The organism is Kitasatospora sp. GP30, assembly GCF_029892145.1.
GTDB classification, from domain to species: domain Bacteria; phylum Actinomycetota; class Actinomycetes; order Streptomycetales; family Streptomycetaceae; genus Kitasatospora; species Kitasatospora acidiphila.
Genome location: NZ_JARZAH010000011.1, coordinates 1 through 56,850, shown reverse-complemented (window position 1 = coordinate 56,850; position 56,850 = coordinate 1). Strand labels below are relative to the sequence as shown.

At 71.5% G+C, this 56,850-nt stretch carries 53 protein-coding genes and 1 riboswitch (1 of these 54 only partly in view); of the genes, 30 read left to right on the top strand and 23 right to left on the bottom strand.

All coding sequences use genetic code 11. The annotated features are described in order from the left end of the window. From P3T35_RS18400 to P3T35_RS18360, 9 genes are all read left to right on the top strand, one after another. Positions 1–288 carry the 3' end of an SOS response-associated peptidase gene (locus P3T35_RS18400; RefSeq protein WP_101382133.1) on the top strand. 468 nt of this gene lie to the left of the window's left edge, so only the last 288 of its 756 coding nucleotides appear in the window; its start codon lies off the left edge, out of view; the stop codon is at positions 286–288. Continuing rightward, complete coding sequence (locus P3T35_RS18395; RefSeq protein WP_101382134.1) at positions 288–932, top strand: alpha/beta family hydrolase; 645 nt, start codon at positions 288–290, stop codon at positions 930–932. Before P3T35_RS18400 ends, P3T35_RS18395 begins: the two co-directional genes overlap by 1 nt. Before the next feature lie 453 nt (positions 933–1,385). Then, on the top strand, positions 1,386–2,024 hold the full coding sequence (locus tag P3T35_RS18390) for a sigma-70 family RNA polymerase sigma factor (protein ID WP_228718677.1): 639 nt from the start codon (positions 1,386–1,388) through the stop codon (positions 2,022–2,024). Further along, complete coding sequence (rsrA, locus tag P3T35_RS18385) at positions 2,021–2,377, top strand: mycothiol system anti-sigma-R factor (protein WP_101382135.1); 357 nt, start codon at positions 2,021–2,023, stop codon at positions 2,375–2,377. The genes P3T35_RS18390 and rsrA overlap by 4 nt, the downstream gene beginning before the upstream one ends. A gap of 335 nt (positions 2,378–2,712) precedes the next feature. Next, positions 2,713–4,089 (top strand): HD-GYP domain-containing protein, encoded by a 1,377-nt coding sequence (locus P3T35_RS18380; protein ID WP_280706819.1) that lies wholly within the window; start codon positions 2,713–2,715, stop codon positions 4,087–4,089. A gap of 149 nt (positions 4,090–4,238) precedes the next feature. Beyond that, positions 4,239–5,672, top strand: a complete 1,434-nt coding sequence (locus P3T35_RS18375) for an HD domain-containing phosphohydrolase (RefSeq protein WP_280706817.1) — start codon at positions 4,239–4,241, stop codon at positions 5,670–5,672. 202 nt (positions 5,673–5,874) lie between these two features. Beyond that, positions 5,875–6,858 carry a hypothetical protein gene (locus tag P3T35_RS18370; protein ID WP_101382136.1) on the top strand — a complete coding sequence of 328 codons (984 nt, stop codon included), beginning with the start codon at positions 5,875–5,877 and terminating at the stop codon, positions 6,856–6,858. A gap of 72 nt (positions 6,859–6,930) precedes the next feature. Then, complete coding sequence (gene def, locus P3T35_RS18365; protein WP_101382137.1) at positions 6,931–7,563, top strand: peptide deformylase; 633 nt, start codon at positions 6,931–6,933, stop codon at positions 7,561–7,563. Positions 7,564–7,824: 261 nt separating this feature from the next. Then, positions 7,825–9,078, top strand: a complete 1,254-nt coding sequence (locus P3T35_RS18360; protein WP_101382138.1) for a DUF1906 domain-containing protein — start codon at positions 7,825–7,827, stop codon at positions 9,076–9,078. A 139-nt stretch (positions 9,079–9,217) separates the two neighbouring features. On the opposite strand, the gene P3T35_RS18355 is transcribed toward P3T35_RS18360, so the two are convergent. Continuing rightward, positions 9,218–10,213: a ribonucleotide-diphosphate reductase subunit beta gene (locus P3T35_RS18355; protein WP_101385252.1), complete on the bottom strand. Its 996-nt coding sequence runs from the start codon at positions 10,211–10,213 to the stop codon at positions 9,218–9,220. Between the two features lie 17 nt (positions 10,214–10,230). Then, positions 10,231–12,684 carry a ribonucleoside-diphosphate reductase subunit alpha gene (locus tag P3T35_RS18350; protein WP_101382139.1) on the bottom strand — a complete coding sequence of 818 codons (2,454 nt, stop codon included), beginning with the start codon at positions 12,682–12,684 and terminating at the stop codon, positions 10,231–10,233. A gap of 153 nt (positions 12,685–12,837) precedes the next feature. Continuing rightward, a riboswitch (cobalamin riboswitch) is annotated at positions 12,838–12,960 on the bottom strand. Positions 12,961–13,127: 167 nt separating this feature from the next. Between P3T35_RS18350 and P3T35_RS18345 the strand changes: the two genes are divergently transcribed. The 6 genes from P3T35_RS18345 (at position 13,128) to P3T35_RS18320 (ending at position 21,015) form a co-directional block, all read left to right on the top strand. After that, complete coding sequence (locus P3T35_RS18345) at positions 13,128–14,735, top strand: ricin-type beta-trefoil lectin domain protein (RefSeq protein WP_101382140.1); 1,608 nt, start codon at positions 13,128–13,130, stop codon at positions 14,733–14,735. A gap of 69 nt (positions 14,736–14,804) precedes the next feature. Continuing rightward, on the top strand, positions 14,805–15,794 hold the full coding sequence (locus P3T35_RS18340) for a hypothetical protein (protein WP_101382141.1): 990 nt from the start codon (positions 14,805–14,807) through the stop codon (positions 15,792–15,794). Positions 15,795–15,890: 96 nt separating this feature from the next. Continuing rightward, the gene (locus P3T35_RS18335) at positions 15,891–17,336 is read left to right on the top strand and encodes a glycosyl hydrolase (RefSeq protein ID WP_143676895.1); all 1,446 of its coding nucleotides are present in this window, start codon (positions 15,891–15,893) and stop codon (positions 17,334–17,336) included. A gap of 101 nt (positions 17,337–17,437) precedes the next feature. After that, positions 17,438–18,235 (top strand): hypothetical protein, encoded by a 798-nt coding sequence (locus P3T35_RS18330; protein ID WP_143676896.1) that lies wholly within the window; start codon positions 17,438–17,440, stop codon positions 18,233–18,235. Positions 18,236–18,327: 92 nt separating this feature from the next. Next, positions 18,328–19,776 carry a glycosyltransferase family 2 protein gene (locus P3T35_RS18325; protein WP_228718181.1) on the top strand — a complete coding sequence of 483 codons (1,449 nt, stop codon included), beginning with the start codon at positions 18,328–18,330 and terminating at the stop codon, positions 19,774–19,776. Positions 19,777–19,800: 24 nt separating this feature from the next. Beyond that, positions 19,801–21,015 (top strand): hypothetical protein, encoded by a 1,215-nt coding sequence (locus P3T35_RS18320; protein ID WP_101382144.1) that lies wholly within the window; start codon positions 19,801–19,803, stop codon positions 21,013–21,015. 10 nt (positions 21,016–21,025) lie between these two features. Here P3T35_RS18320 and P3T35_RS18315 read toward each other — a convergent pair whose 3' ends face one another. The 3 genes from P3T35_RS18315 to P3T35_RS18305 form a co-directional block, all read right to left on the bottom strand. Then, complete coding sequence (locus P3T35_RS18315; protein WP_101382145.1) at positions 21,026–23,080, bottom strand: acyltransferase family protein; 2,055 nt, start codon at positions 23,078–23,080, stop codon at positions 21,026–21,028. A gap of 114 nt (positions 23,081–23,194) precedes the next feature. Then, a complete protein-coding gene (locus P3T35_RS18310; protein ID WP_101382146.1) occupies positions 23,195–23,686 on the bottom strand; it encodes a GNAT family N-acetyltransferase in 492 nt (163 codons plus the stop codon). Continuing rightward, positions 23,629–23,979 (bottom strand): hypothetical protein, encoded by a 351-nt coding sequence (locus P3T35_RS18305; RefSeq protein ID WP_101382147.1) that lies wholly within the window; start codon positions 23,977–23,979, stop codon positions 23,629–23,631. Before P3T35_RS18305 ends, P3T35_RS18310 begins: the two co-directional genes overlap by 58 nt. A 93-nt stretch (positions 23,980–24,072) precedes the next feature. On the opposite strand from P3T35_RS18305, the gene P3T35_RS18300 reads away from it, so the two are divergent. Next, positions 24,073–25,041, top strand: coding sequence for a helix-turn-helix domain-containing protein (locus P3T35_RS18300; protein WP_101382148.1), 969 nt, complete (start codon positions 24,073–24,075; stop codon positions 25,039–25,041). Positions 25,042–25,105: 64 nt separating this feature from the next. On the opposite strand, the gene P3T35_RS18295 is transcribed toward P3T35_RS18300, so the two are convergent. Continuing rightward, on the bottom strand, positions 25,106–26,815 hold the full coding sequence (locus tag P3T35_RS18295) for a ricin-type beta-trefoil lectin domain protein (RefSeq protein ID WP_280706810.1): 1,710 nt from the start codon (positions 26,813–26,815) through the stop codon (positions 25,106–25,108). A 199-nt stretch (positions 26,816–27,014) separates the two neighbouring features. On the opposite strand from P3T35_RS18295, the gene P3T35_RS18290 reads away from it, so the two are divergent. Both P3T35_RS18290 and P3T35_RS18285 read left to right on the top strand, forming a co-directional pair. After that, positions 27,015–27,470: a hypothetical protein gene (locus tag P3T35_RS18290; RefSeq protein WP_101382150.1), complete on the top strand. Its 456-nt coding sequence runs from the start codon at positions 27,015–27,017 to the stop codon at positions 27,468–27,470. Further along, positions 27,467–27,787, top strand: a complete 321-nt coding sequence (locus P3T35_RS18285; RefSeq protein WP_101382151.1) for a transcriptional regulator — start codon at positions 27,467–27,469, stop codon at positions 27,785–27,787. The genes P3T35_RS18290 and P3T35_RS18285 overlap by 4 nt, the downstream gene beginning before the upstream one ends. A 57-nt stretch (positions 27,788–27,844) precedes the next feature. Here the strand turns inward: P3T35_RS18285 and P3T35_RS18280 are convergent, their stop codons facing one another. The 4 genes from P3T35_RS18280 to P3T35_RS18265 form a co-directional block, all read right to left on the bottom strand. Continuing rightward, positions 27,845–30,127 (bottom strand): FtsX-like permease family protein, encoded by a 2,283-nt coding sequence (locus P3T35_RS18280; protein ID WP_101382152.1) that lies wholly within the window; start codon positions 30,125–30,127, stop codon positions 27,845–27,847. After that, the gene (locus tag P3T35_RS18275) at positions 30,124–30,813 is read right to left on the bottom strand and encodes an ABC transporter ATP-binding protein (protein WP_101382153.1); all 690 of its coding nucleotides are present in this window, start codon (positions 30,811–30,813) and stop codon (positions 30,124–30,126) included. The genes P3T35_RS18280 and P3T35_RS18275 overlap by 4 nt, the downstream gene beginning before the upstream one ends. Continuing rightward, positions 30,810–31,334, bottom strand: a complete 525-nt coding sequence (locus P3T35_RS18270; protein ID WP_101382154.1) for a PadR family transcriptional regulator — start codon at positions 31,332–31,334, stop codon at positions 30,810–30,812. The genes P3T35_RS18275 and P3T35_RS18270 overlap by 4 nt, the downstream gene beginning before the upstream one ends. Positions 31,335–31,488: 154 nt before the next feature. Next, positions 31,489–31,899, bottom strand: coding sequence for a Fur family transcriptional regulator (locus tag P3T35_RS18265; protein ID WP_101382155.1), 411 nt, complete (start codon positions 31,897–31,899; stop codon positions 31,489–31,491). Positions 31,900–32,101: 202 nt separating this feature from the next. Here P3T35_RS18265 and katG point away from each other — a divergent pair, with 202 nt between their 5' ends. Continuing rightward, the gene (gene katG / locus P3T35_RS18260; protein ID WP_101382156.1) at positions 32,102–34,324 is read left to right on the top strand and encodes a catalase/peroxidase HPI; all 2,223 of its coding nucleotides are present in this window, start codon (positions 32,102–32,104) and stop codon (positions 34,322–34,324) included. 410 nt (positions 34,325–34,734) lie between these two features. Here the strand turns inward: katG and P3T35_RS18255 are convergent, their stop codons facing one another. From P3T35_RS18255 to P3T35_RS18245, 3 genes are all read right to left on the bottom strand, one after another. Next, positions 34,735–35,505, bottom strand: coding sequence for a histidine phosphatase family protein (locus P3T35_RS18255; RefSeq protein WP_101382157.1), 771 nt, complete (start codon positions 35,503–35,505; stop codon positions 34,735–34,737). A gap of 206 nt (positions 35,506–35,711) precedes the next feature. Then, entirely contained in the window at positions 35,712–37,328 is a 1,617-nt protein-coding gene (locus tag P3T35_RS18250; RefSeq protein WP_101382158.1) for a sodium:solute symporter, read from the bottom strand. Next, positions 37,325–37,618, bottom strand: a complete 294-nt coding sequence (locus P3T35_RS18245) for a DUF3311 domain-containing protein (RefSeq protein ID WP_101382159.1) — start codon at positions 37,616–37,618, stop codon at positions 37,325–37,327. Before P3T35_RS18245 ends, P3T35_RS18250 begins: the two co-directional genes overlap by 4 nt. 248 nt (positions 37,619–37,866) lie before the next feature. Here P3T35_RS18245 and P3T35_RS18240 point away from each other — a divergent pair, with 248 nt between their 5' ends. Both P3T35_RS18240 and P3T35_RS18235 read left to right on the top strand, forming a co-directional pair. Further along, positions 37,867–38,412 carry a winged helix-turn-helix domain-containing protein gene (locus P3T35_RS18240; RefSeq protein ID WP_101382160.1) on the top strand — a complete coding sequence of 182 codons (546 nt, stop codon included), beginning with the start codon at positions 37,867–37,869 and terminating at the stop codon, positions 38,410–38,412. Further along, positions 38,409–39,707: an MFS transporter gene (locus P3T35_RS18235; protein ID WP_101382161.1), complete on the top strand. Its 1,299-nt coding sequence runs from the start codon at positions 38,409–38,411 to the stop codon at positions 39,705–39,707. Before P3T35_RS18240 ends, P3T35_RS18235 begins: the two co-directional genes overlap by 4 nt. 24 nt (positions 39,708–39,731) lie before the next feature. Here P3T35_RS18235 and P3T35_RS18230 read toward each other — a convergent pair whose 3' ends face one another. The 5 genes from P3T35_RS18230 to P3T35_RS18210 all read right to left on the bottom strand — a co-directional run bounded on the left by P3T35_RS18230 (position 39,732) and on the right by P3T35_RS18210 (position 43,019). Next, entirely contained in the window at positions 39,732–40,181 is a 450-nt protein-coding gene (locus P3T35_RS18230) for a hypothetical protein (RefSeq protein ID WP_143676897.1), read from the bottom strand. Positions 40,182–40,347: 166 nt separating this feature from the next. Beyond that, complete coding sequence (locus tag P3T35_RS18225; RefSeq protein ID WP_280706809.1) at positions 40,348–41,379, bottom strand: SGNH/GDSL hydrolase family protein; 1,032 nt, start codon at positions 41,377–41,379, stop codon at positions 40,348–40,350. 299 nt (positions 41,380–41,678) lie between these two features. After that, positions 41,679–41,891, bottom strand: a complete 213-nt coding sequence (locus P3T35_RS18220) for a DUF397 domain-containing protein (RefSeq protein WP_101382164.1) — start codon at positions 41,889–41,891, stop codon at positions 41,679–41,681. Further along, positions 41,878–42,378, bottom strand: coding sequence for a DUF5753 domain-containing protein (locus P3T35_RS18215; RefSeq protein ID WP_280706808.1), 501 nt, complete (start codon positions 42,376–42,378; stop codon positions 41,878–41,880). The genes P3T35_RS18220 and P3T35_RS18215 overlap by 14 nt, the downstream gene beginning before the upstream one ends. An 80-nt stretch (positions 42,379–42,458) precedes the next feature. Further along, the gene (locus P3T35_RS18210) at positions 42,459–43,019 is read right to left on the bottom strand and encodes a Uma2 family endonuclease (protein WP_101385254.1); all 561 of its coding nucleotides are present in this window, start codon (positions 43,017–43,019) and stop codon (positions 42,459–42,461) included. Between the two features lie 218 nt (positions 43,020–43,237). Here P3T35_RS18210 and P3T35_RS18205 point away from each other — a divergent pair, with 218 nt between their 5' ends. Further along, complete coding sequence (locus P3T35_RS18205) at positions 43,238–44,188, top strand: SDR family NAD(P)-dependent oxidoreductase (RefSeq protein ID WP_101382165.1); 951 nt, start codon at positions 43,238–43,240, stop codon at positions 44,186–44,188. 150 nt (positions 44,189–44,338) lie between these two features. Next, positions 44,339–44,860, top strand: a complete 522-nt coding sequence (locus tag P3T35_RS18200) for a DUF2231 domain-containing protein (protein ID WP_101382166.1) — start codon at positions 44,339–44,341, stop codon at positions 44,858–44,860. Positions 44,861–44,869: 9 nt separating this feature from the next. Here the strand turns inward: P3T35_RS18200 and P3T35_RS18195 are convergent, their stop codons facing one another. Next, complete coding sequence (locus P3T35_RS18195; RefSeq protein ID WP_101382167.1) at positions 44,870–45,262, bottom strand: nuclear transport factor 2 family protein; 393 nt, start codon at positions 45,260–45,262, stop codon at positions 44,870–44,872. Positions 45,263–45,357: 95 nt separating this feature from the next. Here P3T35_RS18195 and P3T35_RS40400 point away from each other — a divergent pair, with 95 nt between their 5' ends. Beyond that, on the top strand, positions 45,358–45,822 hold the full coding sequence (locus P3T35_RS40400; RefSeq protein ID WP_101382168.1) for a MarR family transcriptional regulator: 465 nt from the start codon (positions 45,358–45,360) through the stop codon (positions 45,820–45,822). Positions 45,823–45,871: 49 nt separating this feature from the next. Here P3T35_RS40400 and P3T35_RS18185 read toward each other — a convergent pair whose 3' ends face one another. Both P3T35_RS18185 and P3T35_RS18180 read right to left on the bottom strand, forming a co-directional pair. After that, a complete protein-coding gene (locus P3T35_RS18185) occupies positions 45,872–46,066 on the bottom strand; it encodes a hypothetical protein (RefSeq protein WP_101382169.1) in 195 nt (64 codons plus the stop codon). 38 nt (positions 46,067–46,104) lie between these two features. After that, positions 46,105–46,899 (bottom strand): GntR family transcriptional regulator, encoded by a 795-nt coding sequence (locus P3T35_RS18180; protein ID WP_180356577.1) that lies wholly within the window; start codon positions 46,897–46,899, stop codon positions 46,105–46,107. 331 nt (positions 46,900–47,230) lie between these two features. Here P3T35_RS18180 and P3T35_RS18175 point away from each other — a divergent pair, with 331 nt between their 5' ends. The 5 genes from P3T35_RS18175 to P3T35_RS18155 all read left to right on the top strand — a co-directional run bounded on the left by P3T35_RS18175 (position 47,231) and on the right by P3T35_RS18155 (position 54,236). Continuing rightward, positions 47,231–48,496 carry an extracellular solute-binding protein gene (locus tag P3T35_RS18175; RefSeq protein ID WP_101382171.1) on the top strand — a complete coding sequence of 422 codons (1,266 nt, stop codon included), beginning with the start codon at positions 47,231–47,233 and terminating at the stop codon, positions 48,494–48,496. Between the two features lie 108 nt (positions 48,497–48,604). Beyond that, the gene (locus P3T35_RS18170; protein WP_101382172.1) at positions 48,605–49,588 is read left to right on the top strand and encodes a sugar ABC transporter permease; all 984 of its coding nucleotides are present in this window, start codon (positions 48,605–48,607) and stop codon (positions 49,586–49,588) included. Then, positions 49,585–50,424, top strand: a complete 840-nt coding sequence (locus P3T35_RS18165; protein ID WP_101382173.1) for a carbohydrate ABC transporter permease — start codon at positions 49,585–49,587, stop codon at positions 50,422–50,424. The genes P3T35_RS18170 and P3T35_RS18165 overlap by 4 nt, the downstream gene beginning before the upstream one ends. A gap of 3 nt (positions 50,425–50,427) precedes the next feature. Further along, positions 50,428–51,996 carry a glycoside hydrolase family 3 protein gene (locus P3T35_RS18160; RefSeq protein ID WP_101382174.1) on the top strand — a complete coding sequence of 523 codons (1,569 nt, stop codon included), beginning with the start codon at positions 50,428–50,430 and terminating at the stop codon, positions 51,994–51,996. A gap of 722 nt (positions 51,997–52,718) precedes the next feature. Continuing rightward, complete coding sequence (locus tag P3T35_RS18155; protein ID WP_101385255.1) at positions 52,719–54,236, top strand: PAS domain-containing sensor histidine kinase; 1,518 nt, start codon at positions 52,719–52,721, stop codon at positions 54,234–54,236. A 355-nt stretch (positions 54,237–54,591) separates the two neighbouring features. Here the strand turns inward: P3T35_RS18155 and P3T35_RS18150 are convergent, their stop codons facing one another. Together P3T35_RS18150 and P3T35_RS18145 are read right to left on the bottom strand one after the other, a co-directional pair. After that, positions 54,592–54,843: a WhiB family transcriptional regulator gene (locus tag P3T35_RS18150; RefSeq protein WP_014138019.1), complete on the bottom strand. Its 252-nt coding sequence runs from the start codon at positions 54,841–54,843 to the stop codon at positions 54,592–54,594. A gap of 380 nt (positions 54,844–55,223) precedes the next feature. After that, entirely contained in the window at positions 55,224–56,195 is a 972-nt protein-coding gene (locus P3T35_RS18145) for a diacylglycerol kinase family protein (protein WP_101382175.1), read from the bottom strand. Positions 56,196–56,246: 51 nt separating this feature from the next. On the opposite strand from P3T35_RS18145, the gene P3T35_RS18140 reads away from it, so the two are divergent. Then, entirely contained in the window at positions 56,247–56,675 is a 429-nt protein-coding gene (locus P3T35_RS18140) for a hypothetical protein (RefSeq protein ID WP_101382176.1), read from the top strand. The last annotated feature ends 175 nt before the right edge of the window (positions 56,676–56,850 follow it).

Genomic DNA, 56,850 nt, shown 5'->3' with positions numbered 1-56,850 from the left:
GACGACGCGGGCGGCTGGCTGGTCACCTGCACCATCGTGACCACCGAGGCCGAGCCGCTGCTGGCCCCGATCCACGAGCGGATGCCGCTCTTCCTGCAGCCGGAGAGCTTCGACGCCTGGCTGGACCCGGCACTGGACGACTCGAACGAGGCCCGCTCGCTGCTGGTCGCACCGGAGCCCGGGCTGCTGCTGGCCCGGGAGATCGGCTCGGCGGTGGGCAGCATCCGCAACAACCATCCGGGGCTGGCCGAGCCGGTCACCGCCGAGGCCGAAGGGGCGCTGTTCTGATGGCCGACCGTGAGACGGTGGCGACCGACGCGGGCGATGCCGCGATCACCTGGCACCGCGCGGCGGGCCGGGCCCGGCTGGTGCTGGGCCTGGGGCACGGCGCCGGCGGCGGCATCGAGGCACCCGACCTGGTGGCGCTGGCCGCCGCGCTGCCCGCCCGGGGGGTGACGGTGGCGCTGGTGGAGCAGCCCTGGCGGGTGGCCGGCCGCAAGGTCGCTCCGGCTCCGAAGACGCTGGACACCGGCTGGCTCCCGGTGGCGCGGCGGCTGGCCGCCGAGGGGCTGCCGCTGGTGGTCGGCGGGCGCAGCGCGGGCGCCCGGGTGGCCTGCCGCACCGGCGCGGGCAGCGGGGCGGCGGCGGTGCTGGCGCTGGCCTTTCCGCTGCATCCACCGGGCAAGCCGGAGAAGTCCCGGGCCGAGGAACTGCTCGGAACCGGTCTGCCGACGCTGGTGGTCCAGGGGGAGAAGGACACCTTCGGCACCCCGGCGGAGTTCCCCGAGCTGCCGGCCGGGCACCGGCTGGCCGGGGTGCCGTTCGCCGGGCACGGCTTCGCGGTGCCCAAGAAGGCGTCGCTGAGCCAGCCGGAGGCGCTGGCCCTGGTGGTGCGTTCGGTGGCCGACTGGCTGGACGGCCTGGCGCTCTGAGGGTGGGCCGACGGCGGCCGACCTGCCATTGTGACGCCGCGCTGGAGTCGGCGGGGGAGCCGGTGGGCCGTTCGGGTGGTGTGCCGGACGGATCCGTGGGCCGCCGGGAATGCACGGGCGGTGCGCGGGGTTAATCCCATCGTCAGCAGGTGGTCAGGCGGAAAGGCAGCGCACATGGGTTCGATCGCGTGCCCCGAGCGGCCCGAGGAGCGGAACGCGGAGAGTGCGTTCCTCCCTTGGTCCGAGTGGGTTGTCGGGGGCGAGAAGTCCGTGAGCCCGATATCCTCGCTTTCGGGCGGGCCCGCGGTGGGTCGTGCCCGCAGTACCGAGGAGGTGGGTCCGGTCGTCGCGACCGAGGACGAGCCGCACGTGGGCCCCGGTGGGGCCGACTTCCCGGCCGGGTCGGAGCCGTCGGGCGGGGAACCGCTGACTGGAGACGAGCTGGCCGAGGCGATCGGCGAGGACACCTTCCGGGTGTCCTCCGACGAGACCGAGGAGGCCCGGCGCGCCCGCTTCGAGCGTGACGCGCTCGGCTACCTGGACCAGATGTACTCGGCCGCGCTGCGGATGACGCGCAACCCGGCCGACGCCGAGGACCTGCTCCAGGAGGCCTTCGCCAAGGCCTATGCCTCCTTCCACCAGTTCCGTGAGGGCACCAACCTCAAGGCCTGGCTGTACCGCATCCTGACCAACACCTTCATCAACTCGTACCGCAAGAAGCAGCGGGAGCCCCAGCGCACCGCGGCCGAGGAGATCGAGGACTGGCAGCTGGCCCGCGCCGAGTCGCACATGTCGACCGGTCTGCGCTCGGCCGAGACCCAGGCCCTCGATCACCTGCCGGACAGTGATGTGAAGGACGCCCTGCAGGCGATCCCGGAGGAGTTCCGCATCGCGGTCTACCTCGCGGACGTCGAGGGCTTCGCATACAAGGAGATCGCCGACATCATGGGCACCCCCATCGGTACGGTGATGTCCCGACTGCATCGTGGCCGCCGCCAGCTGCGCGGCATGTTGGAGGACTACGCCCGCGAGCGCGGGCTGGTCCCGGCCGGCAGCGGGGCTGGGCGCGAGGCGAAAGGCGCGGGCTCATGAGCTGCGGGAACCCGCATGAGACGGACTGCGGTGAGGTGCTCGACCACCTCTACGAGTTCCTCGACAACGAGATGGCCGAGGGTGACTGCGCCAAGCTGCGCGAGCACTTCGACGAGTGCTCGCCCTGCCTGGAGAAGTACGGCCTGGAGCAGGCCATCAAGGCCCTGATCAAGCGGTCCTGCGGCTGTGACGCCACCCCGGCGGATCTGCGGGCCAAGGTGCTGGCGCGGATCGACACCATCCGGGCCAGCCAGCGCGGCGGCGAGCCGGTGGCCGAGGTCGATCCGCAGGCGCCGGCCCATGGCGAGTCGGGTCTGCTGACGGCCGGTCAGGCGGCGACGCCCACCGAGTGAGCTGACGCCTGCCGAGTGAGAGGCGCCTCGAACCGGGGGCCCGGGAGCACACGCTCCCGGGCCCCCGTTCGTTCGTCTGTGCGCCCCTGCCGATGGTCCGATGGTCCGTCAGTTCGCTTGTGTCACCTGATCGGGTGAGTGTGGGCGGCGGCATGGCGGGTATCGCGCCATGCCGGGCATCGGCACCCCGGCCGCGCCCTATCCTCCGAGGATGAGTCCGGACCCTCCGAGCACGAGTCCGGTGAGGTGGGGAGGCTGAGATCGCTGACGATCGCGGGGGCCGCGCGCTCCCAGAGCGAACACCGGCGCCGCTGACCGCGCCCGCCCGCGGATACGTGCTGTTGGTACTGACCGGGGCGGGGGCCGTGCTGCTGCCGTTCCCGGTCAGCTGGACCGGGCCGGTGGACTGGCCCAGGGTCGCCCTGCTGGCCGGGCTGCACGCCTGCTGGGAGTCGTTCGCCCAGGGCGTGCCCTCCCCGTTCCGGCGCGGCCTCCACCGGCTCCGCGCCCTGCTGCGCCGCAGCGCGCCGCTCAGCGGACCGGAGCCCGTCCCGGGCCCGGGCAGCTTCCTGCCGGTGCTCTTCGCCGGGGTGCTGATGCTGCCGCCGGGCGCCGCGGCGCTGGTCGCGCTGCCCGCCATGGCCACCGGAGCCGAACCGGAGCGGCTGCGCCGGGCGTTCAACGCCGCCCAACTGGCCGTCGCCGCCTGGACCGCCGCCGTGCTGTTCCGCCGCCTCGACGGTCCCCGGCTGCTGCTCGGCGCCCGCTACCCGGCCGCGCTGCTCCCGGCGCTGGTCGCCGTGCTGGCGTTCTGCCTGGTCAACGGCGCCCTGGTGACCGGGGTCCGGCTGCTCGCCGAGCGCCGGGCCGACCGGCGCGGCCGCGCCGCGATCGCGCTGCCCGGCCCGGCGGCGCTGCTGCACGCCCTCGGGGGCCTGCTGATGGCGGTGCTCTGGCAGGGCCCGTACGGCGGCTTCGCCGCGGTGCTGGCGCTGCTGCCGCTCTCGGTCTCGGCCTGGGTGCTGGCCCAGGGGCAGCGGGAGTGGTCGGCGCACCGGGCCACCGTGGAGGCGCTGGTGCAGGCCGTGGAGATCAAGGACGCCTACACCCGCGGCCACAGCGAGCGGGTCGGCCGGGCCTCGGTGCTGATCGCCGGTCAGCTCGGCATGGCCGGCGAGCGGCTGCGCACCCTGCATTTCGCCGGCACCCTGCACGATGTCGGCAAGCTCGGGGTGGCCACCGAACTGCTGCGCAGGAACGGTCCGTTGACCGAGGCGGAGCGCCGGGCCGTCGAGGTGCACCCGGAGTACGGGCACGAGCTGGTGCGCGGCATCGACTTCCTCGGCGAGGCGCATGCCGCGATCCTGCACCACCACGAGCGGATGGACGGCCGCGGCTATCCGCACGGCCTGGCCGGCGACCGGATCCCCGAGTTCGCCCGGATCATCGCGGTCGCCGACGCCTTCGACTCGATGACCTCCACCCGCTCCTACCGGCGCGGCCGCCCGGTCGCCGAGGCGGTGGCCGAGCTGCGCCGGTGCGCCGGCAGCCAGTTCGACCCGGTGATGGTGGACGCCCTGGTCGCCGCGGTGGACCGGCACGGCTGGCAGCCGGTGCTGCCGGCCGCGGATCCGGCGGACGCCGACGTGCCGGACATCCCGCTCGGGGTGCCGGAACCGGCGCCCCGGGTGAGCGCCGGCGGCGGGCGGTGAGCCGGCCGCCGACCGGGCCGGCCCGCCTGGTGAGGAGCCGGTCGCTGACTGGGTCGTCCCGCTCGGCGGGGAGCCGGTCGCCGGCCGGGGCGTCTCGCTCGATGGGGAGCCGGTCGCCGGCCGGGTCGCCTTGCTCGCCGGGGAGCCGGTTGCTGACCGGCTCGCCCCGCCCGGTGGTGACGGGGGCGTCGCTGGTCCGTGCGGCCGCGCTGCTGCTGCTCGCGGCGGCCGTCGCCAAGCTGGTCGCCCGCGGCCTGGCCGAGCCCGAGGTGGCATGCAGCTTCGCCGCGCTGGTGACCGTCGGCGAGGCGGTGCGGGCCGGCGCGCCCGGCGAGCACGGGCAGGCGCCGCTGGGCGCGGCGGCCGGGCTGGCTTACGCGCTGCTCGGCCCGTTGCACGGGCTGCCCACCGGCCACGGGGTGCTGCAGGCGGTGGCGGTGACCGGGGTCGGCGCGCTGGCCGGCGCGCTGCTGCGGTCGGCCGGCCGGGCCGCCTGGCACCGCCGGCGCGGCGAGCGGCGGGCCACCGTGCCCAGGCCCCGCACCCCCGCCCGCCCGCACAGCCCGAGCCGCCCGCAGGCCCGCTCCCGGGACTGGCGCGCGGCCGCCTGCGGTGCGCTGCGCTGCCGGGTCCCGGCGGCGGTCGGCTGGGCCGATGGCGCGGCTCGCCGACTGCTCACCGTCGGGTTCGCCGCCATCCTGTTCCAGCCGCTCTACCTCAGCGGCGCGCTGGACCGGATGCCGCTGGCCGGCCCGGCCTACGGCGCGTTCCTGGTGCTGGTGGCCGCGCTGGTCGGCCTGGCCGACGCGGTGCTGGCGACCCTGCAGCAGCCGGGCGGCCGGTTCGGCGCCGTGCTGGAGGACCAGGTGCGCGCGCTGTGCGGGATCGGCTCGGCGATCGCCGCGACCGGCATGCTGGTCAGCCTGGCGGCCGGCGAGGTGGGCCTGTGGGCGCTGCCGGTGTTCTGCCTACCGCTGCTGCTCGCCCAGGCCTCGTTCCGGCGGGCCGCGGCGGTGCGCGCCACCTACGGCCAGACCATCGCCACCCTGGCCCGGGCCACCGAGGTGGCCGGCTACACCGCCCCGGGCCATGCCCGTCGGGTGGCCGACACCGCCTGCGCGCTCGGCCGTGAGCTGGGGCTGGGCACCCAGCAGCTCGCCCTGCTGGAGTACGCCGCGCTGATGCACGACATCGGCCAGCTCTCGCTGGTCGAGCCGGTGCGCGGCGGGGCCACCGCGGGCCTGCCGGAGCCCGACCAGCAGCGGATCGCCCGGCTGGGCAGCGAGGTGATCCGCTGCACCGGGGTGCCGATCCCGGTGGCCGAGCAGGTGGCGCGCTCGGCCGATCCGCTGACCGGCCCGGACGGCCGGGCCGACCGCACGCTGCCGCTGGCCGCGCGGATCATCCGGGTGGCCAACGCCCACGAGGACCTGGTCGGCCCGGCGGCGGACGACGCGGCGGCGCTGTCCGCCCTGCGCGACGGCGCGGGCCGGACCTACGACCCGGTGGTGGTGGCCGCCCTGGAAAGGCTGCGCGCGGCGGGCGTGGGCCGGTGCACGGTGGCGCGCACCGAGAGCGGGTGAACCCCGGTACGCTCGCCCGCGCCGAGCGGGAACCTCGTGCAGTGAGCGCACCCCGCTGCAGCCGTGGTTGGATGCGGTCATAGCGTGGAACTACCGGACCGGGGGCCCGCCGGCTCTCGGCTCCGGCCGACAGCGCAGCTCACCGGACATACCAGGAATCAGTAGGACTCAGCGGGACCGAGCGGACGGGCGGCAGGGCAACGTGAAGATCTTCCACCGGGCACGGCATCGGCCGTCCGCCACCTGGCGGCAGACGACCGACCGGGCCTTCACGCTGATCGGCGACGGGCGGTACGAGGATGCCGGTGCTCTTCTGGTGATGGCGGCCGACCTGGAGCCCTGGCTCTCCGACTCCTGGTTCAACCTGGCCCTGCTGCACAAGTTCCGCCGGGACTGGGAGCAGGCCCGGGTCGCGGGCCTGCGCGCGGTCGCGCTGCTCGACCGCGACCAGGGCGCCCCCGACTGGTGGAACCTGGGCATCACCGCCACCGCCCTGCAGGACTGGCCGCTGGCCCGCCGGGCCTGGCAGGCGTACGGGCTGAAGCTGCAAGGCGGCCCGGCCGCCGAGGGGCCGGTCCGCCTCGATCTGGGCACCACCCCGGTGCGGCTCTCCCCGGAGGGCGAGTCCGAGGTGGTCTGGGGCCGTAGACTGGATCCGGCCAGAGTGGAGGTGCTGTCCATCCCGCTGCCGTCCTCCGGCCGCCGCTGGGGCGAGGTGGTGCTGCACGACGGCGCCCCGCACGGCGAGCGGGTGGCGGGCGGGGCCGCGTTCCCGGTGTTCGACGAGATCGAGCTGTGGGCGCCGTCCCCGGTGCCGACCTATGTGGTGCTGCTGCAGGCCGCCACCGAGACGGACCGGGACGCCCTGGAGCGGCTGGTCGCCGAGGCGGGCTACGCGGCCGAGGACTGGACCTCCTCGGTGCGGCTGCTCTGCCGGGCCTGCTCGGAGAGCCGGATGGCCACCGACGACGGCTACACCGTGCACCACGACCCGCATGACGACGGCGACGCCGCGCATCCAGGGCACCTCAGCCACCTGAGCCAGGGCAGCGGGGCCGACGGCTGGCTGACCGAGCGGGAGTGCGGCATCGCCGCGCCCGCCGGGCTGGTCCGGCTGCTGCTGGACCGCTGGGTGGCGGCCTCCCCGACCACCCGGGCCTACCGGGACGTGGAAGAGGTCTGCTGACCGGGCCCCGTAGTCTTCAGGCCCTCCTCTAAGGTTGAGCACAGACCGAGCACGCGTTACAGGAGCGGACCGATGGCCGAGCAGCACGACGAGCACACCCATGAGCACCACGAGCCGGCCGTCCCGGCCAAGGTGATCGGCGAGGAGCCCGACCTGACCAAGGGCACCGCCCGCCCGATCACCGTGGTCGGCAATCCGGTGCTGCACCGCGAGTGCAAGGTCGTCACCGAGTTCGACGCCGACCTGGCCGCGCTGATCGACGACATGTTCGTCTCGATGTACGCGGCCGAGGGTGTCGGCCTGGCGGCCAATCAGATCGGCGTGGACGCCAAGGTGTTCGTCTACGACTGCCCGGACGACCAGAACGTGCGGCACATCGGGCACATCATCAACCCGGTGCTGGAGGAGCTCCCGGTCGGCCGCCGCCGCACCCTGGACGACGGCAACGAGGGCTGCCTGTCGGTGCCCACCGCCTACGCCGAGCTGCCCCGGCCCGACTACGCCGTGGTGGCCGGCCAGGACAAGGACGGCAACTCCATCCGGGTGGAGGGCACCGGCTTCTTCGCCCGCTGCCTGCAGCACGAGACCGACCACCTGAACGGCTACCTCTACATCGACCGGCTCTCCAAGCGGGCCCGCAAGGACGCGCTGCGGCAGATGGCCGAGGGCACCCCGCGGTACGCCACCGTGCCCAACGAGGCCTGACGAACCGCCAGGAAGGCTGCGGGACGCTGCGGTTGACCAGGCCGCCGTAAGTCGGGACCAGCGGACGGGCCGACCACCCACCGGGGTGGCCGGCCCGTTCCGCATTACGCCGTCGAGGTGATGAGGTGACCGTCAGAGCCCATCCGTGCAGCCGCACGTGCCGTGTCAGGGCGGCCGATTGCCAACCATGCTGACTATGGTTCGGGGCAGTCGAAGAGGCAACCATGCGCTACCTGAAACCAAAGGGACGGGATTCCCCTCATGTCCAGTCGTCTGGTGGGCGGCACCGCTGCCGCAGTCCTGTTGGCCGCTGCGAGCCTGACGGCGGTGGCCGCGCCCGCGGCTCGGGCCGGGACCGGCGGGAGCCGGACCGTCGACTACTACGGCTACCGGCTGCAGGTGCCGGCCGGGTGGCAGGTGGTCGACCTGGCGCAGGACCCGCGCGCCTGCGTCCGCTTCGACAAGAACACGGTCTACCTCGGCACCCCCGGTGCCGACGAGGACTGCCCGGCCCACCTGGTCGGACGCACCGACGCCGTGCTGGTCCAGCCGGTTCCGCACCCGAACGCGTTCAGCCCGGCCGCGCCGGTGGTCGCCCCGGGCACGGCGGTGCCGGCCGGGATCGTGGCCGAGGGCGCGCACGCGCATGAGATCCGGGTCCGACTACGCGGCACCGGCCTGCAGTTGACCGCGACGTATGGCAAGGACCCGGCGCAGGTGAATGGCATCCTGGCGGGCGCCACCGTGGTCGCCGGCGCGGCCCCCGCCCCGGCCGCGGCTCCGAGCCCGACGGCCAAGAGCGGCACCGCGACCGTGGCGCCCGACACCGACATCACCGGCAGCGCCTTCGACACCTGCTCCGCGCCGTCCGTCACGCAGCTGAACTCCTGGATGTCGGACCCCGACAACCCCTACCGGGGCGTCGGGTTCTACCTCGGTGGCAGCACCGCCTGCGCGGGCGGCAACGTCAGCCCGAGCTGGGTCTCCTCCCTGGCGACCTCGGGCTGGTCCTTTCTGCCGCTCTACGTCGCTCCCTCCGCCTCCGCCCTCCCGGGCGACCCGGCCGCCGCCCGCAGCCAGGGCGCGGCGGACGCGGCGGACGCCATCGGCAAGGCACAGGCGCTGGGCTTCGGAGCGGGCTCCGTGCTCTACAACGACCTGGAGGGCTACGACTCCAGCCTCTACCGGACCCAGGTGCTGAACTACCTGAGCGGCTGGAGCGACGAGGTGCGCGGCCAGGCCTTCCGGGCGGGCGCCTACGTCGGTGGTGACAGCGGCGTCCAGGACCTCGCCGCCAACTACGACAACACCGCGTACTCGGAGCCCGACGTGCTCTGGTCGGCGGCCTGGAGCACCCAGGCGGACACCTCCGACGCCGGCATGATGCTGAGCGCGTACGGCTCGAACTACTGGCCGGCCGGTCGCCGCGTCCACCAGTACTCCGGCAACGTCACGGAGACCTACGGCGGCGTCTCGGTGCAGATCGACGGCGACGCCGCCAGCGTCAACTCCTAGGCCTCCGGCAGCACCATGCGGGCCGGCCGGCGCTGGGCCCGGTGGATCTCCCACTGCGAGGTGGTGATGACGCTGCCCCCTGCCGGCCTCGGGCCGGCAGGGGGCAGCGGTGCTTCGGGCCAGGCCGCGGCGCCTCGGCCTAGAAGTCGTCGTCGAAGGCGACCGAGCCCTCGACGGCGACCTGGTAGGCGGAGACCCGGCGCTCGAAGAAGTTGGTCAGCTCCTGGACGTTCTGCAGCTCCATGAAGCCGAACGGGTTGGTGGAGCCGTAGCGGATCGGCATGCCCAGGCGGGCCAGGCGCTGGTCGGCGACCGCCTCCAGGTACTGCCGCATCGACTCGGTGTTCATCCCCGGCAGGCCGTCACCGCAGAGGTCCTGGGCGAACTGCAGCTCGGCCTCGACCGCCTGCTCCAGCATCTCGGTGACCTGCTGGGCCATCTTGTCGTCGAAGAGGTCGGGCTCCTCCTCGCGGACCGTGTCCACCACCGACATGGCGAAGTCCATGTGCATGGACTCGTCGCGGAACACCCAGTTGGTGCCGGTCGCCAGGCCGTGCAGCAGGCCGCGCGACCGGAACCAGTAGACGTAGGCGAAGGCGCCGTAGAAGAACAGGCCCTCCACGCAGGCCGCGAAGCAGATCAGGTTGAGCAGGAAGGCCCGGCGGTCCTCCTTGCTCTGCAGCGAATCGAGGTGGTCGACCGCGTTCATGTACGTGAAGCAGAACTGCGCCTTCTGGTGGATGGAGGGGATGTTCTCCACCGCCGCGAAGGCCGCCGCGCGGTCGTCCGGGTCGGGCAGGTAGGTGTCCAGCAGGGTCAGGTAGAACTGGACGTGCACCGCCTCCTCGAACAGCTGCCGGGAGAGGTAGAGCCGGGCCTCGGGGGAGTTGATGTGCTTGTAGAGGCTCAGCACCACGTTGTTGGCGACGATCGAGTCACCGGTGGCGAAGAAGGCGACCAGGCGGCCGATCAGGTGCCGCTCGCCCTCGCTCAGCTTGGCGAGGTCGGCGACGTCGGAGTGCAGGTCCACCTCCTCCACGGTCCAGGTGTTCTTGATCGCGTCCCGGTACCGGTCGTAGAACGACGGGTAGCGCATCGGACGCAGCGTCAGCTCGAAGCCGGGGTCGAGCAGCATCTTGCGATCGTCGGCGGTCACTGGCAGGCCTCGCAGGACTCGGGGTTCTCCAGGGAGCAGGCGATGGCGTCCTGCTCGGCCTGGGTCATGGTGGGGGTGCTCGCGGCGGAGCCGCCGAGCGACGGGGTCGGCGCGGCGGTGCGGGTGGCACCGGAGGCGGCCTGGGCGATCCGGGTGGCCGGGCGCGACCGCAGGTAGTAGGTGGTCTTCAGACCGACCTTCCAGGCGTACGCGTACATCGAGCTCAGCTTGCCGATGGTCGGCGCCGCCATGAACAGGTTCAGCGACTGGCTCTGGTCGATGTACGGCTGCCGGGCGGCGGCCAGGTCGATCAGGGCGCGCTGCGGCAGCTCCCAGGCGGTGCGGTACAGCGAACGCACCTCCTCGGGCAGCCAACTCAGCTCCTGCACCGAGCCGTTGGCGTCGCGCAGGGCGTCCCGGGTCTGCTGGTCCCAGACGCCCAGCTCCTTGAGGTCCTTCACCAGGTACGGGTTGACCTGCAGGAACTCGCCGGACAGGGTCTCGCGCTTGAACAGGTTGGAGACCTGCGGCTCGATGCACTCGTAGACGCCGGCGATCGAGGCGATGGTCGCGGTCGGGGCGATCGCCAGCAGCAGCGAGTTGCGCAGACCGGTCTCGGCGATCCGGGCCCGCAGTTCGGCCCAGCGGTCGGCCCACTGCTGGGTGGCGCCCCCGCTGTGCTGGTCTCCAAAGAAATGGTCGATGTGCAGCTGGCCACGGGCCGCGCGGGTCTCGCCGTACGCCTCGTGGCGGCCGAACTGCTCGGCCAGCTCGCTGGAACGCTGGTAGGCGGCGAGCATGACCCGCTCGGCGATCAGCGTGGACAGCTGCTTGGCCTCGGCGGAGTCGAAGCCCAGGCGCAGCTTGAAGAAGACGTCCTGAAGGCCCATCACACCCAGACCCACCGGCCGCCAGCGGGAGTTGGAGGCGCCGGCCTCCTTGGTCGGGTAGAAGTTGATGTCGATGACCCGGTCCAGGAAGGTCACGGCGGTGCGCACGGTGGCGTCCAGCCGCTCCCAGTCCATCGCGTTCAGCAGGTCGCCGGCCGACGCACCGTCAGCGAGGTGGGCGCCCAGGTTGATCGAGCCCAGGTTGCAGACCGCGGTCTCGGAGTCGTCGGTGACCTCCAGGATCTCGGTGCACAGGTTGGAGGAGTGCACCGTGCGGCCCGGCAGCGCGGTCTGGTTGGCGGCCCGGTTGGAGGCGTCCTTGAAGGTCATCCAGCCGTTGCCGGTCTGCGCCAGGGTGCGCATCATCCGGGCGTACAGGGTCTGCGCCGGGATGGTGCGGACGGCCTTGCCGGCCTGCTCGGCCTTCAGGTAGGCCTCGTCGAACTCCTCGCCCCACAGGTCGACCAGCTCCGGCACGTCGGCCGGGGAGAACAGCGACCAGTCCTGGTTGGCGTTCACCCGGCGCATGAACTCGTCCGGGATCCAGTGCGCCAGGTTGAGGTTGTGGGTCCGGCGGGCCTCCTCGCCGGTGTTGTCGCGCAGTTCGAGGAACTCCTCGATGTCCGCGTGCCAGGTCTCCAGGTAGACGCAGGCCGCGCCCTTGCGCCGGCCGCCCTGGTTGACCGCCGCCACCGAGGAGTCCAGGGTGCGCAGGAACGGCACGATGCCGTTGGACTTGCCGTTGGTGCCGCGGATCAGGCTGCCGCGCGAGCGGATCCGGCTGTAGGACAGGCCGATGCCGCCGGCGTGCTTGGAGAGCCGGGCGATCTGGGCGTAGCGCTCGTAGATCGAGTCCAGGTTGTCCAGCGGGGAGTCCAGCAGGTAGCAGCTGGACATCTGCGGGTGCCGGGTACCGGAGTTGAACAGCGTGGGGGAGCTGGTCAGGTATTCCAGACGGCTCATCAGGCGGTACAGCTCGGCGACCTCGGCCACCGACTGCTCGCTGTCGCCCACCGCGAGGCCGGCCGCCACCCGGAGCAGGAAGTACTGCGGGGTCTCGACCACCTTGCGGGTGATCGGGTGGCGCAGCAGGTAGCGGGACTGCACGGTGCGCAGCCCGAAGTACTCGAAGCGGTCGTCGCCCTTCGGGTCGACCAGCGCGTCGAAGGCGGCCGCGTGCTTGGCCACCAGGTCGGCGGTGGTGTCGCCGATCAGCCCCTCGGCGTGGCCGACGGCGACCGAGGCGGCGAACGAGACGGCGCCCTGGGAGGCGGCCTCGTCGGTGATCTCCTGGGCCAGCAGTCGGGCGGCCAGCTTCGAGTACTGGGGGTCCTCGGCGATCATCGAAGCGGCGGCGTCCACGGCCAGCCCGCGCAGCTCGGCGAAGTCCGAGCCGGCGTGGCGGCCGCGCAGCGCGGCGGCGGCGACGTGGCCGGGGTCCACCTGGGGGAGGTCGGCGCTCCGGTCGGTGAGGAGCCGCAGCAGCTCCGCACCGGGGTCGGACTGGGCGGCGTCGGCGAGCCCCTGTGAGGGCAGGGCAACTGAGGCGGCGACGGTCAAGGCGCACTCTCTCCTGTGACGGCGGACTGGGGGTGTCCGAGCTCACGGAGGCAGGGCAGGCCGACGCGCCGGATCGTCAGGCGCGCATCGCCCCCCTGGCCCACCCGCGAGGCCCGGACGGTGGAACAGTGCTTGCAAGGCCTTGGCGGGAAGGCCGGGTGGCACACCGTCGGCAGGCCCTCGGACTCGCGGGCAGGCGCCCGCACACCGCTGCGGGGCAGTCCCGGATTCGCACCAGGTTCCCCTGCGTCGACAGCGGAAGTGAGCATACATCTAGTGGCGGGTGAGGTTTGCAGGCCCAGATGTAGTGCCGTGGCCCGTGTCGGCCCGCTTGCCGAATGCGAGCGGACTGTGCTCGGCGCGCCCTAGGTACGGACGGTGTCGGCACGTACTAGAGTCATCCCTCGCCAAGGAGTCGAACTGGTTTTCGCGGGGGGTTGGACATGAGGCGTGACCGTTCTCCATCGGCCTGGCAGGGCCGCTCGGTCTGGCGACTGGCCCGATCGGCGGTGGCCGTGCTGGCGCTGCTCGGCGGTGTGCAGAGCGGGCTGGCCGGCACCGCGCAGGCGGCGACGGCGGCATCGCTGTGCACCTCTGCCAACGGCCCGTTCGCCACGGCCACCGTGGGCGGTGGTCTCTACCAGATCATGCCCGACGAGTGGAACTCGTCGGCCGAGGTCTGCATGAGCAGTGACGGCGGTGCCGACTTCACCGTCACCAGCAGTGCTCTCAGCAGCGCCACCAATGCCCAGGCCGGGGCGCCGGGGGCCTATGCGCGGATCTCCTACCTGCCGCGCGCCAACCAACTCCCCACCCCCGTGGCCACCATGGGCGACACCCTGACCAGCTGGCAGACCACCACCGGCGCCCCTGGGCAGTACGACGTGTCCTATGACATCTGGTACGCGGACACCGCCACCGGCTGCGGCCCGACCACGTCGCACGAGCTGATGATCTGGCTCAACCGGCAGCAGGGACCGGTCCCGCTGGGCAGCGCCGGCCCGCAGGTGACCCTCGGCGGTCGGGCCTACCAGGTCTACGAGTACCAGTCGGCGAGCACCGGCAAGCAGGTCATCAGCTACCTGATGACCAACCCGACCAGTTCGGTCTACGACCTCAACCTGCGCACCGTCACCGCCGACGCCGTGGTGCGCGGCTACGTGCCGGCCAACGGTGAACTCTGCTCGGTGCAGGCGGGCTTCGAGATCTGGAACGGTGGCGCGGGGCTGGCCACCAACTCCTTCTCCTACCAGCCGGCCGTCGGCCTGCCGACCGGCAATGTGACGTCCGGGGTCCCGGGCAAGTGCCTCGACGGCGGGGACAACGCGCCCGACCCCGCCGCGACCGCCCTGCCCGCCGACCTGTGGAGCTGCGCCACCACGGCCGGCCAGAGCTGGACGGTCGGCAACGACGGCACCGTCCAGGCGCTCGGCAAGTGCCTGGACGTCACCGGCGGCGCCACCACGCCCGGCACGCCGGTGGAGCTCTGGCCCTGCAACGGCCGCGGCTCGCAGGTGTGGGAGCAGAACGGCAGGACGCTGGTGAACCCGGAGTCCGGCCTCTGCCTCACCGACCCCTCGGCCTCGGCCGCGGACGGCACCCGGCTGGTCCTGTCGACCTGCGGCGCCGCCGGGCAGGACTGGCGCTACCCGTACGGCGGGCAGCCGATCTGGAGCTCGTTCACCAACAAGACCACCAACCTGTGCCTGAGCGGCGGGACCGACAGCCCCGCCTCGGTCTCCCTGCACGGCTGCACCTCCTCGCCCAGCCCGGCGCAGAACTGGCAGTTCGTCAACGACGGCACCCTGCGGGTCTCCACCGGTTCCTGCCTGGACGCCGGCAGCGCCGGGACCGACGGAAGCACCGTCCAGCTGGCCCCGTGCTCCGGCGCGGCCACCCAGCAGTGGCTGCTGTCGCCGGACGGCTACCTGCAGAACCCCGGCTCCGGCAAGTGCCTGGACGACCCGCGCTCCACCGCCGTCCCGGGCACCCCGCTGGACCTGTGGACCTGCAACGGCACCGGCGCCCAGGTCTGGTACTCGGCGGCCTGACCGCGCCATGGGCCGCCGACCGCACTCAGGCTCGCAGCGGCGGCGGCCCATGGCCTACGATTTCGGCTCATGAGCGAGGGGAACCAGACGCCGGCCGGCTGGCCGCAGCAGCCCGCCCAGCCAGGGCCAGCGGGGCCGTCGGCACCGGGCGGTGGATTCGGTCCGCCGCCCGCGTCCTACGGGCCGCCGCAGCCGTCATCGGGCCGGCCGCCGGTCCCGGGGCAGCAGCAGGCCGGCCCGCCCTGGAACGCCGCCGCCCAGCAGCCGGCGCCGCCGGCCTTCGCCGCGCCGGGCGCCGAGTTGGAGCGGCCGGACTGGGAGGCGATGGCCGACGCGCACGAGGTCCAGGCGCGGAAGCGGACCCGGGCGAGGGTGGCGGTCTGGTCGCTGGTCGGCCTGGTGCTGGTCGGTGGCGTGGTCGCCACCGCGGTGGTGCTGACCAAGGACAAGAAGCCGAGCCATCCGGTCACCCAGCCGACCTCCCCGGCATCGCCGGTGATCTCGACCGGCCCGAAGCCGACCGCCTCGACCGGTGGCGGCGGGGACGATCCGAGCAAGCCGCTCTGGGACGCCGCCACCGACAGCGCCCCGATCACCGCCGACAGCCTCTTCCCGGAGCAGACCGTCACCGTGAACGGCGCGACCTGGACCAAGACCGCCGGCACCGTGACCCAGCCCTGCTGGGACGCCACGACCGGTGGACTGGGCTCGGTGCTCGGCGACCAGGCGTGCCGTCAGGTCGTCCGGGTCACCTATGTGTCGGGCAACAGCGCCGTGACCCTGGGCATCGCCGTTTTCGACCACAAAATACAGGCGGACAACTCCCTGAAGAACTACAAGGGCAGCATCATGGGCCTGTCGGCCCAGGGCTCGCCGCAGTTCTGCATCACGGTCGGCTGCACCAACACCCATGGCACGCTGGGGCGGTACGGATACATGACCGTGGAGGGCTCGGCGAAGCCGGGCGGGACCGCGCCGGACGGCAATGCGACGGCGGCGGCCTCCGGTTTCGACGACTACATGAAGAAGCGGCTGATGACGCGAGCCAAGTCGTCCTGACGCACCATCGGGAGATGCCAGGCCAGGGGGGAGTGCCGGGCGCCCGGCATTCGCCTGAGAAGCTTCCCCGGAGCTTGTCGATCCGGAGGAGTGAAGGTGGGACTGCCGCGGCTGTCGCGAACGTGGGCCGGTGCGTTGAGCTGCACCGTGCTGGTGCTGACGGTGGCCGCGGCCTGCGCGCTGGAGGGCGCCAGCCCCGGTGACCGGCCGGCGCCCACCGGGGGGCAGCTCGGCACGGTCCGGGCGCTGCCGCCCGGGGCCGGCGCCGACCTCCTCAAGCGCGACCCCAAGGCCAGCCCGCAGGCCCGCGCGGTCTACCAGTTCCTCGCCGACCTGGAGCAGGGTGCCCGGGCCGGAAAGACGCCGGGCACGGTGATCGGGCAGCACATAGAGGCGCAGAACGAGCTTTACAACGTGGACTACGGGGACTACGAGGGCATCAAGGGCGTCGGCTACTACTACAAGAAGGCCGCCGACATCACGGGCAAGCTGCCGGGGTTCGTGGAGACCGACCTCGGTCCGGGCTACGGCCAGAGCAGTTGGGGAGTGGGCGACCCGCGCACCTATTCCGCCGGCAAGTGGCCCACCTGCTCCTCCAAGTGGCAGTACACCGACGACGAGGTGGACCTGCTGGCCGCCGTCTGGCTGGGCCATCCCAGAGCCCAGGACGGCACCTACGGCACCAGCGGCACCCAGCAGAACTGCGACGGCAGCACCACCACCATCCCCGACAACGGCGGCGCGCCGGCCGGGATCGTGGGCATGTCCTTCCACGAGCCGTACCCGGGCTCGCCGGTCAAGTCGTTCGACCGGGTGCTCTGCCGCAACTCCCCGGCCGCCACCGACCCCGGCTGGTTCTCCAGGGTGGTGGATGCCACGCACAAGACCCCGGAGTACCAGGCCCTGATCCAGGACCTGTCGTACGTGGCCGACCACCTGCAGTACCTCGCCGAGCACGACATCCCGGTGATCTTCCGCCCGTACCACGAGATGAACTCCACCGGCTGCGGCGACGGCTTCTGGTGGTCCGGGCAGAAGCCCGCGGACTACCAGGCGCTGTGGCGGATCACCTACGACTACCTGGTGAAGACCAGGGGACTGCACAACCTCGTCTTCGCCTGGACGCCGGTCTCCTGGGACGGCGCGCCCGGCGTCGACCCGTGGAACTACTACCCGGGTGACCAGTACGTCGACCTGGTCGGGGTGGACGACTACAGCGGCAGCCCCACACACCCGATCGGCACCGGCGAGGTGTGGACCAAGCGGTACTACGACGGCCTGGCGGCCTACAAGAAGCCGCGGATCATGGCCGAGTCCTTCGCCGTGCCGGTCAACTCCCGCCAGCCCGACACCCTGCAGCGCACGCCCTGGACCCTGTGGACGGTCTGGGGGCAGTCCCTGACGTCGGGAAACCTGCACCCCGACGCCATCACCAACTCCAACGCCGATGTGAAGGCGAGCTATGACGCTCCGACGGCGATCACCGGCGGAGCGGCGGCCTACTCCTCGTCCACCGACTGGAGTTCACTGCACGTGAGGTGAGCCCCATAACAATTGGCCTGTGATCGTGGACTCGGGGCCTTCACAACCGGGCCGCTGTGGCACTCTGTGCCTGATATCTGTTCGGGTCCGGGGAGGCAGGCGTGCGTTCGGGGGAACTGGCACCGTCGGGAGCGGTGCGATCGGCGGGCTGGGTGGCGGCCGGCTGGGCCGTGGTGCTGCTCGGCTGGTCGGCCTACAACTGCTTCGTCCAGGTCGGGTTCCTCACCTTCGTCGAGGGCGTCTTCTACTACGGCGGCGACGCCATGAAGGCGGAGACCGGCGACCTCAACTACGCGGTGGCCTACCTGGTCGGCGCTTCCATGATCCTGCGCGGCCGGGACTGGGCGCGCGGGATCCTGGTCGGTGTGGCCCTGGTCGAGGGCTACAACCGGGTGCGGAGCCTGACCGGGGCGCTCTTCGACAAGCCGCAGCGGGTGTGGTTCACCGGCACCACCGAGGGGATGCTCAAACTGCTGACCTTCGGGCTGGGCGTGCTGGTGGCCGGCTTCCTGATCGTCGTGCTGCTCCGCTCGCTGATGGGTGATCGGGCGGTGGCCGGCTGGGCGCCCGCGCCCTCGCAGTGGGCGGCGCCCGCGCAGCCGCCGTTCGCCCCGCAGCCGCCCGCGCCCGCTCCCTGGCCGAGCCAGCAGCCCCAGCCCCAGCCCCAGCCGCCGGCACCCTGGCAGCAGCAGCAGCAGCAGCCTCAGCAGCCGCCTCAGCAGGCGCCGCAGCCGATGCCGCCTCAGGCGCCCCAGCAGGCGCAGCCGCAGTGGGGTGGCCCGGTGCCGCCCGCCCAGCCGTACCCGGCGCCGCCCGCGCCACCGGCCCGGCCGACGGGCGAGCCGACGTCGTTCCTGATCAGGCCCCCCGAGGCCGAGCCGCCGCGCCCGCAAGGGTAGGCTGGCGCACTCTCGATGCGCTGCGACCCCGCCGGATCCTCCGGACCGCGGAGCCGGTTGCCCGACCGCCTTCACGAGGACCACCGACTGCCATGACGATCGCTCCCGCACGCCCTACGCTGACCACCTCCCGTGAGGCGGCGCGTCTTGCCGAACGGCAGCGCGCGTGGAAGCCCCGGGTGATGCCGTTCTACCTGTCGTTCCTGGTGATCTTCGGCTTCTCGATCTGGTCGTTCGAGCCCAACCCGACACCGCTCGGCTGGGCCCTGACGATCATCTGGTCGATGCCGGTGATCGGAGTGCTGATCGGCTTCCAGGGCGTGCTGATGGTGCGTCGACGGTTGCGCCAGGTGGACCGGATGACCCCGGCGGTGCCGGCCGAGGACGACTTCCTGATCGTTCTGGTCCCGACCATCGGCCGCCATGACACCTACCCGGCGCTGGAGCGCTCGGTGCTCTCCTACGTGGAGCACCTGCCGCCGTACTTCCCGTGGATGCGGGTCGACATCCTCACCGAGGAGGGCTGCGCGGCCGCCGAGCAGATCGACGAGCTGGCCGAGCGCAGCCCGCTGATCCGGGTCGTCACCGTGCCGAAGGCCTATCAGACCCCGAACGGCACCAAGTTCAAGGCCCGGGCCAACCACTACTCGCACGAGCTGCGGATCGCCGAGGGCGAGGCCGAGGACGACGTCTGGGTGCTGCACATGGACGACGACACCGGCGTCGGCCCGGACACCGCGGCCGCCACCGCCCAGTTCGTCAACCGCCAGCGCCGGGCCGGCCAGGACGGCAAGCACATGGCCCAGGGGATCCTGACCTACCCCCGGGAGAACGCGGTCAGCACCTTCACCTGGCTCGCCGACGCGATCCGCCCCGCGGACGACATCGCCCGGTTCCGCGCCATGACCGGCACCGGCACCCCGGTGGCCGGCGTGCACGGTGAGCTGCTGCTGATGCGGTCCTCGATCGAGGCCACCATCGGCTGGGACTTCGGCCCGGACACGATCGTCGAGGACGCCCAGCTGGCGCTCAACTTCTGCCTGCGCTACCCGGGCCGCAGCGACTGGTTCAACGGCCGCTGCTACGGCGCCTCGCCGGCCGGGATCAGGGACTTCGTGAAGCAGCGGGAGCGCTGGGCCTGGGGCCTGGTCGCGCTCTGCTTCAACCCGACGATCGCGCTGCGGTTCCGGCTCTTCATCGGCATGGGGATGGTCAGCTGGGTGCTCGGCCCGCTCCAGCACGTCGGGTTGGTGCTGCTGGTCGCCTGGTTCACCGGCAACATGAACACCTCCCCGGTGACCCAGTCGGTGACCCTCGTCTGGGCGCTCAACTTCGCCTACGTGATCTGGACGTACTGGGAGGGGCTGCGGTTGAACGTCGTCGGCTCGGCCCAGCACCGCCGCAAGTGGTGGGAGCCGATGGTCGTGGTGGCGGCCATCCCGCTGTTCTCCTTCATCGAGGGACTGGGCGGGCTGCGCGGCCTGATCAAGTTCCTGCGGCGCGAGGAGAACAAGTTCGTCGTCATCGCAAAGCCGGCCTGACCCATCCGATCGGGACCAACTCTCGTGAAGCGCTACATCGTCTATGTCCTGCCGATCGCCGTGGTGGCCGTGACCGCCGCCGTGCCGGTGCTCTACGGCGACCATCCGATCAACTTCGACCGCGCCAAGAGCGCGTCGACCGTGCTGAAGCCCGGTGCGGGCACCGCGAGTGCCGCCCCGACGGCCCAGCCGGGCGCCACCGCGTCGGCGCAGCCGTCGGCCGACACCGGGCCGAAGGTGGCCAAGCCGTGGCAGGCCGGCATGCCCGAATGGGGCATCCAGGTCTACTGGTTGGACGATCCGGCGGACGCCGACGCCTACGTCCAGGGCAAGGCCGACCGCATCGTGAAGTACGTGGTGGGGCTGAACGCCAACGCCATCGCGGTCTCGTTCCCCTTCTACACCACCGGCCTGCGCGCGAACGCGGTGTCGGCGCACCCGACCACGCCGAGCCCGGACCGGCTGGGCATCCTGATCGACACGGCCCGGCGGGCCGGGCTGAAGGTGACGGTCCGTCCGATCATGGACGAGGCGGCGCTGGACGACCCGGCCGGCGACTGGCGCGGCACCATCGCACCGACCGACCGGGACGCCTGGTTCGGCAGCTACGAGTCGTTCCTGCAGCCGTACCTGAAGAGCGCCCAGAAGCACGGCGCGGCCTCCTTCACGATCGGCACCGAGTTCAACTCGCTGGAGAGCGACGCGCATTGGCAGACCCTGATATCGGACGCCAAGCAGGTCTTCCACGGTGACGTCGGCTATGACGCCAACTGGGACAACTTCACCAGGGGCGACATCCCCGTCCCGGCCGAATCGCAGGGCGTGGACGCCTACTTCCCGGCCAAGTCGGCGACCGACCAGTCACCGGTGTCCACCCTGGTCAACAGCTGGAACACCTGGCTGGACAAGAAGGGCAAGGGGCCGCTGCCGGGCGTCACGCTCTCCGAGGTGGGCATCCCGGCCCAGCAGGGCGCCTACGCCAAGCCGGGCGACTTCACCACCAAGCGGACGGTCAACGAGGCGGTCCAGGCGAAGTGGTTCACCGCCGTCTGCCAGGTGGCCGCGCAGCGCCAGCTCGCCGGGATGTACCTCTGGTCGCTCTACTTCGGGACCGACCCCACGCTGCCGGTGAACGATGACACGCCCCGGATGGACTTCGCGGGGCGGGCGCAGTCGGAGGCGGCGATCCGGCAGTGCTTCTCCGGCAGCTACGAGGTCCCCGAACAGCCCGCCGGCTGAGCCGCGTCCGTCAGGACGACGCGGCCAGCGCGGCGCTGATCTGGTTCTCCAGCCACGGGGTGACCAGTCGGCGCCCGGCCGGGGTCAGGTGCACGCCGTCGCCCGGCGGGTAGATCGCCGCGCCCTTGTCGTCCTCCCACCGGCAGGCGCCCTGCGGGCACAGGAACTCGTTCAGGTCGACGAGCCGGACCGTGCCGTTCGAGGCCTTGATGAAGTCGCCGATCTGCTGGTCGAAGCAGGTGCCCCACTTGCGGTTGATGGCGCCGTTCTCCAGCCGCTCGTTCATCAGCAGCACCTTGGCGCCGGGCGCCTGCTGCCTGATCTGGTTGACGGCGTCGGTGAGCTGGGTGCGGTAGCGGGACTGGTAGGCGGCATCGCACGGGGAGAGCCAGGCGCCGTTCAGGGATTGCTGGGCGGCGTCCCAGCCCAGGTGGAGCAGGACCGCCTTCGGGTTGCCGGTCCTGAGGTCCTTGTTCCACAGGGCCGACCGCTGCCGGCAGTCGGGAGTGGTGTCGAACTCGACCTGGGAGGTGCCGCGCACCTTGTCCGGGTCGAAGATCCCGCAGCCGCTGACGCTGCCGTCCACCACGGCGTACCGGGCGCCGTTCAGGTAGAGCCCGGTGGCCAGGTCGCCCGAGAAGGAGTCGCCGAGCGACACGACCAGCGGCCGGCCGGCGGGGCGCATCTGCTGGGCGACGAACGACGGCAGGTACCAGGAGGCGGCGCCGATCGCCAGCGCGGCCGCGGTCATCAGCGGCACGGCCCGGCTGGGCCGCCAGTCGCGGCGGCGCAGCGCCTCGGTGCCGAAGTGCAGGAAGAGCGCCAGGCCCCAGGTGATCGACCCGCCCACGCCGAACAGCATCGCCGGTGAGACGTCGTCGAGGTGCTGCTGCATCATCCAGTAGACCGGCAGGTGCAGCAGGTAGAGGCTGTAGGACATCCGCCCGGTCAGCACCAGCGGCGGCAGCGAGAGCAGCTTGACCAGCGGCCCGCGCGGGTGGCAGAGGGAGGCGGCCAGCACCGCCACCAGGGCGGCGACGACGGCCAGGCCGCCCTTGTAGAGGAACGGGCTGTGGTAGTTCGGCACCTTGAGGCTCAGCCAGACCACCGCGCCGAGCGCGCCCGCGCCCAGCAGGTTCAGCAGGGCGGTGGTGGCCAGGCTGCCGGAGCCGGCCTTGCCCGCCTTGCGGGAGCGGCCCCGGCCCTGGGCGCTGCCGGCCGAGCGGCGGTTCAGCAGGTGCACCGCGAACGCCGCGGCCGCACCGGCGGCGAAGGCGACCGCGCGGGTCTCGGTGCCGAGGTAGAGGCGGTCGCTGTTGCTGCCGTTCCACAGCAGCGGGGCCACCGCGGCCGAGGCACCGAACAGCACGAAGACGGCGACGGCCGTGGCCCCCAGCGAGCGGCGGAAGAGCACGAAGAGCAGGCCGAGCAGCAGCGGCCAGACCACGTAGAACTGCTCGGTGATGCTCAGCGACCACATCGCGGCGAACGGGGTGATGCCGGCGAAGTGCTCCCAGTACGCACTGCCGTTGGCGATCTGGGACCAGTTGGCGTACTGCAGCAGCGCGGACAGGGCCTGGGGCTTGAGGGTCTGGGCGTCCCGCAGCGGGCTGAACAGCGCGGCCAGGACCAGCACCGCGGCCAGGGTGAACAGCAGGCCGGGGAGCAGCCGCTTGGCACGCCGGCGGTAGAAGCGGCCCAGCGCGATGCGGCCGCGCCGCTCCAGCTCGCGGATCAGGATCAGGGTGACCAGGAAGCCGGAGAGCACGAAGAACGCGTCCACACCGAACAGGCCGTCCTGGAACCAGTTGGTGTGGTAGAGCAGCACGGAGATGATGGCCACGCCCCGCAGGCCGTCAACGGCCGTGTAGCGCAGCGACGGTGACGCTGCCGCGGCTTCGGCGCGCCGCGGCGGGGGCACGACCGGTGCCTCGGCCTTGAAGTCGACCGGCGGACTCGCCGGTCGCAGACCGGCCGCGACGGCGGCCTCCCGAGCCGCCCGCATCTGCTGCAGGGTCGGTCCGGACCCGGAGGGCTCCCGGCGCGCGGTGGGCGCTTGATGCATGAGGAGATACTCCTGTGACGGACGGCCAGACGGCGGTTTCTGAACGCTCGATCATAGGGGCATATCAAAGGATCTTCGCTGCCCGGGGTGGGCGAGCGGGACCCGGGGGTGGGCTCAGAACCGCATGGTGTACACCCACAGCTCGACCTCCGGCACCGGCCGCCAGTCGCGCTCGGGGGTGCGGCGGAAGCCGACCCGCTCGTAAACGCGGTGGGCGGCGGTCATCCGGGGCTGGGTGGAGAAGGCCATGCCGGCCAGGCCGAGCTCCCTGCTGCGGGCCATCGCGGCGCGCACCAGGGCCTCGCCGACCCCGCGGCCCCGGGCGGCGGCCGCGGTGGCGAGCATCCGTATCTCGCCCTCCCCGGGAGTGGCGATGTCGGCCCACTCCGTGCCGCCGACCGCGAAGGTCACGCAGCCGAGCACCTGGTCGACGGCGTCGACGGCGACCAGCAGTTCGGCCTCGGCGGCGCGGCGGGCGGCGTCACGCAGCAGGTTCACATACGGGCCGGCGGGGTCGACGTGCCCGTCTCCGACGAACGCCTCGACGGTCACCTCGCCCGCGGGACGCAGATCGGCTTCGGTCGCGGGGCGGATGCGGAAGTCCATCGGACTAGTGTGCCAAAGTGCAGGTCAGAGGCGGCGGGGAGGGTTCCGCGCAGCCGGTCCGGGTTGGGTGGCCCGGCGGTGGCGGTGGCGGCGGCGGCAGTCGCAGGCGTCGGGGCAGCGTGCAGGCGGTCGGGTCGGGCCGGGTCGACCGGATAGCCGCCCGGGCGCTGCCAGCTGTCGCGGCCGAGCCGGGCGGTGCGGTCCACATCGCGGCCGACCAGGTAGCCGAGCAGCCCGATCCCGGTGACCAGGCCGAGTACGGCGAGTGCGCTCGCCAGCGTGGAAGAGGTCATGCCCCCACTCTTCCGGCCGCTCCGGAGCCCCACGAGTGGCAGGAACGCCATACTCCGTCGAATTGCTGCCAGTGGCGCGCTAGGCTGCCGGGCATGTTGCGAGACGTGGTCGCGGTCGTGCTGGAGGAGGTCCACCCCTTCGAACTCGGGGTGGCCTGCGAGGTGTTCGGGCTGGACCGGAGTGAACAGGGCCTACCGGTCTACGACTTCGCGATCGCCGCCGACCGGCCCGGCGCGGTGCGCACCCACGCCGGCTTCAGCATCGACGTGCCGCACGGCGTGGAGCGGCTGGCCACCGCCGACCTGGTGGTGGTGACGGCCGTCGGGATCAAGTCCGACTACCCGCCCGAGCTGTGCATGGCCCTGCGGGACGTGGTGGAGCGCGGCGCCCGGGTGCTCTCGATCTGCAGCGGCGCCTTCCTGCTCGGCGCCGCCGGGCTGCTGGACGGGCGGCGCAGCACCACCCACTGGCGCTACACCGACCACCTGGCCGAGCGCTTCCCGCTGACCACCATCGAGCCGGACGTGCTCTACGTCGACGAGGATCCGGTGATCACCTCGGCGGGTACGGCGGCCGGCATCGATGCCTGTCTGCACCTGGTCCGCAAGCTCCAGGGCGCCGAGGTGGCCCGGGGCATCGCCCGCCGCATGGTGGTGGCCGCGCACCGGGACGGCGGCCAGGCCCAGTACGTCGACCGCCCGCTCCCGGACCGGCCGTCCACCACCTCCTTCGGCACGGTCCTCGACTGGATGCGCGAGGAACTCGACCGCGACTGGACCGTGGACCAGCTGGCCGCCCGCGCCCACATGGCTCCCCGCACCTTCGCCCGCCGCTTCCACCAGGAGACCGGCACCACCCCGCTGCGCTGGCTGATCGGCCAGCGCGTCCTCTACGCCCAGCGCCTCCTGGAGGAGACCGACCACCCCGTGGAGACCGTCGCCACCCGCGTCGGCTTCGGCAACGCGGCCACCCTGCGCCACCACTTCGGCCGCTGGGTGGGGACGACACCGCTGGCCTACCGCCGGGCGTTCGGCTGCGACCTGGCGCGGGGCGCCCGCTGATCCCCGAGCGCGAGCCGGCCGCGGGTGGTGGGGCACCCGCGGCCGGCGTTCAGGGCGTGGTGCGTCAGACCGGCAGCGACCAGGCCTGGTTGGCCTGGTGGCTGCCGCAGGTCCAGGTGTCCAGGCGGGTGGCGTCGGCGGTGCCGCCGCCGTAGACGTCGAGGCAGAGGCCGGAGGCGGCGTTGACCAGGGTGCCGTCGGGTCGGGCGGCCCAGGACTGGCCGCCGGTGGTGCCGCAGCCGTTCAGGGTGGCCCAGGAACCGGCCGAAGTGCCGGAGGCGGTGAGGCACTTGCCGAGGGTGCGGATGGTGCCGTCGGACGGGAGGGTCCACTGCTGGTTGGGGTTGCCGGTGCAGGTGTAGAGGATCACCGGGTTGCCGTCGGTCGTCGAACTGTTGGAGTCGTCAGCGCACTTGGCACCGCTACCGGTCAACTGGCCGGTGGGGACGGGGGTGGTGCAGCCGTGCGGGGTGAGCCGCCAGACGGCGGTGCCGTGGGCCGGCACGGTGCCGGTCAGCGAGCCGGAGACCGTCGACCTCGCCCCGGTCCAGAGGTCCTTGGCGCTCACCGTGCAGCCCGGCAGGCCCACCGAGGCCAGCGCGACCGACACCGGCAGCGCACCCGACGTCCGGTTGAGCACCGAGACCGCCCGGTCCCCGTTGGCAAGTGGCTTGGCCAGCACGTCGGTTGAGCCGTTGGTAGCGACCACCCCGGCCTGCTTGCCCAGCGAGTCCTGGTCGAGCGCGATCAGGTCGGTGTTGCCGAGGGCGGCGAGCCCGGCGGGGGAGAGGTTGGCGACGTCGGAGGAGAGGATCATCGGCGCGGCCATCATCGACCAGAGCGCGACCTGGCTGCGGGCCTCGTCGTTGCTCAACCCCGGGTCGCCGGCGATCAGGAAGTCGGGGTCGTTCCAGTTGCCGGGCTTGGCGTAGCGGCCGATCCAGCGGTTGTAGCCGTAGTTGCTCAGCACCGAGTTCCACCGCGAGGCGTTCGGGCTGCTCGCGTCATAGGTGGCGATGTCCCAGCCCTCGCGCCAGAGTTGGCCGTCGCCGCCGACCCAGCCCAGTACCGAGAACCAGCTCGGGTTGCCCCACTCGCCGCTCTGGAAGTAGGCGGGCGCCGACTCCGAGAAGGTGATCGCCCGTCCACTGCCCGCCAGGGCGGTGGCCTCGGCGTCATAGGCCTGGCGGTAGGCCTGCTCCTGGGTCTGGCCGGTGGCGGTGTAGACGTTGCAGCCGTCCAGCTTGAGGTAGTCCACGCCCCAGGCGGCGAAGTCGGCCGCGTCCTCGGCGAAGTGGTCGGCGCCGCCGCCGGAGGGCCGGCCGCTGCCGGGGTAGCCGCCGCAGGTGCTGGAGCCGGCGTCCTCGTAGATGCCGAACTTCAGGCCCCTGCTGTGCAGATAGCTGCCCAGCCAGGCCATGCCGTGCGGGAACTTGACCGGGTCGGCGACCAGGTGGCCGCCTGCGTCGCGGCTGCTCGCCATCCAGCAGTCGTCGACGGTGACGGTGGTGTAGCCCTTGGCGGCCAGGCCGCTGCTGACCAACGCGTCGGCGTTGCCGGTGATGGTCTGCTCGGTGATGCCGCACTGGTAGTGCGCCCAGTCGTTCCAGCCCATCGGCGGGGTGGCGGCCAGTGCGGGGGTGTGAGTGGTGGGAGTGGTGTGAGCGGTTTGAGTGGCGGCCGCCGCCGAGGACGGGCTGCTCACCAGCAGCGGTGCGGCGACCAGGCAGGCGGACGTCAGCAGAACGTGGAGGGTGCGGCGTACTGAGGGCACGACGAGCTCCTTCCGTTGAGGGGACGGGGTCCTGTGCGCGACTAGTGCACCGTTGTTGCGCGTTAGCGTCAATAGGGCGGTGAAAACGAGCAGGAATGAGCAAAGATCACCCCGGCTTGCCAAAAGTACTTTTGCACCGCGAAAGTAGATGTCGTGCTGACAAGGAGTCAGCGCCGCAGTGTCGATTCCAGGGGGAACCATGTCCGTCTCCGACGACCCGTCAGCCGCGGCCGCCGCGCTCGGCGTCTACCGCCAGGCGCGCGCCGCCGCCGTCGCGCCCCGCCCGACCCCGGCCTGGTATCCGCCGGCCCGCGGGATCCTGGGTGGCATCGCCTACATCGCGGCGCCGTTCGTGTTCGCCGCCGACCATCCGGCGATCTGGCTGCGGGTCCTGGTCATCGTCGCCGGGGTGGCGTTCATCGCCGTGCACACGGCGGCGGCCCGGCCCGGTGGGGTGCTGGTGCTGCCCAAGGACCACCCGTACCGGAAGGAGCGGCTGCGCGGCCATCTGGTCAGCATGGCTCTCTGGGGCGCGAGTTGGCTGACCGCCATCCCGTTCGGCTGGCAAACCGGTGCCGTCGTCTCGGGGTTGGTGCTCGGCGGCTACCTGTGGTTCGACAGCGCCCGGGAGCGCGCGCGGGCGATCCGCGCATGAGCGGCCCCAGAGTCGACGAGGTCATCCACCACCCGACCCGGCTCGCCCTGGTCGGCTTCCTCTCCGGTTGCCACGAGGCCGAGTTCGGCGCGGTCCGCGACTACTGCGGGATCTCCGACGCCAGCGTCAGCCGGATCGTCTCGGCGCTGGAGGAGGCCGGCTACGTCAAGGTGCGCAAGGGGTACGTCGGCAAGCGCCCGCGCACCTGGCTGGCTCTCACCCCGGCGGGCCGCACCGCGCTGGCCGACCACCTGGCGGCGCTCCAGGCCATCGTGGACAGCGCGGCCCGCGCGGCGGCCCAGCCGCCGCAGGCCTGAGCAGGCCGGTGCGGGCGACGGCAGTCCCCATCCAACTGCCGTGGCCTGCAGCGGGGTTCAGTCGTTCCGCGCGGCCTCGGGGCCGGTGATCCGCCGCAGCAGCGGCAGGGTGGACCCGATCACCCCGAGCGATGCCGCCAGCCCGCCGACCACCATCACGTAGTACGACGCACCGGGCGAGCGCACCGAGTAGTCCATCTGCGCTTTCAGGAACAGCTCGGCCGCCAGGAACCCCATGCCGATCGCCACCGCCGACACCACCAGCAGCGGCATCGCGCTCTCCAGCAGCACCGTCCGGCGCAGCACCCTCAGCTGCACGCCCGTCAGCCGCAGCAGGCTGAACGGCCGCCTGCGCTCGCTGAGCCCGCCGGCGACGCCGACCGCCAGGCTGCACCCGGCGACCACCAGGCTGGCCATGGTGACCGTGTTGGCCAGCCGCTGGAACGAGCTCAACTGGCCCTGTGCCTGGGTGCGGTACTCGCTCAGCGTCCACGGGGACATCGCGCGGCCGGGATAAGTGTCCTCCAGCAGGGTCCGCACCTGCTCCTCGGTGGCGGCGGAGCCGTTGGTGCCGACCACCACGTCGAGCACCGGCAGGCTATCCAGCTGCGTGACCGGCACGGCGGAAGTCGCCCACTGCTGCGGCCAGTTGCCTCCGATGTCGATCCCGAACCCGTCGAAGGTCGCCGCCGTGGTGGCGGTCTGGGCGCCCGCCGCGCAGGTGTGGAACAGCGGGGTACTGGCCAACTGCTCGCAGGAGGCCAGCCCGCCCTGGCGCGTCGGCTCGCCGGGCCCTTGGCGCTCCGTGGGGTCGGTGGTGCCGGTCGGATCGGTGTGGATCACGGTCATCCCGGTCACCCCCGGAATCGTTCGCAACTGCGCCGCCACCGAAGCCGGTAGCGGCTTCTGTGCGCCGGTCGGCTTTCCGTCGTCCCCCCACCCGGTCATATAGGAGCCGAGCACGGTGTGGTCGATGGTCGCACTGGCACTGGCGGTGTAGATCTTGGGCAGCCCGCGCTCGGCGGTGATCGCGGTGATGACGGCGACCGATCCGGTGGTGACGCAGAGCGCCAGGACCAGCCCGCCGACCGAGCGGAACCCGGCCTTGGGGTCGTCGGCCAGCCGGCGCCCGGCGATCAGCACGGCCGGGTCGCTGCTGCGCCCGACCATCAGCCGCGCGCCCGCCATGGTCAGCCACGGTCCGGCGTAGACCAGGCCGCCGAGGACCAGCACCATGCCGGGGGTGAACGCCATCGACTGCCCGGCCGAGGTGGGCGGCCGTCGGCCGATGAAGAACGCCAGCTCCGCGACGCCCAGCAGCATCGGCAGCAGCCGCCAGGCCCTGGGCGGCGGGGGCGTGACGCGCCGGGCCACCCCGAGCGGCGAAACCCGCACCCGGGCCAGCGCGACCCCGGCCGCGAGGGCGGCCGCGACCGGCACTCCGAGGATGACCAGTAGCACGTCCCAGAGGTTGAGCGACAGGTCGCCGAGGAAGAACGGCGTACCGGTGAAGTTCATCTTCACCAGTGCCAGCCGGATCGGTACGAAGACCGCGAAGCCGATCGCCACGCCGACCGCGGCGGCCAGCGCGGCCTCCGTGGTGGCGAGCATCGAGACCTGCCGCGGGGTGGCGCCGACCAGCCGCATCGCCGCGAACCGGTACTCCCGGCGGGCAGCGGACAGCCGGGTCGCCATGCCGACCAGGATCAGCACCGGGAAGATCAGCGCTCCGGCCGTCACCGAGAGCATCAGGATCACCGAGCTGCCCTTGGGGCCGACCGGGCAGTCGTCGCAGTTGGTCGACGGGGTGGTCATGATCGAGGTGATCTCGTGCGAGCCGTCCGCGGCCTGGACTTCAGCCGGGGTGCGGCCCACCACGATGACCAGTGAATCGGGGCCGGGCAGGGCGGTTGAGCCGATGGTGCCCACCAGGTGGCCGGGGTAGCGGTCGGCCAGTTGGTCGCTGGGAGTGGCGGCCAGCAGCTTGGCGAGTGCGGGCGAAGCGTAGTACTCGCCGGGGGCGGGCAGCTTCGGAATCCCGGGCGGCACCGGCGAGTTGGCGCCGGTGGCGGCCACGTCCACCCGGCCGATCCGGTTGCCCTGGTAGGCGTCGCCACTGAGCTGCCACCAGAGTGGGTCCACACCGCTGCGCGGGGTGTCGGTGGAGTGCGCGCTGTTGAGCCAGGAGTAGCGCCCGTCCTGGCTGTTCACGCCGTTGATCGCGGCCAGCATGCCGAGCAGCAGGCCGACCCCGGCCGCGACGGCGCACGCGATCACGATCAGCCTGGCCAGCGCCTCCCGACCGCCGGCCATGGCCAACCGGACGCCGAGGCTGATCACGACGCCATCCGTTCGGCGGTGAGGCCGGTCACTTTGCCGTCCCGGACGATGACTTCACGGTCCGCGCAAGCGGCCACCCGGGCTTCGTGGGTGACCACCACGACCGTGGTGCCGTGCTCGCGGGCAGTGGAGACCAGCAGGTCCATCACCTGCTCGCCGGTGAGCGAGTCCAGCGCGCCGGTCGGCTCGTCGGCGAAGATGACGTCCGGCCGGGTGACCATGGCCCTGGCCAGCGCGACGCGTTGGGCCTGACCGCCGGACAACTCCCCGGAGCGGCGGGCCTCCAGGCCGTCCAACCCGAGCCGCCCGAACCAGGTCCGGGCCTCGGCGAGCGCGGCCGCCCGCTTGCGGCCGCCCAGCAGCAGCGGCAGCGCCACGTTCTCCTCGGCGGTCAGCTCGGGCACCAACTGGCCGAACTGGAAGACGAATCCGAACCGGTCCCGGCGCAGCTCGCTGCGCTCCGCCTCGCGCATGGTGTCGAGGCGGCACCCGGCGAAGTGGATCTCCCCGGCGTCGGGGGTGAGGATGCCGGCCAGGCAGTGCAGCAGGGTCGACTTGCCGGAGCCGCTGGGGCCCATGATCGCCAGGATCTCGCCGGTCATGACGGTGAGGTCGGCGCCGCGCAGGGCGGGCGTCTGCCCGAAGGACAGCTCCAGCCCGCGGGCCTCCAGGACGACGGCGGTCATCCGCGCACCTCCTCGGCGAGCTGGCCGAGCCGGGCCGCGGTCTGGTCGATCCAGCGCAGGTCGGCTTCCAGGTGGAAGAGGCCGTGGTCGGCCAGCAGCCGGTCCACCAGCGGCCCGCTGCGCCGCACTTCGGTGAGCTCGCGCATCCGGCGCATATGCGACAGGCGCTGGGCGTCGAGGTAGCCGGCGGCGTCGCGGTCGAGCAGCAGCGCCAGGACCACCTTGGTGAACAGCACGGTCTGCAGGTGCGGTTCGGGGTCGGCGGGCTCGGCGAGCCAGTCGTGCAGCTCGACCGCGCCGGTGTCGGTGATCACGTACTTCTTGCGGTCGGGGCCGGTGCCGGGACCGACCTCGTCCATCACCACCTTGCCGTCCCGGGCGAGCCGCCCGAGGGTCGAGTAGACCTGGCCGGGCGGCAGCGGCTTGTCGCGGCCGAAGAGGCTGTCGTAGTCGCGCTTGAGGTCGTAGCCGTGGCTCGGAGCCCGTTCCAGCAGCCCGAGTAACGCGAGGGGAACTGTCATGACTGAGTATCTACACTCAGTATCTACTCGACGTCAACGCTCCTGGGCGCAGGCAGAGGTGACGATGCCTCAGCAGGCCGAGGGGTTTATCCGGCGAACTTCGGGTTTTCCCGGGGGTGCCCCGGCCCGGGCCGCTACGTTGACTGGTGTGGCGTCAGGAGCAGGAGGGGCAGAGTCCGCGGTAGGTGACCTCGACCTCGGAGACGGTGAACCCGAACCGCTGGTCCGCCGGGAGGTCCGCCAGCGGGTTGCCGACCGGGTGCACGTCGCGGATCGCACCGCAGCCGGAGCAGACCAGGTGCTGGTGCGGCTGGTGCGCGTTCGGGTCGTAGCGCTTGGCACGGCCGTCGGTGGAGACCTCGATGACCTCGCCGAGCGAGACCAGCTCGCCGAGCGTGTTGTAGACGGTCGCGCGGGAGATCTCGGGCAGCCGCTGGGCCGCGCGGGCGTGCACCTCGTCGGCGGTGAGGTGCACGTGGTCGCCGTCGAGGACCTCCGCAACGACGCGCCGCTGGGAGGTCAGCCGCCAGCCACGCCCACGCAGTCGCTCCAGCAGGTCGCTCATATGGGTTCACCTATTCAGGTTCGGGGGATGCCCGAGTTTACCAATGGGCGTCCGGGGTCCGATCGGGTCCGAGGGTGTGTTGCGTCTTGACTTAGACTCTGTCCATCGTAGGATCGGTTCTGAAGATAGCCAAGAGACGCAGCAGTAAGAGACCCACCACTTTCGAGACATTCCCGCATCCACCTGGTCCGGAAGGATTCCCATGTCTGAGAACCACGACGCCGTAGCGGAGACGGAGGGCACGGGTGGCTGCCCGGTCATGCACGGGCGCGCCCCGCACCCCACGCAGGGCGGCGGCAACCGCCAGTGGTGGCCCAACCAGCTCAACCTGAAGATCCTCGCCAAGAACCCCGCCGAGGCGAACCCGCTCGGTGCGGAGTTCGACTACGCCGAGGCGTTCAAGGCCCTCGACCTGCCCGCGGTGAAGCGGGACATCACCGAGGTCCTCACCACCTCCCAGGACTTCTGGCCGGCCGACTACGGCAACTACGGCCCGCTGATCATCCGGATGGCCTGGCACAGCGCGGGCACCTACCGGATCAGCGACGGCCGCGGCGGCGCCGGCGCCGGCCAGCAGCGGTTCGCCCCGCTCAACAGCTGGCCGGACAACGCCAGCCTCGACAAGGCCCGCCGGGTGCTCTGGCCGATCAAGAAGAAGTACGGCCGCAGCCTGTCCTGGGCCGACCTGATGGTCCTCGCCGGCAACGTCGCCCTGGAGGAGATGGGCTTCACGACCTTCGGCTACGGCGGCGGCCGCGAGGACGTCTGGGAGCCGGAGGAGGACGTCTACTGGGGTCCCGAGACCACCTGGCTCGGCGATGAGCGCTACACCGGCGACCGCGAGCTGGAGAACCCGCTCGGCGCCGTCCAGATGGGCCTGATCTACGTCAACCCGGAGGGCCCCAACGGCAACCCGGACCCGATCGCCGCGGCCCGCGACATCCGCGAGACCTTCCGCCGGATGGCCATGAACGACGAGGAGACCGTCGCGCTGATCGCCGGCGGCCACACCTTCGGCAAGACCCACGGCGCCGGCCCCGCCGACCTGGTCGGCCCGGCTCCCGAGGGCGCCCCGCTGGAGCAGCAGGGCCTCGGCTGGAAGTGCGGCTTCGGCACCGGCAAGGGCGGCGACGCCATCACCAGCGGCCTCGAGGGCGCCTGGACCGCGACCCCGACCACCTGGAACAACAGCTTCTTCGAGACCCTGTTCGGCTACGAGTGGGAGCTCACCAAGAGCCCCGCCGGCGCCTTCCAGTGGAAGCCGAAGAACGGCGCGGGCGCGGGCACCGTCCCCGACGCCCACGACCCGGCGAAGAGCCACGCGCCGACCATGCTCACCACCGACCTGTCGCTGCGCATGGACCCGGTCTACGAGCCGATCTCGCGGCGCTTCCTGGAGAACCCCGACCAGCTCGCGGACGCCTTCGCCCGCGCCTGGTTCAAGCTCACCCACCGCGACATGGGCCCGATCGCCCGCTACCTCGGCCCCGAGGTCCCCAGCGAGGCGCTGCTCTGGCAGGACCCGGTCCCGGCCGTCGACCACGAGCTCGTCGGTGCCGCGGACGTCGCCGCCCTCAAGGAGCGGATCCTCGCCTCCGGCCTGACCGTCTCCCAGCTGGTCACCACCGCCTGGGCCGCCGCCTCCTCGTTCCGCGGCAGCGACAAGCGCGGCGGTGCCAACGGCGCCCGGATCCGCCTGGAGCCGCAGCGCGGCTGGGAGGTCAACGAGCCCGACCAGCTCGCCGGTGTGCTGCGCACCCTGGAGGGCGTCCAGGCCGCGTTCAACGCGGAGCAGAGCGGCGGCAAGAAGATCTCGCTGGCCGACCTGATCGTGCTCGCCGGCGCAGCCGGTGTCGAGAAGGCGGCCAAGGACGGCGGCTTCGACGTCCAGGTGCCGTTCCACCCGGGCCGCACGGACGCCAGCCAGGAGATGACCGAGGCCGAGTCGTTCGCGGCCATGGAGCCCACCTCCGACGGCTTCCGCAACTGGGTCGGCAAGGGCAACCGCCTCCCCGCCGAGTTCCTGCTGCTCGACAAGGCCAACCTGCTGACCCTGACCGCCCCCGAGCTGACCGTCCTGGTCGGCGGCCTGCGGGTGCTCGGCGCCAACCACCAGCAGTCCGCCCACGGCGTCCTCACCGCGAACCCGGGGACCCTGAGCAACGACTTCTTCGTCAACCTGCTCGACTTGGGCACGGAGTGGACGGCGACCTCCGAGGACGCCGCCACCTTCGAGGCCCGGGACACGGCAACCGGCAAGGTCAAGTGGACGGGCACCCGCGCCGACCTGGTCTTCGGCTCCAACTCCGAACTCCGTGCCCTCGCCGAGGTCTACGCGAGCGACGACGCCAAGGCCAAGTTCGTCAACGACTTCGTCGCAGCCTGGGCCAAGGTGATGGACCTGGACCGCTACGACCTGGTCTGAGCCCGATCGCCCGAGGGCGCCTCCGCCGGCCGGCAACGGCCGGCGGAGGCGCCCTCGGCGCATGCAGCGGTGACGGCTACTCGGTGTCCTTCGGGTGCCGAGGGGACGCGTACCCCAGGATCACGGTCGACGCCTCCGGGCTGACCAGGTAGCGGACACGGCCACCGCTGGTGATCTCGTACTCCCACCGCTCCGGCTCGGAGCCCTTCCACCCCCGGTGGCATGCCTACCGCGAAGCCGGTGCTGACGGTTCCGGTCGGACCGCGACAGCGGATCTTCGCGGAGCGTTGTGTCGGCCTCGCTGAACTCCCCCGGGTCGATGACGAGCACCCGGTCGCCGCCCTCCAGCCGGACGCAGGCATGACCGTATTTGATCAAGCGCGTGCGGAGAGGCTATGACGGATGGTCGGTCAGGGCGACCCGCTCGTGTTGCCTCCCGCCAGGTGCCCCACCTCGTTCCACAGCTCCCCGCGCATCCGCCCCTGCCCGGCCCGCCACAGGCTGGCGGAGCAGTTCCGCACCGGCTCCAGTGCCAGCAGCTGCGCCTCGGTCAACTGCTCCAGCACGTAGCGCAGCATCAGCACCACGTTGTCGTGCGCGACCAGCAGCACCGGGCGGCCGCACTCCGCCGCGCAGACGTCCCGTAGGCAGTCGCGGACCCGCAGCGCCACGTCCGACCAGCTCTCGCCGCCGGGCGGGCGGTAGTAGAGCTCGCCCATCTTGCGGCGGCGGGCGGCCTCCTCGGGGTGCTGCTTGGAGATGGCGGCCTGGGTGAGCATCTCCAGGACGCCGAGTTCGCGGTCGCGCAGCCGCTCGTCGTACCGGATGGGGAGGCCGACCGGCACCGAACCGAGGCCGGCGGCCTGTGCGATGGCGATCCGGGCGGTCTCGGCGGCCCGCACGTAGGGCGAGCACCAGACGTCGCGCGGGCGGTCGGCGGGCGGCAGTTCGGCCCACCAGCGGCCGAGCGCCTGGGCCTGGGACTGGCCGAGCATGGAGAGCGGGATGTCGGCGTCGCGGCAGCTGATCGGCACGCTGAGGGCGCCGGTGGTGTCGGCGAGCTGGAACTCCACGTTGGCCGTGGACTGTCCGTGCCGGGTGGCGATCAGGACGGACGGCAGCGGGGCGGCCGCCCGGTCCTGGCGCGGGTGGCCGTTGAGGATGGTGCTCAGCTCGGGCATGGGCGGTGCTCCCCGTCGGGTTCGGCGACGTCGCCTCGACGGACGCCGACGACGTCATGTTCAGAATGCGCAGAAAACCGGACGACGTACAGCGGCTGTCGGGCTCGGACTGGTCACAAAGCCGGACGGCGTACATATGATCGCGCCGCCACCCCCTCAGTGTTGAGGGCGGTGGCGGCGCGGTCACAGGGCGCGCGTCGGGGCGCTTAGTGCGCCACGGCCGGTTGGGGCGCGTCCACGAGCTCGGGGTCGCCCGCCTCCGCGCTGTAGTCCGCCGGGGACGTCTCGTCCTTGCCGTCCGGGGTGCCGAGCGCCTTGAACACCAGCGTGAGCACCACGGCGACCAGCAGGTTGAGCACGAACGCGGTCAGGCCGATGTAGCCGATCTCGCCGATCACCGGGATCTTCGCCGTGCTGCCGCCGAAGTGGTGGGTGGCGGCGGAGGAGATGCCGTAGGCCTTCCAGGTGCCGTAGACCATGCCGACCGCCCAGCCGGCCAGCAGCCCCCAGCGGTGGAACCAGCGGGTGAACAGGCCGGAGACGATCGAGACGCAGGTCTGCAGGATCCAGATGCCGCCGAGCAGCTGCATGTTGATCGCCAGCTGCTTGTCCATGCCCAGCACGAAGACCAGCGCGCCCACCTTGACCAGCAGCGAGACGAACTTGGCGACCCGGGTCTCCTGCTCGGGGGTGGCGGCCGGGCGGATGAACTCCTTGTAGATGTTGCGGGTGAACAGGTTGGCCGCGGCGATCGACATGATCGCGGCCGGCACCAGCGCGCCGATCCCGATCGCGGCGAACGCGACGCCGGTGAACCAGCTCGGGAACAGCTTGGCGAACAGCTCCGGCACGGCCAGCTGCGGGTTGGACTTGCCCACGCCGGCCGCGATGGCCAGGAAGCCGAGCAGCGCCAGCAGGCCCAGCATCAGCGAATAGGCGGGCAGGATCGCCATGTTGCGGCGCACCGTGTTGCGCGACTTGGCGGCCAGCACGCCGGTGACGGTGTGCGGGTACATGAAGAGCGCCAGTGAGGAGCCGAGCGCCAGGGTGGCGTACGACCACTGCGCCTTGGGCCCGATCACCATGGCACCGATCGGCTGCCCGTTCTTCCCCTTGGTGCTGAACTTCTGTGCGGCCGCGTCGAAGATGTGCCCGTAACCGCCCAGCCGCATCGGCAGGTAGATCACCGCGACGATGATCACGATGTAGACCAGGGTGTCCTTGACGAACGCGATCAGCGCCGGCGCCCGCAGGCCCGAGGAGTAGGTGTAGGCGGCCAGCACGGCGAAGGCGATGAAGAGCGGCAGGTCCTTGACGAACCAGTTGGAGTGCGCGCCGCCGCCCACGCCCAGGGTGTCCAGCACCGCCTGGATGCCGACCAGTTGGAGGGCGATGTACGGCATGGTGGCGAGGATGCCGGTGAACGCCACGGCGAGCGCCAGCCCGCGCGAACCGTACCGCCCGCGCACGAAGTCGGCGGGGGTGACATAGCCGCGCGCCCGCGCCACCGACCAGAGCCGGGGCAGGAAGAGGAACACCAGCGGGTAGGCGATGATCGTGTACGGCACGGCGAAGAAGCCGCTCGCGCCGCTGCCGTAGACCGAGGCGGGCACCGCGATGAAGGTGTACGCGGTGTAGAGGTCGCCGCCGAGCAGGAACCAGGTGATCCAGGTGCCGAAACTGCGCCCGCCCAGGCCCCATTCGTGCAGCTGGAGGGCGTTGTCGGCGCGTCGCCACCGGGCGGACAGGAAGCCCACCACGGTGACCAGCAGGAAGAAGAACACGAACACCACCAGGGCGACCGTGTTCACGCCGTGCGTCATCGCGGCTCACCGCCCATGCGGATGGCGGTGGCGGCCTTGCGCTGCTTGGCGTCGTGGTTGAGCAGCAGGTAGGCGGAGCCGGTGAAGAGCGCGGAGACCGGGATCCAGAGGATCTGGTACCAGTAGAAGAACGGCACTCCGCCGAGTGCGGGCGTCATGCGGCTGTACGAGGAAACCCAGAGCAGGGCGACGACCGGCACGGCCAGGGCGATCCCGGCGAGCACGCGGGCCGGCGTGACCACGGGCAGTGCGCCCAGGGGTGCTGATGGAACGTCAGGATCGGTGGACATTCGCGACTCCGGCGGGTGGCAGGGGATCCCAGCAGCGCCGCAGCGCTCAACGCGCCCGCCGAGCAGCGCTCTTGGTGATCGACTGTGGACTGCACGGGAATGTATGGCACTCCATGCCCCGGTGTCACGGGAGAAAACAAGGAATCTCGCGGAACGAGCCGCACGTGGGCGGTTGCGTCTGGTCGGGCGGGCATCCGTTCGGATCAAGGTATTGACGAATGGTCAAGAAGTGTTGACCATTGTGGCTCGTGACTGACGACACCGCTTCGGCTGACGACCCCTTCGCGGTCCCCACAGACGACACCGTCCACCTCTCCACCGACGAGCAGCTGCGCGCCATCAACAACGTGGTGCGCCACCGGATCCTGGGAGTGCTGCGGGACGCGCCCGCCACCATCACCCAGGTGGCCGAGAAGCTGGGCCTGGCCAAGGGCAGCTCCAGCTACCACGTTCGGCTGCTGGAACGGGCCGGGCTGATCGAGGTGGTCAGCACCCGCAAGGTGCGCGGCGTCACCGAGCGGTACTACGGCCGGACCTCGCGCGGCATCGTGCTGCCCGACCCCGCACCGGGCGAGCCGGACATCCTGATGCGGCACGCCATCGCCGACCTGGAGGCCGCCCCGGCCGGGCCGCGCACCGTGCGGATGCAGCACGTGCGGATCAGCCAGGCGGTCTACGAGGAGTTCACCCGCCGCCTCAACGCGCTCAGCGAGGAGCTGCGCGCCGCCGCCGACCCCGATGAGGCAGAAGCCTCGCTGGTCATCGCCTTCTTCCGCCCTCAGGACATCAGATGACGAACACTCAGCTCGCCCCCGACGTCGCCACGCCCGGGGCTCCCTCCGCCCGGCCCGAGCTGCCCGCCGCCTTCCGCCGCCTCTGGGCGGCCGGCGCGGCCTCCTCCCTCGGTGACGGCGTCTACTTCGCCGCCCTGCCGCTGCTCGCCGCCACCCTGACCCAGAACCCGGTGGCGCTGGGCATGGTCGCCTCGGCCGCGCTGCTGCCCTGGCTCTTCTTCGGCCTGATCGGCGGTGCGCTGGTGGACCGCTGGGACCGGCGCCGCACCATGTGGATCACCGACCTGCTGCGGGCCGTCCTGCTCGCGATACCCGCGCTGGCCGCCGTGCTGCACCTGCTCAGCATCCCGCTGCTGGTGGCGGTCGCCTTCCTGCTCGGGACCGGGCAGATCTTCTTCGACTCGGCCGGCTCCGCCTACCTGCCGCAACTGCTCGGCCGCGACCTGGAGTTGCTGCAGCAGGCGAACAGCCGGCAGATGGGCGCCCGCACGGTGGCCGCCGACTTCGCCGGACCGCCCGCCGGCAGCGCACTCTTCGCCCTGGCCCGCTCGCTGCCGTTCGGGCTGGACGCGCTCTCCTTCCTGGCCAGTTCGCTGCTGATCCGCACCCTGCCCGCCCAGCCGCCGGTGCGGCGGCAACCGCAGGGCCCGTCGCTCTGGGCGGAAGCCAAGACGGGTGCGGCCTTCCTGTTCAAGGACAAGGTGCTGCTCGGCCTGGCGCTGCGGCCGGCCATCGGCAACATGGCCTTCGCCGGCATGGAGGCCGTCCTGGTGCTCTTCGCCCACCATCAGCTGCACCTCGGCAACGTGGGCTACGGCGTGCTGCTGACCGCCCAGGCCGTCGGCGGCCTGCTGGGCGCCGCGCTGGCCGGGCGGCTCGGCAAGCTGCTCGGCACCGGCCGCGCGCTGACCACCACCGCCCTCCTGGAGGCCGCCGCCCTCGTCGGGCTCGGCCTCTCCGCCGGCCCCCTGCCGTTCATCCCGGCCGGCCTCGCCCTGGCCCTGCTGGGCGCCGCGATGGCGGCCACCATGGTGCTGGCCCCCTCGGTCTCGCAGGCCCTGATCCCGGCTGAGCTGGCCGGCCGGGTCGGCGCCGCCCGCCGCCTGATGGCCCTCGGCGCGGCCCCCGTCGGCGCCCTGCTCGGCGGCTGGCTGGCCCAGAGCGCAGGCCTGCGGGCGCCGTTCCTGGTGGGCGCGCTGCTGCTGGCCTCCACGGCGCTGCTGTCGGTGACGCTGGCCAGCAACAAGCGCATCGAGGCGGCGCTGGCTGCGGCGGCGGGGGTCGCGGGGGAGTAGCGGTCCGGGCTCGGGCCCGGCGGGTCACTGCTTGACCGCGACCCGCCAGTTGATGGTGGCGTTGTTGCCCTTGCCGTCGCCCGTCCGGGAGATGCTGAAGGCGCCGTCGGTGCCGCCCTCGTCGTAGCCGTTGCTGCCCACGAACGGGTTGTCCCAATGGACCTGCACCTGCTTGTAGTTGAGTGAGGGATTGCCGCAGCCGTAGGCGGTGAAGGTCGCGTGCCCCTCGGTGCCGGTCGCGAGTCCGTTGCTCTCCGAGGCCCACGAACCGGTCTGACCGTCCTTCACGTCCTGCGGCACCTCGGTGCTCCAGATCCCGTGGTCCAGCGAAGCGCCGGTCTTCACCAGGTCGCACCCGGTCGCGTTCTCGAAGTAGACATTGGTGCTGCGCGCCGCATTGGGCACCGGCGCGGCGCTGGCCGGCACCGCCAGGCCGGCAACCGCCGTACCGGCCGCGAACACGACTGCTGCCACACGCGAGTGAATACGCATGATTCCCCTCAACTTCCGAGCTGGGAGGGCGGGATCACCTGCTGCCCTCGTGGAGCATGAAAGCAGCAGCAGGGCTGCTTTCGTGTCCGTATGCGTGGCATTTCACCCGGTTGGAGGCGTCCCGCCTGTGCGGCCCGGCTCCCGTGGGTCAGCTCTTGAGGGCGCTCGCGATCTGGTCCGCGACCCCCTGCGCCTCGATGTCCCGGCCGCGGGGGTTGGGGTGGGCGTACCAGGGCAGGAGCTTCTCGCCGATCTTGAGCTGGGAGGGCTCCAGCAGGCCGCCGATGCCCCGATCGCCGCCGTCGCAGGCGGTGTTGCTGCCGGTCGCGGCGTACAGGTCGACGAAGCGGGCGCCGTGCTCCTTGGCGGAATCGGCCATGACCTTGTTCAACCGGGCCTCGACCTGATCGAGGACGCCAAGTGCGTTCGGCTCGATGTCGGCGAACGGCAGCTCCTGGGAGCCGGGGATGGGCGTGCTGCACAGGCGCTCGTTCTCGGGCACCAGCCTCGAATAGCCCACCAGGACCGTCTTGGCCTTCTCCTTGGAGAAGTACTGGATGCGGTCGAACATCTCCCCCAGTTCCCAGTGGACCCGCTCCAGCTGGGTGTCCAGCCATTTCGCGCCGTCGCCCGCCTCGAAGTACCGGCGGCACTCGCCGGCCGGCGAGTCCGCGTCCACCAGGTCGCCGGGCAGTAGTTGCCCTTCCTCGCCCCTCAGGCGCTGCGAGCACTGTTTGAGGATGCGGGCGAAGCCGAGCGTGTTACCGCCCATGCTGCCCACCACCAGCCGGGTGTCTTGGTTCACCGCTTCCTGCTGCGGCGGCACCGTGAAGGGCGGCCCCGGAAACAGCGTCTGCTCCTCCCAGAAGTTCTCGATGGTGGCGGCGCCGCAGGAGCGGTCGTCCTGGACCCGAAGCGCGATGCCCCGGTCGGCGAGCTGTCGCGTCGCCACCGCCGGGTAGTTGTCCTTCGCCCGGAGGCAGAAGTACCGGGGATGGTTCGGGTCGGTCTCGGCCAGCGGCGCGATGCCGTAATTGGACGTGTAGGAGTCCCCGAAGAACACCGTCGGCACCGGCGCCGCCGCCTGGGCGATGCCACCGCCCACCGGCACGGAGGCCGCAGTGCACCCCGCCAGCGCCACCGCCGACAGCCGACGCTTCCACCCTGTTGATCCACGCACGAACCGCACCTCTCGCCGCCATGTGTGACCGGTTGGACACCTTGCGCGATCAATCGTGTCGGCTGCCCGTGGGTGAGGGCGGGAGGGATCGCCGGGATGGGCCCGAAAGGAGGAGGTGAGCATGAAGCCCTGTCAGCTCGCGCTCCGGCCTGAGACCCGGGAGCCTCGCGGTCCGGGCGGGCGGCGCATGTGGTGGCGGGGCGGCGGAATCCGCGCCAGGCAGTGGTTCTGGGTCGAGACGCACCTGTGCGGACAGCCCCCGACCCGAAGGCCGAGGGCTGCCAATGATCAGCGACCGCTCAGGTGTTGCCGCCGAAGTCGCCCGCCTGGATGCCGGTTACGAACGCCTGCCAGGACTCGCCCCGGAATACCAATGCGGGGCCCTGTCGGTCCTTGGTGTCCCGCACGGGGACGCTGTCAGCGAGGCCGGCGCCCACTTCGACGCAGGCCTGACTTCCGTTGCTGTAGCTGGATTTGAACCATGCTGTCGTCGTCAGGTCAACCTTGTCCATAGCTCCCTGCCACTTCGGAGATCAGGCGCCGGGAGGCCTGATCGTCCAGCGCTGTCTGCTGAAGATTCCTGAATACGTTGTCATATCGTTCGACTTCGTGCGGCTTGTCCAAGTACAAGGCCCCGGTGAAGCCATCTGCGTAGACGGTCGGCGGTTCGCTTTCGCTCCCGTCTCCGTTGAGTGGAAAACGCAGAATGCCGAAAGCTCCCGTCAGCACACCGAGATGAAGGCCCGCACTGAACGGGACTACCTTGATCGTAACGTTGGGCAGCTCGCTGGCCTCCCGGAGCCGTTCGAGCTGGCTGACCATGCCGGCGTCCCCTCCGATCGGACGTCGCAACACGGCCTCGTTGAGGACGACATCGAACGAGGACGGCTCCGATGCAACGCCTGTCCTGTGCACCGATGCTGACGGTGAGTCTGGACGTGGTCTGGTGCTGGTCGCGCAGCTCGCCAAGGAGTGGGGCTGGGGGGCGCGCGACGGCATTGGCAAGCGGGTGTGGTGCTGCTGCGCACCGGCGTAGCGTTCCGTGGGCGCCGAGGGCGGCCTGCAATGAGCGCTGACGGTCAGTAGGTTGGGAAGTCGGCGGTGGCGACTTCCCACTCACCGACCCGGATCGTCTCCCCGAAGGCGAACTCCCGGCGGGTGCTGTAGCGGCGGCCTTCGGGCGTCTGGTGCGGGGCGGAGAGGAGCATGCCGGTGCCGGTGCGGGGGTCGATGAGCAGGTAAGAGGGGATGCCCATGATCGGGTAGTCCCGCATCTTGCCCTCGTAGTCGTTCTCCGGATTCGACTTGGAGACGACCTCCACCACCGCCATCACCTCGCGAGGGTGCACCGCCTCGCCCGACTCCAGGGCACTCTTGGGAAAGACCATGACGTCGGGGCGGCGCTTGATCCCGGATTCCGGGTCCTCGACGTCCGCCCCGCCATGGGCGATGAGGCCGGTGCCCGAGCGCTCCAACTGGCGGTCCAGGTGCTTGGCGAGGCGGTAGACGATGAGCTCGTGCAGGTTGGCGGGGCTCGTCAACACGATGATCTCATCGCCGCTGATCTCGGTGGCCCAGACGTCCTCCGGAGCATGGGCCATGAGCTCGTCCGCGATCGCTCGCATGCGGGCGTAGTCCACGTCCGACATTCCACCAGACATCGCGCCCTCGGCTCCGGATTCAGGCTACCGGCCTGCCGCTGAGAGCGGGATCGCGTGGCCGCGCGCAGGATGTCGGCCGGGCGACTGGAGTGTGGGTGATCTGCAAGTGATATGCCAGCGGCCGCCCGGATCCTCGATGGGGGCGCCCGCTGTGGGCGTCCGCCTTCCCAACCTGCAATCGCAAAGGGGCCGCTGCTGTGTCGTCCGTGCCTTTGACCTCGCGCTGGGACGTTCACCGGTTGCCGCGCGCCGATGACCGCGTCTTCCTTGTCACCGGCGGCAACGCCGGGATCGGGTACTTCATCGCGGAGCAGTTGTCCGCGACCGGAGCGACCGTCGTGCTCGGCAGCCGGAGTCCGATGAAGGCCGAAGCCGCCCGGGCCGCGATCCGGGACCGAGTCCCCGGCGCTCGGGTGCGTACCCTGCGGCTGGACCTGGCCGACCTCTCGTCGTTGAGCAGTGCGGCGCACGCGCTGGAGTCGACACACCTCGACGCGGTGGTCCACAACGCCGGGGTCGCGCTCGACGACCCGCCGCGCCGGGAGACCCGGGACGGCCACGAAGTCATGTTCGGGACGAATCACCTCGGGCATTTCGCCCTGACCGGCTGGCTGATGCCACTTCTGGCAGCCGCACCAGCGGCCCGCGTCGTCACCGTGGGCAGCTTCGCGGCGAAGTCCGAGCGCCTGGACCTCGGCGACCCGCAGTCGCGGCAGGACTACCGCCCCAAGCGGACCTACGGACGGTCCAAGCTGGCCCAGATGTACTTCGCCCTCGAGCTCGACCGCCGCCTGCGCGCCGCCGGAAGCACGGTGGCCAGCGTAGTGGCCCATCCCGGCGGCGCCCTGGACTCCCTCACCCCCTCGCGTCCACCGGTGTCCGCACGGACCTTCGGCACCCTGCTGCGCGGGGCGCCCGCCGGCGTCCTCCTCCAGGGCAAGCACGCCGGCGCCTGGTCCGCCGTGCGAGCAGTGCTCGACCCGACCGTGCGCGGCGGCCAGTTGTGGGGACCGCGCGTCTTCGGCCTACGTGGCAGGCCTCGACTCGAACCGGTGTGGAGGAACCTCGCCGATACCACCGTCGCGGCGGAGCTGTGGAGGATCAGCTGCGACATGACCGGCGTGGATCCCGGCAACTTCCCCGGATAGCTGGGGCGAACGGCCACGAGCGGGGAGCCCAGGCGCACGGCGATCAGTCCGCCGACAGCGATCCGCCCGGACCGCTCGGGGAGGGCTTGCCACACCTGCACCACGGGCGGACGGTGAAGGTAGACCGCGATCTCCCCGAGGGAGGCCTCCATGTACAGCAAGGCCACGGTGGCAGGCCATCCGGTCCACCCCATGCTCGTCGCCTACCCGGTGGCCGCTTACACCGGCACCCTGGTGGGCTTCGCCGTTTACGCCTCCAACGGACAGCAGTTCTGGCTCAACTTCGCGATCGCCATGAACATCGCCGGAGTGGGCGGCGCGCTGCTGGCCGCGCTGCCGGGCTTCGCCGACCTGTGGCTGGGCGTGCCGCGCAAGTCGAGTGCCATGGCCATCGGGCGCGTCCACGGGGGCCTCAACGTCCTCGCGCTGGCGCTGTTCGGCATCAGCCTGGGCCTCTACGCCAACCACTGGAACGGCCCGCCGCGGAGCGCCACGCCGGGCCTCGCCCTCGCCTCCGCCGGGGTGTTCTGCACGATCGGCGCCGGCTACCTGGGCTGGACCCTGGTGCAGGACTACCACATCGGCGTTCAGCTCACCCGTGACCAGGCGCGAGACGAGGCCACGGTCCAGCACCTGCGGCCGCTGCGCATCCACCACGACAAGGCCGCCTGAGGCGGTGCCTCAGCGGGCGCTGCCCATGGTCCGGTCGCCCTCGGCGCCCTCGAGCAGCAGGGTGGTCTCCTCGATCCGGCGGAACCGGCCGTCGGGGGCGAACTCGGCGAACAGGTAGACCTCCATGCGGGCGGTGGAGCCGTCGGTCTTGGTGACGGTCACGGTGTGCCGGTCGGCGTAGCGGTCGCCGTCGGCGAGTTCCTCGTGCACCTCGACCGAGCCGTCGGCCACGATCTCGCGCAGGTGGGCGATGTGGGTGCGGAACTCCCCGCGGTCGTCCCAGCGGCCGTCGGTCCGCTGGCGGTAGTCAGGGGCGAAGTGGCGGTCGACGGCCTCGTCCAGGTCGAGTCCCGGGGTGAGGAGCAGGTCGGTGAGGGCGGTGCGGATGTCGGTGTGGCGCATGAGGGTTCCTTCGCAAGAGGGATGGAAAGTGCGTGCTTCGAGCACGCTTCTGACCATACTAAAAAAGCGTGCCTTGCGCACGCTAATCTGGAGTGGTGACGAACCCGACTGGACACGAGATCGCTGAAGCCCTGGGCCTGCTGCTGCGGCGCAGCACCCGCGCCGGCCTCTATGCCCACCTGACCGACGGCCTCGGCGAGGCGGTCGACGACCTCACCTACCCGGTGCTCAGCGGACTGGCGCGGACCGGCCCGTGCAGTGCCGCCGACCTCGGCCGGGAGGTCGGACTCGACCGCACCACCGTCACCCGCCGCGCCGACCGGCTGGAGCAGGCGGGCCTGCTGCGGCGCGAATCCGACCCCGGCGACCGGCGCGCGACCCTGCTCGCGCTCACCGGCGCCGGAGACGGCGTCGTGCGAGCCGCCCGGCAGCGCCTGGCGGCCCGCATCGAGGACTCCCTCGCCGACTGGCCGCAGGCGGATGCCCGGGCCTTCGCCCACTGGCTGCGGCGGTTCGTCGAGGAGGGGCCCTTCACGGGCACGGGCGACGCGGCGGTGTGACGGTGACCCAGGCCTCGCGACCGGGCCGTGCGCGAGGCCTGAGTCAGCGTCACACCGCCGCGCGGGTGTTCGCCGAGGGCTGGACGGCCGGCTCCGGGGCCGGTGCACCGTCATCGGCGGCCTCCCGCAGTGCCGGGAAGCGGATCCGGACGGCGCAGAGCGAGACGATGCCCGCCGAGCCGGCCACCGCGGCCAGCGCCCAGGTCAGGCCGGCGCCGCTCGCGATGAAGCCGATCGCCGCCACCCCGAGGGGGTGACGGCGAGCGGGTTGGTGACGGCAGCTCAGCTGGGCCGCTGCAGCCGGGTGATGAACTTGTACCGATCACCGCGGTAGATCGAGCGCACCCACTCCACCGGCGCGCCCTCGGCGTCGAAGGAGTGCCGGGAGAGCTGCAGCATCGGCAGCCCGACATCCGAGCCGAGCAGCCCGGCCTCGCGCGGATTGGCCAGCGTGGTCTCGATGGTCTCCTCGGCCTCGGCCACCACCACGCCGTAGACCTCGCGCAGCGCGGCGTAGAGCGAGTTGTGCTTGACCAGGTTGCGCCGCAGCGCCGGGAACCGCTTGGCCGACAGGTGCGCGACCTCGATCGCCATCGGGTCGCCGTTGGCCAGCCGCAGCCGCTCGATCCGCAGCACCCGGCCGCCGGGGCGGATGTCCAGCAGTGGCGCCAGCCGGTCGTCCGCCGTGATGTAGCCGACCTCGATCAGCCGGGAGGTCGGCTCCAGGCCCTGGGCCCGCATGTCCTCGGTGTAGGAGGTCAGCTGGAGCGCCTGGGCGACCTTCGGCTTGGCCACGAAGGTGCCCTTGCCCTGGATCCGCTCCAGCCGGCCCTCGACCACCAGTTCCTGCAACGCCTGCCGCACGGTGGTGCGGGAGGTGTCGAACTGCGCGGCGAGCGCCCGCTCGGGCGGCACCGGGGTGCCGGCCGGCTGGGTCTCGGTGAGCTGCAGCAGGTGCCGCTTCAGCCCGTAGTACTTGGGCACGCGCGCTGCCGCGGGCTCGCCCCCGTTGCCGGCCTGCGCGGGCAAGGCCCCCGCCTCGGGGAGCTGGGCCGTGGTGCCCCCGTCGCTGCTCATGAGCCGCTTCTCCGCTTCTCGCGAGGTCCGTTCCGACCCCACTACCTCGTTAACGGCACACATCGTTGCACGTATGCCTGGTTGACGGGGACCTCATCACGTGATGAACGAAGAGCGGTGTCGGCTTGGTAACGGCTCGTCCGGAATGCTCATGCAGCCGTTGACACCTCTATTGGTCTAGGCCAAGCTCCACACATCTGGTCTACACCACTGCAGACCAGCTCATGAATCCCACCCATCACACGGGTTCGCGACGCCGCTTTCGACCAGTTCGGGGGGTTATGTCGCCGGCCGCCGATGGGGGCAACCGGGCATCCCTCAGGAGGATGGCGTGAAGCGTCAGCTCATCGCGGCGGTCGGCGTCGCGGCAATGGTCGTCGGCGTGGCGGCTTGCGGTTCCTCGGCCAAGAAGGACAACAGCGCGGGCGGCTCGGGCAACTACAACGGCAAGACCCTGACGGTCTGGCTGATGGACGGTTCGGCGCCGCAGACCTGGCAGGACGGCATCAAGGCCGACTTCGAGTCCCAGTACCCGGGTGCCAAGCTGAACATCCAGATCCAGAAGTGGGACGGCATCGGCCAGAAGCTGACCACCGCCCTCTCCGAGGGTTCGGTGGACGTCATGGAGGTCGGCAACACCCAGACCGCGGGCTACGCGGCCTCCGGCGGCCTGATGGACCTGACCTCCGCCAAGGCCGACCTCGGTGGCAACGACTGGGCCGCGAACCTGAACGCCTCCTCGGTGCTGGACGGCAAGCAGTACGCCGCCCCGTGGTACTTCACCAACCGCGTGGTCATCTACAACAAGGCGCTGTGGACCAAGGCCGGCATCACCGGCACGCCGAAGACCCTGGACGAGTACTACGCCGACCTGGACAAGCTGAAGGCCGCCGGCGTGCAGGACCCGATCTACCTGCCCGGCGAGGAGTGGTACACCTACTTCGGCCTGCTCTCCGGCGAGGGCGGCCAGATCGCCAAGCAGGTCGGCGGCAAGTGGGTCGGCAACCTGGAGTCGCCGGAGGCCAAGGCCGCCTTCGCCACCTTCCAGAAGCTGCAGGGCTACTCCACCGCCCCCAAGGACAAGGACGAGGCGACCCCGCAGCAGGACACCCTCTTCCCCAAGGGCACCATCGCCTCGATGGTCGGCCTCGGCTGGGAGGCCCCGGCCCCCAAGGACATGCCGGCCGACAACGTGGGCTACTTCCCGGTCCCGGGCAAGACCGCGGACAAGCCGTCCGGCGTCTTCCTCGGCGGCTCCAACCTGGCGATCGCCCAGGCGAGCAAGAACCAGGACCTGGCCAAGGACTTCCTGAAGCTCGCGCTCTCCGACAAGTTCGAGGGCCAGATGGCCTCCGCCGGCCTGATCCCGAACAAGACCTCGCTCGACTCGCTGGCCACCACCGACTTCGACAAGGCGGCCCTGCCGGCCTCCGCCAACGGTGCCACCACACCGAACCTGGCGAACTGGTCGAACGTCGAGAACGACCCGAACCCGATCAAGGACTTCCTGGCCGCCGTGCTCCAGGGCGCGGACTACGACAGCACCGCCAAGAAGTACGACGACGAGATCACCAAGCGTCTCGGCCAGAGCCAGTAAGACCCGGGCGACGTCGCCCACCGGCACCCCGCACGGGCCGGTGGGCGGCGCCGCCGCCCTGTTTGCGGCCACCCCAGTCGGCCAGGTGCGAGGAAGAGAGACCAACCGATGGCTGTTCAGTCGGAACCGGTACGGGCCAAGTCGCCCGGCGCGGGCGTCGGAGGTGACGCTCCGCAGGGAGTGAGGCCGTCCGCCGGTCCCGGTCCGCTGAGCCGCAGCACTCCCTACCTGCTGCTGCTCCCGGCCATCGCGGCCACCCTGGCGCTGCTCTGCTGGCCGCTGGTCGAGACGGTCATCCTGTCCTTCCAGAACCTGAACAAGCGCCAGCTGATCCTGCATCAGACCCAGTGGAACGGGTTCAGGAACTACACCGACCAGCTGACCAGCAGCGAGTTCTGGCACACCACCGGCCGCTCGGTCGCCTTCACCGCGCTCAACGTGGCACTGATCATGGTGTTCGGCACCCTGGTCGGCCTGCTGCTGAACCGGCTCGGCAAGAGGATGCGGCTGGCGCTGCAGATCGCCCTGATGCTCGCCTGGGCGATGCCGTTCGTGGCCCAGACCACCGTCTTCACCTGGCTCTTCGACTCCCGCTACGGCGTGGTGAACTGGTTCCTGGACAAGCTGGGCTGGCACAGCATGGCCGCCTACAACTGGTACAGCTCCCAGCTCTCCACGTTCTTCGTCATCATGCTGCTGCTGGTCTGGGGCTCGATCCCGTTCGTGGCCTTCAACATGTACGCGGCGCTCACCACGATCCCCAAGGAGCTCTACGAGGCCGCCCGGCTGGACGGCGCCGGCTCGTACAAGGTCTTCACCTCGGTGATCTTCCCGACCCTGAAGCCGTTCTTCCTCGGGACCACGTTCCTCGAGGTCATCTGGATCTTCAAGTGCTTCACCCAGGTCTACGCCATCAATGCCGGCGGACCCCAGCGGCTCACCGAGACCCTCCCCGTCTACGCCTTCATCGAGGGCATGGGCAACCAGCACTACGGGGTCGGCGCCGCCATCGCCGTGCTCACCATCCTGATGCTCTCGGTGCTGATGTCCTACTACTTCCGGATCATCATCAAGCAGGAGGACGAGCTGTGAGGCGCTCCGTGCCGGGACGCAGCTGGCCGAACGCCATCGCCGTCGTCCTCGTCATCTTCTTCGCGTTCCCGGTCTACTGGATGGTCAGCACGGCCTTCAAGAAGACCACCGACATCATCAGCAAGACCCCCGTCTTCATCCCGTTCAACGGCACCCTGGAGCACTTCTCCACGGCCACCGGCGCGGACCAGTTCTGGTCGTTCGTCGCCAACAGCTTCATCGTCACGGTGATCGCGGTGGCCGCCTCGCTGGTGATCGCCACCGCCGCCGCCTTCGCCGTCACCCGGATGCGGTTCCGGGGCCGCAAGGCCTTCGTGCTGGTGGTGATGGTCTCCCAGATGGCGCCCTGGGAGGTCATGTCGATCTCGATCTACATGATCGTCCGGGACAACGACATGCTGAACAGCCTGGTGCCGCTGACCCTCTTCTACATGATGATGGTGCTGCCCTTCACGATCTGGACGCTGCGCGGCTTCATGGCCGCCGTGCCCAAGGAGCTGGAGGAGTCCGCCATGGTGGACGGCTGCAGCCGGTTCCAGGCCTTCATGCGGGTGATCTTCCCGCTGCTGGTGCCCGGCCTGATGTCCACCTCGCTGTTCGGCTTCATCACCGCGTGGAACGAGCTGCCGCTGGTCCTGGTCCTGAACAAGGCGACCGGCCCCGGCACCGCGCAGACCCTGCCCCTCTGGCTGACCTCGTTCCAGACCACCTTCGGGGACGACTGGGGTGCCACCATGGCGGCCTCCACCCTGTTCGCCCTCCCGGTGCTTGTCGTCTTCTTCCTTTTCCAGCGCAAGGCCGTCGGCGGTCTGACCGACGGCGCAGTGAAGGGCTGACCGTTGAGCATCCTCACCCCGAGCATCCCGGACAGCGACCAGCTGCACCGCGACGCGCTCACCGTCCTGCAGCCCGGCTTCGAGGGCAGCACCCCGCCCGCGTGGGTGCACCGGCACATCGCCGCCGGCCTCGGCTCGGTCGCACTGTTCGGGCGCAACGTCACCGACCAGGCCCAGCTGGCGGCGCTCACCGCCGAGTTGCGGCGGGAGAACCCGGACCTGCTGATCGCGATCGACGAGGAGGGCGGCGACGTCACCCGCCTCGAGGTCGGCTCCGGTTCCTCCTGGCCGGGCAACCTGGCCCTCGGCGCGGTCGACGACCCGGCGCTGACCCGGGACGTGGCGCGCGAGCTGGGCCGGGCGCTGGCCGAGTGCGGCATCAACTTCAACTGGGCGCCGGCCGCCGACGTCAACTCCAACCCGGGCAACCCGGTGATCGGGGTGCGCTCGTTCGGCGCCGACCCGCAGCTGTGCGCCCGGCACACCGCCGCCTGGGTGGCGGGCCTGCAGTCGGCGGGGGTCGCCGCCTGCGCCAAGCACTTCCCCGGGCACGGCGACACCAATGTGGACTCGCACCACGGGCTGCCGCTGATCGACGTGGCCGAGGAACTGGTCCGGGCCCGCGACCTGCCGCCGTTCAAGGCCGCGGTGGAGGCCGGCGCCAAGGCGCTGATGACCGCACACATCATGATCCCGGCGCTCGACCCGGACTACCCGGCCACCCTGAGCAAGGCGGTGCTGGGCGGGCTGCTGCGGGCTCCGGAGAGCGAGGGCGGCCTCGGCTACCAGGGCTTGATCGTCACCGACGCGATCGAGATGGGCGCCATCGCCGACCGCTACGGCATCGCGGAGGGGACGGTGCTGGCGCTGGCGGCGGGCGCCGACGCGATCTGCGTCGGTGGCGGGCTCTGCGACGAGGAGACCGTGCTGCGGCTGCGGGACGCCATCGTGGCGGCGGTGCGGGAGGGCCGGCTGCCCCAGGAGCGGCTGGCCGACGCGGCCGGCCGGGTGCGGGCGCTGGGCAGCTGGGCACGGCAGAGTCGATCGAAGCAGGCAGCCCAGGCCGCCCCGATCGAGCCGGACCTGTCGATCGGCCTGCGGGCCGCCCGCCGGGCCCTCAAGGTGACCGCCGATCCCGCTCAGCACTTCGAGCCGGTGACCGACCGTCCGTTCGTCGCCTCCTTCTCGCCGGAGTCCAACATCGCGGTCGGCGACGACACCCCGTGGGGCGTGGCCGGGATGCTGGCCGAGCGGTTCCCCGGCACCCGGACCCGCGGCATCGGGCCGGACCAGGCGGGTGCGGAGCAGCTGGACGCCCTGGTGGGCGAGCTGCTGGCCGAGGCGGCGGGTCGGCGGCTGGTGCTCGTGGTGCGCGACGTGCACCGCCACGACTGGATGTCAGCGGCACTGCGCCTGCTGCTGAACGCCCGGCCGGACGCCCTGGTGGTGGAGATGGGGGTGCCGCAGGCCGAGCCGGTCGGCGCGCTGCACATCGCCACCCACGGCGCGGCCCGCGCCTGCGGCCTGGCCGCCGTGGAGGTGCTCACCGGCCGGCCGTCGGTCGGTCGCTGAAAAACCTCCCGAGGCTTTCCGACCGCCGCTCGACACCGGGCCCCGGTGGAGGAGAGATCCTCTGCCGGGGCCCCGGTGTTTCCCTGCCTACTGGTACGCGGCGATGTCCTACGTGGCGGCGTACGGCGGCACCATCGCCAAGTTCGACAGCGCCGGCAACTGGCACGGCACCCTGGAGGACCCGAAGGCCCAGCAGGGCATCCAGCACTTCGTCGACCTGGTGAAGCGCTACAACCACGGCGACCCCACGGTCAACGAGCAGCACCTGCCTGGTTCGTCCCGCCGGCCCCGGGCTGGGCCCAGGTGGAGAAGCAGAACGTGCTGGAGACCATGCTCACCTCGATCCTGGCCGGCACTGCGGTGAGCCAGGCCACCATGGCCGCGGACGCCCAGATCAACCAGCTGATCAACAACCAGGGCTGAGCGGGCCCGGACAGCACTACGGGCCACGGCGCCGACGAGGGACCCTCAACCCTCGCGGCACCGCAGCCCGGAGCTTCGCCGACCGCCGGAGCCGACGCCGGGATTGTGCGGGATCCCAGTGTCGCGGCGGTCGACCGAGGAGGGCTCCGCGCGTGGTCAGGGCAGTTGCGCGGGGGCCTCTCCTTGGTGCCTCCCCATTGTGGACTAGACCAATCTGGGTTGTCCAGGAATCCGCCGGAATTGGTCTGGACAACTGCGGTGATCTCGGGCCGGGCCCCGGTTTGGCTACCCTCGGCGGTGTGCCCTCGCTGAACGAACTCGTCCGCCGCCACACCACCCTCACCGGTGCCGATGTGGAATGGCTCCACCTGCTGGTCTCGGAGTGGCAGCTGCTCTCCGACCTCTCCTTCGCCGACCTGGTGCTCTGGATCCCCACCTGGGACGGCATCCGCTACGTCTCGGTGGCCCAGATGCGGCCCAACACCGGCCCCACCTCCTACCAGGACGACATGGTCGGCCACCTGGTCCCGCGCGGTCGGCGCCCGCTGCTGGACGCCGCGTTCGACGAGGGGCGGATCGTCCGGGAGGGCGACCCGGAGTGGCGCGAGGAGGTGCCGGTGCGGGTGGAGTCGATCCCGGTCCGCCGGGAGGGCAAGGTGCTCGGGGTGATCGCCCGCAACACCAACCTGCTCACCGTGCGCACCCCCAGCCGGCTGGAGCTCACCTATCTGCAGAGCGCCTCCGACCTGGCGCAGATGATCGCCGCCGGCAGCTTCCCCTACCCCGGCGAGCAGGTGGACATGGACGCCGCCCCCCGGGTCGGCGACGGCCTGATCCGGCTGGACGCGGACGGCATCGTCACCTATGCCAGCCCCAACGCGCTCTCCGCCTACCACCGCCTGGGCCTGACCACCGATCTGGTGGGCGGTCATCTGGGCCGCACCACCGCCGAGTTGGTGCCGCCCTCGCGGGGCGCCGTGCACGAGGCGCTGGTCAAGCTGGCCAGCGGCTGGGCGCCCCGGCAGGCCGAGGTGGAGGCCCAGGACGGCGTGGTGACGCTGCGGGCGATCCCGCTGAAGCCCAAGGGCGTGCCCACCGGCTCGCTGGTGCTCTGCCGCGACGTCACCGAACTGCGGCGCCGTGACCGGGAGCTGATGACCAAGGACGCCACCATCCGGGAGATCCACCACCGGGTGAAGAACAACCTGCAGACGGTCGCCGCGCTGCTGCGCCTGCAGTCCCGGCGGCTCGGCGACGACTCGGCCCGGGCCGCGCTGGACGAGGCGGTGCGCCGGGTCGGCTCGATCGCCATCGTGCACGAGACGCTCTCGCAGAACCTGGACGAGCAGGTCGCCTTCGACGAAATCGCCGACCGGGTGCTGGCCATGGTGATGGAGCTGTCCCAGGACGGCCAGGTCGCCGCCAAGCGCAGCGGCAGCTTCGGCATCCTCTCCGCCGAGGTGGCCACGCCGCTGGCGATGGTGCTGACCGAACTGCTGCAGAACGCCCTGGAGCACGCGTTCGGCGGCCGCCCCGGCGGCACGGTCTCGGTGAGCGCGCTGCGCGGCCGGGCGCCGGTCGCCGGCTTGGGCTGGTCGGACAGCTGGACCCAGGGGGCCAAGCCGGACGAATACCTGATGATCACCGTGCAGGACGACGGTCGCGGCATGCCGGAGGGCTTCGACCCGCAGCAGGCCGGCAACCTGGGCCTGCAGATCGTGCGGACCCTGGCCACCGGGGAGCTGGGCGGCACCTTCGACATGCTGGCCGCGCCGGGCGGCGGCACCCGGGTGGTCCTGGAGATCCCGGTCCGCTGACCGCTTGCCGGGGCAAGAAACGAGGCCCCGCCGACCGGGGGGGAGGGTCGGCGAGGCCTCTCAACCCGTTCCGGCCGTCGGGGGGAGTCGGCCGGTACGGGGGCTCTTGGGTGACGCTCGGCGCTATTGCATACGGTGAGCGTCGCAGGTCCACACTATTGCTCTGCGTGAGCAGTGGCAAGTAGCCGGACCGGGGTGAGTCGCAGTCGGAGCGGTCTGCGCCGGCGGTGCTGCCAGGGTGCGTCTGCTCCTGCGGAAGGCTTCGACGAAGTCGCGGTCGAAGCCTGTGATCATGTGTTGATCGGTACTGCTGAACTGCTGATCCTCACCGAGCGATCGGTGGTACTGCGATCGCTCAGGCGGTGCGGGCGCGGTTGCGGGCGGCGCGGCGCTTCATCGCACGACGCTCGTCCTCGCTCATCCCGCCCCAGACGCCGGCGTCCTGGCCGGTCTCCAGCGCCCACTGCAGGCACTGCTCCATCACGGGGCAGCGGCGGCAGACGGCCTTGGCTTCCTCGATCTGCAGCAGAGCAGGACCGGTGTTCCCGATCGGGAAGAACAGCTCCGGGTCCTCTTCGCGGCAGACAGCGCGGTGGCGCCAGTCCATGGTCGTCCAACTCCTCCTGCCGGTGGACGGGGGCCCACCAGCACTATCGAAACGTCTTGTGAATGTGAACGCTTTCACGAATCCCGCAACGGCAATAGGAGCCAACGGCCTCTACGGGCCGGGCATCTGTGCTGAGGGGGGTTCGGGCGAATCCCGCGATCCCGAGCCGGAGGCCCAGTGGGATGCAACGGGGGGTCGCTTCGCAGTCCCGCTGCGTCGCGTCCCGATCGCCATGTAGAGGTTCGCAAACCTCAGGCTCGGATACAACCCCCTTCGAGGAGGAATTTTTGATTCTTCGGTGTCGCCTACCTCACAGGCCGTACTTCTATGGGGTGAAGGGGGCTCGCACGTTCGAGAACAAGGGCGGGGCCCCCTTCTGGTCACACAATCACACGCAGTGCCCGTCGTACGCCTGTGAAACTGACGCGGCTCCTGTCTCCAAGGTGGTCCCCGTCGACCTGAAATGGGACCGGTTCCTGTGAAACCAAGGTGAAGTGCCTGAGGTCGTGATAGGAGACGACGTGCTTCCCGGTCGGTCCGGACTGCTTGCCGCGCTGCTCCGAAGGTGTGTGCGGGCGCAGAATCTGACGGATCGTCCGCGCGGTTCCGAACGCTGTCATTCGAGTGATGCCGAAGACGTCAAGGTCGGTTTCGAAGGATGCGGACGGCGAGGGCAGCACCGGGCGATTGCCGAGGAATGTCCACGGCGAGGTGTTCGAGACTATTGACATCACCAGTCCCGACTGCGGTGCCCGGCCCGGGATTTCCAGCGTGACCGGGCCGTTCTTCCGATGCTCGCGCTCGGTCACGTAGTGCCGGAGCGCTTCGCGCACATAGAGCGCGTGCGTGGACCGGCGCCCCGACCGGCGCTGCTCCTCCACCCGGCCGACCACGCCCGCGTCGAAGCCCAGGCCGGCGGTGAAGGTGAACCAGCGGTCCGGCAGCCCGTCGGTCATCGCCTTGCCCAGGGAGATCGCCCGCTGCCGGCCGTTGTCCAGCGCGTCCAGCAGCACCCCGGTGGCGTCCACCGGATCGTTGGGCAGCCCGAGCGCCCGGGCGAAGACGTTGGTGCTGCCGCCCGGCACCACCGCCAGGCGCGGCAGCTTCTCGCTCGGGCCGTGCGCCAGCAGGCCGTTGACCACCTCGTTGACCGTGCCGTCGCCGCCGAGCGCCACCACCAGGTCCGTCGAGCCGTCCGCGGCGGCAGCCCGGGCCAGGTCCCCGGCGTGGCCGCGGTACCCGGTGACCGCGACCTCCAGCTTGAGCTCGCTGCGCAGCGCATGGGTGAGGACATCCCTGGTTCGGCCACTGGTGGTGGTCGCCTTCGGGTTCACGACCAGGAGCGCACGCATGAGGATCAGCCTAAGGCTCGGCCGGAGCGGCCCGGCGGTTACCCTGCTTCAGTGACCGCAGAAACCACCGCCCCCGCCACGCCCCCCGCGCGCCCCACCCCGCTGCTGGCCGGGGTGGCCCTGACCCTCGCCGAGGGCGCCGCGCTGGTGGTCTGGGGCGTCTACATCATCGTCGCGGCGCTGGTCGAGAGCACCCGGAACCAGGGGCTCGCCGAGTACGGCGGGGTGGTGATCCTGCTGCTCGGCCTGCTGCCGCTGCTGGCGGGCGGGGCGCTGCTGCGACTGCGCCGCTGGGGCCGTTCTCCGGCGGTGCTGATCCACACCCTCTGCCTGCCGGTGGCCTGGTTCATGTGGGGGGCCGGCGGTGTGATGGCGGCGATCGGGGTGCTGGTCGGCCTGGCCGGGCTGGCCGGTCTGGTGCTGCTGCTCAACCCGAAGGTCACCGCGGTGCTGTACCAGGGCGCCGACACCGAGAGCTGAGTACCCGTCAGCGGCTGAAGCACAACCGGGGCGCGGGGGGGGGGGGGGGGGGGCCCCCCCCCCCCCCCCCCGGGCCGGCGCCCCCCCCCCCCCCCGGGGGGGGGGGGGCCCCCCCCCCCTGGGGGGGGGGGGCCGGGGCGGCGGGGGGCGGGGCCGCCGACCCACCCCCGCCCGC

Bases quoted from the DNA above. Each gene is read 5' to 3' on its own strand.
- P3T35_RS18255 (WP_101382157.1), bottom strand. From the start codon at position 35,505: ATGCCCGAGCTGAGCACCATCCTCAACGGCCACCCGCGCCAGGACCGG.
- P3T35_RS18150 (WP_014138019.1), bottom strand. From the start codon at position 54,843: ATGGACTGGCGCCACCGCGCTGTCTGCCGCGAAGAGGACCCGGAGCTG.
- P3T35_RS18245 (WP_101382159.1), bottom strand. From the start codon at position 37,618: ATGTCCACCGATCCTGACGTTCCATCAGCACCCCTGGGCGCACTGCCC.
- P3T35_RS18300 (WP_101382148.1), top strand. From the start codon at position 24,073: ATGTTGCGAGACGTGGTCGCGGTCGTGCTGGAGGAGGTCCACCCCTTC.
- P3T35_RS18195 (WP_101382167.1), bottom strand. From the start codon at position 45,262: ATGCGCCACACCGACATCCGCACCGCCCTCACCGACCTGCTCCTCACC.
- P3T35_RS18395 (WP_101382134.1), top strand. From the start codon at position 288: ATGGCCGACCGTGAGACGGTGGCGACCGACGCGGGCGATGCCGCGATC.
- P3T35_RS18290 (WP_101382150.1), top strand. From the start codon at position 27,015: ATGTCCGTCTCCGACGACCCGTCAGCCGCGGCCGCCGCGCTCGGCGTC.
- P3T35_RS18315 (WP_101382145.1), bottom strand. From the start codon at position 23,080: ATGCATCAAGCGCCCACCGCGCGCCGGGAGCCCTCCGGGTCCGGACCG.
- P3T35_RS18305 (WP_101382147.1), bottom strand. From the start codon at position 23,979: ATGACCTCTTCCACGCTGGCGAGCGCACTCGCCGTACTCGGCCTGGTC.
- P3T35_RS18220 (WP_101382164.1), bottom strand. From the start codon at position 41,891: ATGGACAAGGTTGACCTGACGACGACAGCATGGTTCAAATCCAGCTAC.
- P3T35_RS18215 (WP_280706808.1), bottom strand. From the start codon at position 42,378: ATGCCGTCGCGCGCCCCCCAGCCCCACTCCTTGGCGAGCTGCGCGACC.
- P3T35_RS18325 (WP_228718181.1), top strand. From the start codon at position 18,328: ATGACGATCGCTCCCGCACGCCCTACGCTGACCACCTCCCGTGAGGCG.
- katG (WP_101382156.1), top strand. From the start codon at position 32,102: ATGTCTGAGAACCACGACGCCGTAGCGGAGACGGAGGGCACGGGTGGC.
- rsrA (WP_101382135.1), top strand. From the start codon at position 2,021: ATGAGCTGCGGGAACCCGCATGAGACGGACTGCGGTGAGGTGCTCGAC.
- P3T35_RS18360 (WP_101382138.1), top strand. From the start codon at position 7,825: ATGTCCAGTCGTCTGGTGGGCGGCACCGCTGCCGCAGTCCTGTTGGCC.
- def (WP_101382137.1), top strand. From the start codon at position 6,931: ATGGCCGAGCAGCACGACGAGCACACCCATGAGCACCACGAGCCGGCC.
- P3T35_RS18345 (WP_101382140.1), top strand. From the start codon at position 13,128: ATGAGGCGTGACCGTTCTCCATCGGCCTGGCAGGGCCGCTCGGTCTGG.
- P3T35_RS18170 (WP_101382172.1), top strand. From the start codon at position 48,605: ATGGCTGTTCAGTCGGAACCGGTACGGGCCAAGTCGCCCGGCGCGGGC.
- P3T35_RS18285 (WP_101382151.1), top strand. From the start codon at position 27,467: ATGAGCGGCCCCAGAGTCGACGAGGTCATCCACCACCCGACCCGGCTC.
- P3T35_RS18270 (WP_101382154.1), bottom strand. From the start codon at position 31,334: ATGACAGTTCCCCTCGCGTTACTCGGGCTGCTGGAACGGGCTCCGAGC.
- P3T35_RS18310 (WP_101382146.1), bottom strand. From the start codon at position 23,686: ATGGACTTCCGCATCCGCCCCGCGACCGAAGCCGATCTGCGTCCCGCG.
- P3T35_RS18250 (WP_101382158.1), bottom strand. From the start codon at position 37,328: ATGACGCACGGCGTGAACACGGTCGCCCTGGTGGTGTTCGTGTTCTTC.
- P3T35_RS18355 (WP_101385252.1), bottom strand. From the start codon at position 10,213: ATGCTGCTCGACCCCGGCTTCGAGCTGACGCTGCGTCCGATGCGCTAC.
- P3T35_RS18145 (WP_101382175.1), bottom strand. From the start codon at position 56,195: ATGCGTGCGCTCCTGGTCGTGAACCCGAAGGCGACCACCACCAGTGGC.
- P3T35_RS18180 (WP_180356577.1), bottom strand. From the start codon at position 46,899: ATGAGCAGCGACGGGGGCACCACGGCCCAGCTCCCCGAGGCGGGGGCC.
- P3T35_RS18200 (WP_101382166.1), top strand. From the start codon at position 44,339: ATGTACAGCAAGGCCACGGTGGCAGGCCATCCGGTCCACCCCATGCTC.
- P3T35_RS18235 (WP_101382161.1), top strand. From the start codon at position 38,409: ATGACGAACACTCAGCTCGCCCCCGACGTCGCCACGCCCGGGGCTCCC.
- P3T35_RS18265 (WP_101382155.1), bottom strand. From the start codon at position 31,899: ATGAGCGACCTGCTGGAGCGACTGCGTGGGCGTGGCTGGCGGCTGACC.
- P3T35_RS18275 (WP_101382153.1), bottom strand. From the start codon at position 30,813: ATGACCGCCGTCGTCCTGGAGGCCCGCGGGCTGGAGCTGTCCTTCGGG.
- P3T35_RS18340 (WP_101382141.1), top strand. From the start codon at position 14,805: ATGAGCGAGGGGAACCAGACGCCGGCCGGCTGGCCGCAGCAGCCCGCC.